Origin of the sequence: Orenia marismortui DSM 5156 (genome assembly GCF_000379025.1) — a bacterium.
In the GTDB taxonomy this organism is placed as follows: domain Bacteria; phylum Bacillota; class Halanaerobiia; order Halobacteroidales; family Halobacteroidaceae; genus Orenia; species Orenia marismortui.
Window position 1 is genome coordinate 303,218 of the sequence record NZ_KB900617.1, and the last position, 57,671, is coordinate 360,888.

Sequence of the window (57,671 nt, forward strand, 5' to 3'; positions counted from 1 at the left end):
GTAGCAAACTCTTCTTTACTAATCTCTGGCTTTACACCATAAATTAACTTAGCATCTTTTTTAGCATCTATTACATACCACATTTCAGTCTTTCCTAACTCTCCATCTTCATATTCATTGGCATAATAATCATCTGGATGCACCTGTACTGATAACTTATCATTAGCATCTAAAATTTTGATCAATAAAGGAAATTTCTTATAATAATCATCTTTAGCCTCACTACCTAGTATCTTCTCTCCCTTTTCTGCAATTACTTCCATCAAGGTCTTACCTGCCAACTTACCATTACTAATTTTGCTGACTCCATTCTTATGAGCTGCTAACTCCCAACTTTCTCCTATTAACCCTTTAGGAAGAACCCTAGAAAATTTATCTTCTAAACTTCTACCACCCCAAATTTTCTTTTTATAAATTGCTTCAAATTTTAATGGATACATCATTAACCACATCCTTTATTAGCATTTTGTACTTAAATAAAAACTGCCCCAGCACCTGGGACAGCCTTTATTTGCTACTTATCTTCTTTATTAATCGAAAAATAATCTTAGCTAATAACTTAATTCAGTATTCTATGCTTAAAAATTTAAAACTGCTAATTAATCTAAGTCAAACTCTAATTCTAAATCATCTACCTCTTCTTCTACCTCAGGCACTTCTTCTACAACCTCTTTTTTCAGCATATTTACCATAAAAGCACTTACTAACACACCTATCACAACTGCAACGATAAACATTAACCTATTATCAACTACTGGTAGAACTATTGGACCACCATGAGGAGCATGGTCTCCTACTCCACTAACAGCAGCAATTGCACCGCCGATAGCAGAACCAGTCACAATAGAAGGAATAACTTTAACAGGATCTGCTGCTGCAAAAGGTATAGCACCTTCTGTTATTCCTATTAGCCCCATAAAGAATGCGCCCTTTCCAGCTTGACGTTCTTGAGATGTATATTTATTTGGTGCTAAAGTTGTTGCTAATGCCATTGCTAATGGAGGAATACAAATCGCAACAGCAATTGGACCCATAACCGTATAAACTCCTTGCTCAATTAATCCTGCTCCAAACAAAAAGGCTGTCTTATTAATTGGTCCACCCATATCAAAAGCAATCATAGCTCCCAAAATAATTCCAAATACTATTTGACTTCCACCACTCATAGCTTTTAGCCAGCTTGTTAATCCAGCCATAAAGTTACTAATAGGAACCCCAACTACATATTGCAATAAACTACCAACAATAATTGTGGATAATAGAGGAATAACAAATATAGGCATGATAGGTTTTAAAACCTCAGGTACAGACCAACCTTTAATCCAATTTGCTACAAAACCTGCAATAATACCAGCAATAATACCTCCTAAAAATCCTGCTCCAACCTCTCCAGCTAAATAACCTCCAATCATACCTGGAGCTAATCCTGGTCGGTCAGCAATTGAATAGGCTATATAACCTGCTAAGACTGGAACCATCATCGTAAATCCTGCTACACCTAAACTTAATAAATTTTCTAAAATTGGATTAGTTACATCTGCTCCTGAACCAGCTTTAATACCACTTAACATAATTGAAAAAGCAATTAAAACTCCACCAGCAACAACAAAAGGAATCATGTGAGATACACCAGTCATCAAATGTTGTCTAATTTCATTCAATTTTTTCTTCATTATTACACCTCTTTTATTTATATTTAGGCTATTGAATAAATTAAGCATGTCTTAATTTTACAACAGAATAAATATAAAATAATTAATTCACCTTATAACCTTATGACCATAGTGATCTCTCTTATCTAGATTAAGTATTTTCTAATTTACTCAATAACCTATATCGACAATTATAGAAAAAATTCTATTATAAAAATTAAAGAATATTACTCTCCAAATTTCTCAATTATCTTATCAATAATTTGGTCTGAATGTTTAATAGCTTTTTGGACATCAAGATTTAGCTTAGGCTTACCTTTAAAGCGTTCAGGTTTAGATATGTTAACATCAGCTGCTATTATTACTGCTACTGCTTCTTTTATATCTTCCTCAGTAATTTCATTTTCTATACCAATAGAGCCTTGAGTTTCTACCTTAATTTCAACACCTTTTTTCTTAGCACTCTTTTCTAAAGATTCAGCTGCTAAATAAGTATGAGCAACCCCTGTAGGACATGCTGTTACTGCTAAAATTTTCATTCTTATCACTCCTTCTTTAAATAATTTATTTATTGAAACATCTTAGTTAAGATTTGATTAATCTCTTCTTTATTTTGAGCAGACATTAAACTATCCTTAAACTCTTCATTAAGTAAATTCCTAGATAATGTAGATAAAATCTTTAAATGTTCCTTGGAATCATTCTTATCTGGAACAGCCAATAAAAAGACCAATTCTACTGCTTTATCATCAAAAGATTTCCACTCCACTCCTTCTTTAAGCCTAGCAAAGGCTATTGCTGGCTTATCAACCCCTATAGATTTACCATGAGGAATAGCTATTCCATTTCCGACTCCAGTACTAGACTTATCTTCTCTCTCAAATACAGTTTGAATATATTTATCTATAGAATTTAAATTGCCGTTATAATTGATTAATTCACTTAATGCTTTAATTACACTATCCCTATTCTCCCATTTCATATCAAGAACTATTAAATTTTCATTTATCAAAGAATCCATCTCCATCACACCCTTTAGAATAATAATTTTCTGATCTCCTCTTTTGTATTGGCTCTTTTGATCTCCTCTAATATCTTCTTATCATCAAGAATTCGATGAAAATATTTAAAGAAATTCTTCGACCTTTCCCTTTCAAGGGCCAATAATAGAACAATACTTACCTCTTCATTTTCCCATTTTATAGGATTATTTAGGGTAGCTATAGCTATCTTAGACTCTAGAACATAACTATCTCTACCATGAGGAATAGCAACTCCATTACCTACAGCAGTAGATGTAATCTCTTCTCGCTCTAATGCAGAATTTACAAAGCCTTCTTCAACAAATTCTTTATCTACAAGCTCTTTACTTAAATTTTTAATAATCTCTTCTTTTGATTTCAAATCTAAACTTATATAAATCAAATCATCAGCAAATAACTCTTTAATTTCATTAGATACTAATTCTGAGTTGAACTTTTGATCTTCCTTATCCTTAATTAGATAATTAATCTTATTTTTTATTAAGCTAATATCATCTGCTGTTAATAAAGAGCTAACCTTTACTATAGGCTTGGATAAATTACTTATTGGAATAGTACTGATAATCATATCTATATCTTCTAAACTCTTAGTCTTAAGTTCATAAACAGATACTAAATTAACTATCTCTATTCCTGATAATCTCTTTCTCAATCTAGTAGCTATTAGTTGTGATGTACCAACCCCACTACTACAAGCAACAATAACCTTAATTCTATTATTATTTCTTTCTAAAGCAGCTCCTAAGTGTAATGCTAAGTATCCAATCTCTTCTTCATTAACCTTAATTCCCAAATGCTTTTCAAAAACTATACTAGTAGCCCAAGCTGCTCCAAAGATACTAGGATAATTATTCTTGATTTCATCTAAAATTGGATTTCTAAGGCTCATTCCATATTTTAAACGATTAATAGCAGGCCTTAAATGCAACACTAACCCTAATAATAATTGCTCATCATCTCTTAGGTCGACACCTAAAACATCGCCAGCCATAGAAATAATATCTTTAGAAATTTCAATTACCTTCTGATCAGTATTTTCTAGAACATCACTTATATCTTTGCTTATAATATTCTGTTGCACCTTAGAGCCTAAGATATGAAGAGAGATATATCCTACTTCAGCTTCTGGCAATTTAACATCCAATTCTTCTTCAAGGTTTTGAGCCACTACCTTAGCAATCTCAAATTCTTCTGTCTCTTTCAAAGAATCTAATTGCTCTCTTTCCATTTTGATATCTTTGCCTTTCCCTAATCTCTTTAAGCTGATAGCAATATGGATGACTAAACCTACGAAAGCTTCATCAGTAAATAAAAAGTCTAATTTCCTTTCTATCTCTTCTAAAATCATTTCTATCTTTAGAAAATTTACATCTGTAAAAATATCAAGTAACTGCTGATAAGTCTTATTGTCTATTCTACTATCAATTACTATTGGATCACTTACCTCTTCTAACATCTCTTTTAACTCTTGATTACCTTTAAATTGTGCCAATAAGTCAGCTACTGCTCTTCTCCAATTCTTCTCTCTTCCCTGTACTTCAATACCATAATTCTGCTTTTTTTCTAAAACTAAATTATATTTACTAAGCCATTCTTCTACAAATTCTAAATCATTATAGATAGTAGTTCTACTAACATATAGTTCATTAGCTAAATCTTTCATTGTATACTTTTCTTCAGCCTGCAATAAACATTTTAAAATATACTTCTGCCTAGTCTCTGAAGAAAAAGGATCTCTATAACTTTCAGCACTAAACAATTTTTTTCTCAGTTTAGATCTAATTGCAGGATCTACTTCTAGCCAAACTCCAACCCTAGGTTTTTTAATTAACTTAATCCCTTCATCATTTAAAGTTTCTGCTATCTTATTTAAATCACTTCTGATAGTTCGAGCAGATACTTCAAAGTTCTCAGCTAAATCTTTAATAGTAATTGCTTCTTTCTGCTCTAATAGAATTGATAAAACCTTGCTACTTCTTTCATTTGGTAATGCTAGCATATATATCACCTTGTTATTTGTTTTAATCTTCCACTATTTTTTCCGGAAAAATACCATTAATCAGGAAGTTCTTTAACTATTTGTCTTAACTTTAATTTAATTATACTACAAAAACCCTTGTTTTTCTAGGGTTTAAAAGCAATAAACCTTTCCGCTTTAATGCGGAAAGACTTTGCAAATTGCTTGTAATTAGACTTCTAATAAAGTTTAATTTTAATTTGTTTTTGTATAAGTGACTTACCTCACAGAAGCAATAGCAGTAATAGGATATGATTTATATAGAAAAAGAATTAATTTTAATTAATCATAAGGAGGAATAATTTTTTATGTTTGGATTGTTTGGAAACAAAAACAAGAATGAAACTAAAATAGTAAAAGATAATTGTGATATGTTCTGTTATCAATGTGAACAGACACCTACAGGAGGATGTACAAAGTTTGGAGTTTGTGGTAAAAATCCTGATATCGCTAGCTTACAAGATATTATCATCTTTGGACTAAAAGGTGTAGCAGCTTATGCTACTCATGCTAGAGAATTAGGATATAGTGATGATGAAGTAAATAATATTACTCATGAGGCCTTATATACTACATTAACTAACTCTAACTTTAACTTAGAAGAACATATTGCTATGGCTATGAAGGTTGGAGAAGCTACTACTAGAGTTATGGACCTATTAGATCAGGCTCATACAGATAGCTTAGGAGTTCCTAGCCCAGTTGAAGTAAGTCAAAATAAAATTGAAGGACATAGTATTGTCGTAACTGGACATAACCTATATGCACTAGAAGAGCTATTGAAGCAGACTGAAGGAAAGGGAATTAATATTTATACTCATTCTGAAATGCTACCAGCTCACGGTTACCCAGCATTAAATAAATATGATCACTTAAAAGGTAATGTTGGTAAAGCATGGTATGATCAGCGTAAGCTATTTGCTGAATTCCCAGGAGCAATCTTAGGAACAACTAACTGTCTAATGCCAATTAGAGGTGACTATGGAGATAAATTCTTCACTTATGGAACTGCTGGCTTAGAAGGAGCTAAAAAGATTGAAAATGATGACTTTGGACCACTTATTCAAAAAGCATTAGAATTACCTGTAGCTAATATTGAAAGTGATGAAACATTAACAACTGGTTTCCATCACCAAACTGTTTTAGGTATCGCACCTGAAATTATTGAAGCAGTTAAAGAAGGAAAGATCCAAAGATTCTTCGTAATTGCTGGTTGTGATGCTCCAACTAAAGGTAGAGATTACTATCGAGAATTAGCAACTTCCTTACCAAAAGACTGTGTATTAATCACTACTTCTTGTGGTAAGTTTAGATTTAATGATGTAGATTATGGAACTGTACCAGGAACTAATATCCCTAGATATATTGATCTAGGTCAATGTAATAACTCTGGTTCTACAGTTAAGATTGCTCTTGCCTTAGCTGAAGCCTTCGATTGTGAGGTTAATGATTTACCATTAAGTATTGTATTATCTTGGTTTGAGCAAAAAGCTGTAGCTATCTTACTTGGATTATTCAACTTAGGAATCCAAGATATTTATGTAGGACCAAGTGTACCAGAATTCATGAGTGAAAATGTAGTTAAAGTACTACAAGATACATTCAACTTACAAACCATTAGTACTGTTGAAGAAGATCTAAAGAAAATGTTAGGATAATATATATTGAACTCCCTTATTAAATATATATAACAGCTAAAATCCCCTAGTGATCACTAGGGGATTTTTTATGCAATATAAACTTCAACTCTGATACCTGTATCTTCATTATATCTATCTATTATCTTATTATTATCTATAGTTAATTTTTCATCAACAACCTGCTTCATAATCTGTCCAATATCTATGCCATATTTAGCTTTAACATCAGAAAGTTCACCAGAGGTAATAAATTCTTGAAATTGATTAAATAATTCAACAAATTTTAATGGTAGATTAAAGTTAAAAATTTCTATATCTTGTTCACTAATTTTAATTGATAAAAACTTATTATCAACAGCATTACTTTTATTCTCTTCAATCTCTGCCAAATTATTATCTTCTGAATTTTTTTTAGAATCAATATCTTTTCTAATTCTTCTTAATAGCGGGAAGAGACTCCCATGCTTATTCTCCACTTTATCCCTCCTTATCTCATTTCAATAGTAATTTTCTTTATATACTATTCTATTTAGCAGAGAGAAAAGTGTTAATAAAATTATTTTCTCCAAAAACCTGATAACAAAAATACTAAAACGGTATAGATCTCTAACCTTCCTAAAATCATACAGAAACTCAACAACAATTTACAGACCATAGGTAAAGGAACATAGGTATTAAGAGGTCCAATTAACCCTAGTCCTGGACCTATATTACCTAAAGTTGCTGCTACTGCAGAGATAGAACTGATTAAATCGATACCAAAAGAAGTTAAGACTATAGTTGATATAACAAATACAATAATATATAAAAAGAAGAATCCTAAAATACTTGTAGAAACTTCTTCAGAAACAGCCCTATTACCTATCTTTAAAGAGGTTACTGCTCGTGGATGAATCAATTTATATAACTCTTGGAAACCTTTTTTCATCAAAGCATAAATTCTAATTACTTTGATACCTCCTGCAGTAGATCCTGCACAACCACCAATAAACATTAGAATTAATAGTATCCCCCGAGAAAAAGGTGGCCAAATATCATAATCTACTGTAGCAAATCCTGCTGTACTAATAATTGATGTCACCTGAAAAGCTGCATAATTTAATGATTCAAAGATATCTTTATAAACTTGTAACCTTAAATTAATTGTGATCAATATAATTGAAGTTAAAACTATAAATGTATAAAACTTCAACTCTTTATCTTTAAATAAAGCCTTTATATTTCCTGTCAAGAATTGATAATGTAAAGTTAAATTAACACCAGCTAAGAACATAAAAACTGACATGATTATATCAATAATAACACTATCATAAGCCCTAACACTTAAAGTCCGAGAAGAAAATCCTCCTGTTGAAATTGTTCCAAAGGAATGAATTAATGCATCAAATAAAGGCATCTCATTAATAACTAATAATATTATTTGTACAAGGGTAATTACCAAATAAACTCCCCATAAGGTTTTAGCTGTTTCCCTAATTCTAGGCTTCAACCTTTCGTGAACAGGACCTGGAGCTTCTGCCTTAAATAACTGCATTGATCCTGCTAACTCTGGTAAGATAGCAATTGACATTACAAGTATCCCCATCCCCCCAAGCCAATGCATCCAGCTTCGCCAAAATAAAATAGTATGTGATAAACTTTCTAAGGACATAATTACAGTTGCACCAGTAGTAGTAAATCCACTCACACTCTCAAAAAAGGCATCAATAAAATTATTAAAAACTCCTGCTAGCATAAAAGGAATTGCTCCAAAAATTGAGATTGCTATCCAACCTAAGGTTACTACAGCAAAACCTTCTCTATGCCTTAGTTGTTCATTACTTTCAGTTACTCTAACTAGGATTTTTCCAATAATAATAGTAAAGCCCATAGCAACTATAAATGCTATTCCATCTACTTCTTTATAGTATAATGCTACAAAAATAGGAACTAACATACTAACTCCAATAAAGATTAATAATGTTCCTAACATATTAAAAACTATCTTTAGCCTCATTTACGTGCCTCCTGATTAAAATAACCTCTAATGTCACCTTTCACGGTTAAGGATAAAACTAATACCTTATCACCTCTTCTTAATTTACTTGCTCCATTAGGAATAATTACATTGTTGTCTCTTTTAATTAGAGCAATTATAATATCAGATGCTAAGGATAAATCCTTAATTATTGTTGACTTATTAATCTTAATTTCAACTATATTTACCTGTCCTTCAAAGATTGTCTCTCCTTTAACTTGTCCTTGATAAAAATAATCTAGAATTGAATCTACTGTTATAGCAGAAGGACTGATAATATAATCTATATCTAAAAAATCTACTAAGTATGTATAGCTAATATCTGTTACTATAGCAATTGAGTTTTTAACTCCTAAGCTTTTAGCCAGCTTAGCCATTAAAAGATTGCTTTCATCACTAGTAGTAGTCGCTATAAAAGCATCAGCTTTAGCAACTCCTTCTTCTTTTAATAGCTCTATATCTGTTCCCCTTCCCTCTAAGACCAATATATTACTTAAATTATCAGCAATCTCTTCACATTTTTCTCTATCTTCTTCAATAATTGTTACCGTAGAAATTTTAGAAAATTGTTTAGCCAATTGATAATTTATTTCACCTCCTCCTACTAAAACAATCTTCCCATTATCTTCATGATGAGAATTTATCAATTGAGATATCTTCTCTTTAAATCCTTTATGACAAATAATAAATAGATTATCGCCTGGATAAATTTTATCTCTGCCCTTAGGAATAATTACTCTACCTTTTCTTAAAATCGCTAGTATTAATGAATTTTTAGGTAAATTTACTTTATCAATACTATTATAAGCAAAGCTACTTTGATGGGAAACTTTAAATTTAGATATTTGCACCCGCTTATCTAAATAATTATCAAGCTCTAATTCTACTCCAGGCTTAATTATTCCCTTAACTTTTTTTACTACTTTAGAAAAAGGGTTTACAATTAGATTAATATTAAACTCTTGCTGTTGAAGATTATAGTTTAAATTTATTTCCTCTTTAACTTGAATAACTACATTATCTACTCCTAATTGTTTAGCATAAATTCCAGTTAACAAATTCTCATAATCATTGTCAGTAATCGCGATTAATAAGTTAGTATTAGTAGCTCCTGCCTTTCTTAAAGTATTTATATCAGTCCCCTTGCCCTTTATAGTTAGAACATCAATCTTCTCTTCTATATTCTTTCTGGAAATATCATTCTCTTCAATTATTACTATATCCTGATTACTCTTAATTAAACGTTCAGCTAGTTGTATGCTTGCTTCATTTCCTCCTACTATAATTGTTTGCTTTGTGGAAGTAGTAAAGCCAGTAGTTACTTTTTTAATCTTACTTACTACCTCTTTCATAATAATCTATCCTTTCTTAAATCATTACTAATATCAATTTATGCAATCACAAGACTTAAAATAACCAAAATAAAACTCCACCTAAAAATAGGTAGAGTTTTATTAAGGAATAATTGTACAGACTACTTTAAATTTATAATATATAATTTAATTAAATTCCAAATTTCTCATCTCATTACTAAAAATTATTAGCAAGAAAAAAATTAGAGTTGAAGAACTAATATTCCAGCATCTTAAAACAGATTACAGTTATAATTCTTTGTTTAATATCGATGAATTTATATTATTAATATAATTAACCCTTTATTTTAAAAGATAAACTCTGGCTTCATAGGGTCTTAATACTAAGCTTTTAATAGATTCAGAAACTTTAACATCATAATTGCTGATTAATAATTCTTGTTGAGTAAAGTTTATTTTACTTGGTAATTTAAACTCTACTTCCTCTTCAGAGAAATTAAGTATAATTAGTAATTGCTGATTGCCAAAATTTCTAGTATAAGCATAAATCTGTTCATGATCTTCTAATAATAAATCATAACTACCATAAACAATAATTGGGTATTCTTTTCTAAGTTTAATTAATCTTTTGTAATAGTAAAAGATAGAATCAGGATTCTGTAATGCCTTCTTAACATTTATCTCTTTATAATTGGAATTTACATCAATCCAAGGTTCAACATCACTAAAGCCTGCATAACTATTCTCACTCCATTGTACTGGAGTCCGAGCATTATCACGGCTTCTCTTATGAATAGCATCCATCATCTGATCATGAGTTAATATCTGCTCCTCTTCAACAAAGCTATGGTAAGCATTTATAGTTTCAATATCTCTATACTCATCGATCGAAGCAAAAGATACATTTGTCATTCCTATCTCTTCGCCCTGATAAATATAAGGACATCCTTGCATCATATGTAAACAGGTAGCAAGCATTTTCCCAGAGATAATACGATACTTCTCACTATCATTTCCAAAGCGAGAAATTGCCCTTGGCTGATCATGGTTACTCCAATATAAAGAGTTCCAGCCATCTTCTTCTAGTCCCTTTTGCCACTTAGTAAATATCCTCTTTAACTCTGTTAAACTCCACTCTCCTGGATCCCACTTTCCATACTTCCCATCACCTAAGGATACATGTTCAAAGTGAAAGACCATATTTAATTCATGACGATGCTCTCCTGTATAGAGCTTTCCTTCTTCAACATTTACCCCAGGCATCTCTCCTACTGTAATTGTGTCATACTTTGCTAGTACTTCTTTGTTCATTTCCTGTAAATAATTATGAACTTTAGGACCATTTAAATAATAAGGGCTTCCATCACCATATTTGGATCCTTTTTGAACCTTACCATCATGGTAAGCAGGGTCTTTAGAGATAAAGTTAATAACATCCATTCTGAAACCATCTACACCTTTATCTAACCACCAGCTCATCATATCATATATTTCTCGTCTTAAGCGTGGATTTTCCCAATTGAGATCAGGTTGCTTTTTGCTAAATAGATGAAGATAATATTCATCAGTATTTTGATCATACTCCCAAGCAGAACCTCCAAAAGCTGCTCCCCAGTTTGTTGGAGCTTTACCATTATCTTTGCCAGCTTTCCAAATATAATAATCACGCTTAGGATTATCCTGTGAAGAGCGAGATTCTATAAACCAAGCATGTTCATCACTAGAGTGATTTACAACTAAATCCATCATAATTTTAATATTCCTTTGATGAGCCTCTTCTAACATTTTATCAAAGTCTTCCATTGTTCCAAACTCATCCATAATAGCTTGATAATCGCTAATATCATAACCATTATCATCATTTGGAGATTTATAAATTGGGGAGAGCCAAATTACATCAACCCCCAGATCACTTAGATAATCTAACTTTTCTGTAATACCTTTGATATCACCAATACCATCGCCATTAGAATCATTAAAACTTCTTGGATATATCTGATAAATCACTGCTTCTTTCCACCATTTACCTTCCATATTAATTCCTCCTATTTTAATAATTTAACTTGCTTTTTTAATAAAGATATTTTAATAAATTTATAATAGCCCTAGATCATATCAAATAATATCACATAAAAATCTAAGTTCAAAATTTAAAGAACCAAAATTATTAAAATTTTAAATCAGAACTTAATCAGTGAAAATCAGCGTCAAAAAAGTTTTAAGAACTTAAAGATAAAAAAACTTTCTTAAACTAGTATATTACTTCTCTAATCAGAAATATTTATACTAGCTAAGAAAGCCTTTATAATTAGATATTTACTTTAGATTAGAAGATACTAAACAGTCAAATTTCATGAGCACTGTTCACCTATTTCTTCCTCTACTTTTTCCTTAACTGCTTCTAACATCTTTTTACTATTAGCTCTAACCTTTTTCTTCAAAATAGGATTTAAAAGAGGAGCTAACATTGGAATTCCAAACTCAAAATCTACTGTTAAAGTGATCTTAATTCCTTTTGAGCTTCTTTCTAAATTCCACTCTCCATCAAATTTCTTCAAATCTCCACTTATCTGTTTATATATAATCTGATACTCATCATCATTAAAGTAATCTCTTTCTGTCCAGCAGATCTTTCTACCATCAATATTAGTAACCCAATTGGTAATTGTTGTATTTTTATCTCTTTCTATTACTTCAACTCTCAAAACATCTGGCATGAAATTAGGATAGGATTCCATATCCTTAACTAACTTATATACCCTATCTACTTTGCCATTAACTTCTATACTTTCTTCTATATAAGGCATAATACTTCACTCCTTTTATTTTAGATTTCAACAGTTAATTTATTCTTAGTAACTAGCTTGCTAATTCTACAATCTTCTCTAGTGATCTTTCTAAAATATCAATAACTTGATCTAACTCCTCTTTTGTAATAATCAATGGTGGTTCTAATCTAATTACCTTCTGTTGATTGAGAGTATACGCAGCTAAAATTCCTGCATCAGCTAATTCTGAAATCAGCATTCCACCATAGCTTTCATGCTGAAATTGTATTCCTATCATCAACCCTTTACCTCGTACTTGACTGATAATTTGAGAATATCTTTTAGAAGTTTGAGTTAATCTATCAAGCAAATACTTCCCTAAACTTGCAGACCTCTCCACCAACTTCTTTTCTTGTATAGTATTTAATGTAGCAATTGCAGCTCGACAAGCCAATTGATTACCGCCAAAGGTAGATGTATGTATAAAAGGATCTTCATTAAAGACTTCCCAAACTTCAGGAGTTGCTACAAAAGCACCAACTGGCATCACACCTCCACCTAAAGCCTTGGCAGTAGTCAAAATATCTGGTGTTACATTATAATGCTCACAAGCAAACATCTTCCCAGTTCTACCTAATCCAGTTTGAATTTCATCTAAAATTAGTAATGCTCCATACTTATTGCAAATCTCTCTTACTCCAGCTAAATAGTCTTTTGGCGGGACAATAATTCCACCTTCACCTTGAATTGCTTCTAAGATAACTGCTGCAGTATCATGATCTATATTATTAGCTAAGTCAGATAAATCTCCAAAAATAACATGCTTAACATCAGGTAATAGAGGTTTAAAAGGCTTTCTGAATACATCTCTACCTGTTACACTTAAAGAACCTAATGATTTGCCATGAAAAGAATTTACCGCTGCAATAATCTTAGTTTTGCTAGTAGACATCCTAGCTAATTTCAAAGCCCCTTCAACTGCTTCTGTACCACTATTACAGATAAAAGAATATTGTAATCGACCTGGAGTTATCTCTGCTAATTTTTTTGATAATTGCCCTAAAGGTTGATTGAGTAATATTTTTGATGATAAAGGCATTAAATCTAATTGTTCTTTTACTGCTTCAATTACCTCTTGAGGCCGATGACCTAAGGCAAAAGTTCCATACCCTCCCAAACAATCGATATACTCTTTACCATTTATATCCTTAACCCTTGTTCCTTCTGCTTTCCACTCTAAAGTGTCTAAACCTAGAAATTTAAATAATCTTGACATTCCTGAATTAACATGATCTTTATAATTATTAATAGTTTCTTCTACCACTTGATTCATAGTATACCTCCTTTTCCCATTACAGCATATTATGTGATTTTAATTTTTATTTTATACACATATCGAAATATTTTTTATAAGCAATATTGCTAAGGTATATAAATAAACAAAGTAGTAGCATATGCTACTACTTTGTTTATTTATTCTTTAATTTTTTAATAAATTTATCATTTCTAAGAGCTTTTAATAAAGAAAAACAAGCTATCACCATTACTATAGCAAAGGGAAACGCTGCTGCAATAGAAGCTATTTGCAAAGTCTTTAACCCCCCAGCTAACATTAATGATAAAGCAAGTAAAGATTGAATAATCCCCCAAATCACTTTCCGCCTAGTTGTAGGATATAAGACTCCATTGGATGACATCATTCCCAAAACAAAAGTCGCGGAATCAGCTGAGGTTACAAAAAAAGTACATAATAAAATTACTGCTACAAAAGAAATTACATTCCCTAATGGATAATGATTCATTACCACAAAAAAAGCTGTTTCTGTTGTTTCAATTGCTTTTTGTGCAATCTTAGGTCCCAAATCAATACCCAAAGTACCAAAAGTAGCAAACCAAACAAAAGATCCTAAGCTAGGGACTATAGTTACTCCTAATAAGAACTCTTTTATTCTTCTTCCCTGTGAAATTCTAGCTATAAATGTACCAACAAAAGGAGCCCAAGCAATCCACCAAGCCCAGTAAAAGATGGTCCAATCACCTAACCATTGATTGCTTCTATATGGCCTAATCTCTAAACTTTTTTTAATAAATTCATTTAGATAAGCCCCTAACCCACTAGTAAAAGATTTAAAAATCTTAACTGTTGGCCCTAAAATCATTGCTAAAACTAAAAGAACTATAGCTATCATTAAATTTGTATTAGATAATATTTTAATTCCTTTATCTAGACCAGTTACAGCTGATAGCATAAATAAAATTGTAACAGTAGTTATAATAATTATCTGGACTATAGTGGTTGTTGGAAGTCCAAATAAATAATTTAGTCCACTATTAATCTGTAAAGTTCCTAAGCCCAAAGATGTAGCAACTCCTGCTACTGTTGCTACAACAGCTAAAACATCTATAGAATGACCAATAATTCCCTTTGAGGCATTTTTACCTAATAAAGGTATAAAAACACTACTTACTAAGCCAGGTCTATTCTTTCTAAATTGAAAATAAGCCAAAGCCAAAGCCAAAATACTATAATTTGACCAAGGATGTAATCCCCAATGAAAAAAGGAGGTCTTTATAGCAAAATTTGCAGCTACCGGGATTCCTCCCTCTAATCCCTGAGGATTAATAAAGTGGTTTAAAGGCTCTGCTACACCCCAAAAAACTAAACCTATTCCCATTCCTGCGCTAAATAACATTGCAAACCAAGAAATATTACTATACTCTGGTTTGGAATCATCAGATCCAAGTTTTATCCTACCATATTTGCTAAAAGCTATCCCTATCGCAAAAATTACAAAAATAAACATAGACAAAAGATAAAACCATCCAAATTTACTAACTAAAAACTCAAATACACTACTTGTAACATTAGCAAAACCTCCTGGATCAAATATTCCCCATATTACTACTATAAATGTTATTATTAAAGAAATATAAAAAACATTATTATCTTCTTTTCTTATACTCTGTTTCATCTTAATACCTCCTATAACAAATAGAACTAACTATTATATATTTTTATTAAAATTACTCAATATAAAGTAAAATTTTATTAAACTACTTTATCTGTTCACATAAAGTAGTTTACTCAAACTTAGAAAACAATATAAATTTATTTAAGCTAAGAAAAGATTCTTTTAATCTAGTTAGATATACTAATCCAATTTTAGAATAAAATCTAAATACAAATATACCTTTGGGTTGCAAAAGATAGACCCTCCACGTAATTTAGCTTTTAAGATTCTTCGCAAAGATACATGATCTCTTATTATTTTTTGAATTTATATTTTATTTGTGGCTAATAATTCTTCTGTTTTTATTTCACTTTAGACCTAGATATCTATATCACTTGTGAATATTTTATTAAATTTTGTATTTTATGAAAAAAACTAAATTAATCCAATTATGCTCAAAATTAAATTTAATAGTAAAGGCTTAATCCTTGTCTTTAAATCATTTTTTTAGTAAGATATTTATAGATAATAAAATATTATAATACAAGGAAGTGATCTTATTAAATCAAAATTCTATAGTTTATTACTTATATTATTCATGATGTTAATTACAACTTCATGTGGATTATCCTATAACAGTAAAGAAACTGCTTCAAAAGCAATACAACCCAGAAGTTCATTAAGCTATGATACTTCTACAAAAAGCTTTGGGAAAGAAGAAGCTAAAGTATTGAATACTACCAAAACTGAAACTTCTACTATAGAGAGAAAGATAATCAAAAATGCTAATTTACGCTTAGAACTTAAAAATTTATCAAATATTTCAAAGAAAGTTAATCAAATAATAAAATCTCACCAAGGCTTTATCGCTAACTCTCACAAATGGAATGGACATAACAATCAAAAAACATATAACTTTACCTTAAGAATTCCTGAAAATGAATTTGAAACAGCTTTGGTAGAATTATCAAATCTAGGTAAATTAGTTGAAGAAGAACTAAACAGTCGAGATATTACAAAAGAATATATAGACCTTGAAGCAAGATTAAAGAATTTTAAAGCACAAGAAAAAAGATATTTAGATCTATTAAATCAAGCTAAAAATGTTAAAGACATCTTAGAAATAGAACGAGAATTAAATAGAGTGAGAACTAGTATTGAACAGATGGAAGGAACACTCAAATACTATGATAATCAAATCAATTTAGCTACAATTAGATTAAAAGTCAGTCAACCAGAACCTATTATTGACAATAATTCTAATTGGGGGATTTTAAATAGTTTTAAAGAGTCTCTTAGAAACTTCATTCATAATATTAATCTAATTATCATCTTAATAGGTGGACTAATTCCATGGCTATTAATTTTAAGTATAATTAGCTATCTAGTTTATAGAATAATCAAAAAAAGATAATAAAAAGGATGGAGATTAATCTCCATCCTTTTTATTATCTTTAATATAAATTCTTAACCTTATTTATTTTTAGTGATACTTTTGGAGACAATATATTAATAATCTAACCTATCCTTCTTATTCATTTCTTTATCTTTATACATCTTATTGTCTGCTAATTCTATTAACTCTTCCAAAGATAAATCCTTACTTTGACTATACTCCACAAAGCCGTGACTTGCAGCAAGTTTATATGGCGTATCTAACTCATTATTTGTCTTTCTAAATTCAGATTCAATTCTTGACCAAATATTAATAGATTGCCTCAAATTACATTGTGGGAAAATAAGCAAAAATTCATCTCCACCCATTCTACAGATGATATCTTTCTCCCGTAAATTCTCTTTTAAGATATCACTAACTAAAGTTATTAGTCTATCCCCTTCTTTGTGACCATATTTATCATTTACCGTCTTTAATCCATCTATATCTATAAAACAAATACTTAATTTATAATTATTCTCTTTACAAAAATTATATTGCTCTTCTAAGAGTTTAAGCCCCGTCCTTCTATTAAATACACCTGTTAATGAGTCAAAAGTAGCGAACTTATGTAACTTTTCTTCCTGTTTATATAATTTTTTATAAATTACAATAGCAATTAGCGTCACGATTAAAACAGCAAATCCACCAAAGCTAAATACTATTAAGCCTATTTTATGAGCCCCTTTATAAATAATCCCCTTTTCTGCTTCTAGTACAACTATCCAACCTAAGGAAGCAACCTTACTATAGTTGAAAATATACTCTTTATCATCTTTTACATATTCTCCATATCCACTAGTTGCTACCTTAGCTAACATTCCCCTTATATCCTTTTCATTTTCCCGATGCATTATCTTATTTCTCTTATCTGCTAAAATTCTTTTGAAATATTCCTTTTTAGAATAATCTTTCCCTTCTTCTTTACTATTACTATGCAAGATAACTTCTCCATTGCTATCTGTTAAATATATGCTCCCCTTAAAATTTAAAGGAAGAAAGACATCTTTTTCTGTATAATTTAATATTGTTTGAAATTTATCAAGATTACGCAATAAGATAGTTGTTTCATCAAGCTTATCTATTCTTTCATTCTCTATAGAACTTATCGCCACATCATAGATTTTTACAGTTGCTTCTCTAGAAATGATATTTAATTGTTTATTAGAAACATCTAGTAATCTTCCTTTAAATATTGAATAAGAAAAGATCCCAATTAAGGATATAGTGATAATTGTTGATATAACCATTATTATCAACAATTTACTAAAAACACTGTTAGTCTCATAACTATTACTTCTATTAGTAGAATTAAATGATGAATTTTTTAAAGCGTTAACTATAATCCCCTCCTCTTTATATTATTAAAATCACTTCTACTTATGTATATTTATAATCTTATGCGAAGGTCTACATTATTAATCAACAAATTAAAATAATATTTAAGTTAACAAATATATTAATTCTATACTTACACAAAAAAGTCCTTTTTTAATCTTCTTGTTTTATTTTTTAACCTAGTTACTTTTCTATGATTTAATTATAATTTAAAATAAATTCAACTTATTTAGTTAATCTTCTTATAAAATGATAGAAGTTATAATACTTAAAAAAACAAAAGAGGTCAACTTTAAAGTTGACCTCTTTTAATATATAGTTATTTTTTTATATTATAATTTGTTAATAATCTCTTTTGCAACCTTTTTAGCAGTAAATCCAAATTTATCAGCAACTTCTGCACCTGGACCACTTGCTCCAAAAGTATCTATACTTACTAAATGATCACCTTCACGCAAGAATTGGTACCAACCTTGTCCTACACCAATCTCCATTGCTACTCTTAAAGAATCTTTAGAACCTAAAACTTCATTAATATAATCTTGACCTTGAGCAGTAAATAATCTTCTTTCAGGTACAGATACTATTCTTACACTCTTATCTTCTTGTCCTAACAATTCTGCTGTCTCTACTGCTAAAGAAAGCTCACTACCACTTGCAATCAATACTACATCAGCATCTTGAGGACCTTTAACTACATAACCACCTTTATAGATATCAGCAGCATTATTCTTCTCAATATGAGGAAGATTTTGACGAGTTAAGATTAGAACTGTTGGTCCATCAGTTCTTTCCATAGCTTGAACCCAAGCAGCTTTAGTCTCTTCTTCATCAGCAGGTCTAAGTACAGTTAAGTTAGGAATTAACCTTAAAGACTCAGTATGTTCAACTGGTTGATGAGTTGGACCATCTTCTCCAACATATACCGAATCATGAGTTAAAACATAAACAACTGGTTGATTCATCAATGCAGACATTCTAATAGCATTTCTCATATAATCAGAGAATACTAAGAAAGTAGCTACATATGGTCTTAATCCACCATGTAAAGAGATTCCATTAGCAATAGCTGCCATAGCATGCTCTCTTACTCCAAAACGGAAATTACGTCCTGAAAATTCTCCCTTTTGGATTTCTCCATATTTATCTTGATATGTTTTGTTAGATGGAGCTAAATCAGCAGAACCTCCAACTAAATAATCTACTTCATCAACAATCTTAGTTAAAGCAGCTCCAGAGGAACTTCTACTTGCAATTGGAGCATCTATCTCTAACTCTTCGATCATTTTTCTAAAGTTACTAGGAAGCTCTAGACTATCTGCCTGATCCCAAGACTTCTTCAATTCTGGATTAGCTTCTGCCCATTTATTAAACTTGTCTTCCCAGGCTTTTCTCTCTTTTTTAAGCTCAGATCTTCTTTGAGCAAAGAATTCTTTTACTTCATCAGATACATAGAATTTCTCATCAACAGGTAGTCCTAATTTCTCTTTCATACCTTTAATCTCTTCTTCTCCTAAAGGAGATCCATGAGCAGCACTTAAACCTTCCATCGTTGGAGCACCAAAACCAATAGCAGTCTTAGCAACAATTAAAGTTGGTTTATCTGTTGTCTGCTTACCCTCGTCAATAGCAGCTTTAATAGATTCAAAATCATGACCATCTACTCCATCAACAACATGCCATCCCTGAGCTCTAAAACGAGCAGGTACATCTTCTGTAAAGGTAATATCAGTACTACCACCAATAGAAATATCATTATCATCATAAATAGCAATTAATTTGCCCAATCCTAAGTGTCCAGCTAAAGAGGCAGCTTCATATACGATACCTTCCATCATACCTCCATCACCAGTTAATGTATATGTATAGTGATCAACAATCTTATCTTCTTCAGTATTATATCTTTCTGCCATCATTTTTTCAGCAATTGCCATCCCAACAGCATTTGCAAAACCTTGTCCCAATGGACCAGTAGTTGTTTCTACACCTTCTGTATGACCATATTCAGGGTGTCCAGGAGTTTTAGAATCTAATTGTCTAAAGTTTCTTAAATCCTCTAAACTTAGATCATATCCTGATAAATGTAATAATGAATAAACTAACATAGAACCATGACCTGCTGATAAAACAAAACGGTCACGATCAGCCCACTTAGGTGCCTCAGGGTCATATTTCATAACCTCACCATAAAGAACAGCACCAATATCAGCACATCCTAATGGTAATCCTGGATGACCAGAATTAGCTTCTTGTACACCATCTGCTGATAAACCTCTAATTACATCAGCAACCTTCTTCAACATAAGTTAAATCCCCCTCTATTATTTTAAATTTAGCTAGTAATAAATAACTTAATTTGAACAAAAAACCAACATACTTATTTTTACTAATAAATCTAAATTATTTTATGAAAATATTGAATTTAAGCTAAGTCTTATTATAACATAGTTTCTCCAAATTGTACTAATTTATTTCAATTTAATAAAAGTCATTATATCTATATAAATTGAACTAATTATTTGCATAAAAAGATATAGATCAAAATTTTTTTACCACAGATATAAACTGAATTCACACGAAGAATAATCAGCTACTAGCCAGTGATTGATTCACCCCAAGAGTACTTCCTCAGAAAACAAAAATCACTTCTTCGGGTTTGAAAACACAACCCTTCGCGGGATTTTAATTTCTAAGGTCCTTCTTCAGGGCGCGTGACCATTCGTGGTTTCAAAGTTTTTGATTTATTTTACTTTACAATTGGATATCTATATAAGAAAGAAGATCTAAATAATTATTACGGTTATTTTGATAAGTAATCTATTAAATCTCCTTTAGTAGTTAAATTAATCTTACCAGATTCTAATTTCCAATACTGAATATTATTACCCTTCTCAGCTATATATTGTATCAAAAGTGGATGACAAGTCAAGATAAATATTTGCTTATTCACTGATAATTCAGTTAATAACTCAACTGTTTTAGACAAATGATAAGTATCAAAATTAACAAAAGCATCATCAATAATTATTGGTAAAGAGGAGTTAATATCTTTTATCCTACTCAATCTTGCAGCTAAGAATACCTGTTCTTTAGTAGCACGACTCAAAATAGAGGTTGAGCTTTGAGAGCCACCATTCTTTAACTCTAATTTAAAATCATTCTTACTTATTTTATCTTGGGGAAGCATCCTCGTATATTCTTCAGAAGTTAATTCCCTTAATACTTGACTAGAGGATTCTAATAATTCATCTTTGGCTCTATTAATAAAATTTTGCCTAACTTTATTCAAAATAAAAGCTGCTGCTCTATTAATAGCAAAATCTTCAGCTAAAGGTTGAAGCTTATCTCGAGCTTGATCTATCTTATATTGAGCTTCTTCTAACTTCTCAGTGGCAGACAATTCTTTTAACTTATCTGCTAAACTCTGGCGATTATTCTTTAATTCTTCAACTTGCATCTTTAAAGAGCTTAGTCTATCTCGATACTTATCATAATCTTCTTGAACTTCTTGTATTGAAATATAAGCTCTAAAATAATTATCAAAAAGATCTAATAAATTATCATTATCAACTTCCATTTCGAATACCTTTTCTAAAGCAAATTTAATTTTATTACTTCTTAAAGTAGCCAATATATTTAACTTAAACTGCTCTTTTTGTTGACTACACTTTGAAAAATCTTCATATTCTTTACAAGCAGAAACAAATCTTTCTAAGCTTTCTAAATAATCTTCACTATCCAATTCTAAATCTAGAAGATCTTGAATCTGATCTTCTACTCCTAATTTGTCAGATTTGACTTTAGCACATTCTTTAGCCAAATCTAAATACTTCTTTAAATCTTTAACTCTACTACAGAATAATCTACTCTTGCTTATGATCTTTCTGATCTTTAATCTTCTATTATAAATCTTTGACCATAACTCCTCAAATAATTCTACCGCTTTACCCAATTCCCATTGTAAGTCAGATTCCTTCTTTCTTAAATTATTCATCTTATTTTGCCATTCTATAACTTTATACTTTAACTCTTTTACTTGCCTAAAATAATCTTTAATCAAGTCTAAGGAGGCATCTCTTTTGATATTTAATAACTTTCGATACTTATCCAACTCTAAATCTAGATTATAGATCTCAGCTTCTATATCTTCTAAATATCCTTCCTTTATATTAATTTTATCAATTGTATTATTTAGATTTAATTCTATTTCTTTACTTAGACTTAATTCTGCATTATTATGATAATTTGTAATTAATAAGTAAACTCCCACACTACTAGCTCCTACTAAAATAATAGCTATTCCTAACCATAAATTAAAAGCACTTATAATAGAACCTAATACTATTAAAGTAATAGTTGTAAAGTTATAAGGTTTGATATTATTAGCTAAACCTTCATTATTAAGTTGCTGAATCTGCTGTTGAAATAATCTTTTATCTGTCTTTATATCCTTTAAATCTCCAGCTAATCTTTGATATTTATTATTTAGCTCCTTAGAGTGAGAAATTAAATTATTTAGATCATCTTCACTTATTTTATCAGTTTCTAATTCAATTATCTTAGAAAAATTACCATCCCATTCTTCATTCAATTGATTTAATCGCAAAGAAAGAGCTTCTTCCTCTTTACGACATAGTTCTTTAGTTTCAAGATAATTATTAACTCTCTGCTCAATTCCAGATAATTGCTCATAATAATAATTTATTTCTTCTTCTAGCTCTAGTAATTTTGACTTGATAGCCTCGATATCATTACTGTCAACTATCTGATTAAAGCTATGATCTCTTTCTCTACACTCCTCTACTATCTTTAGATATTTATCCTTTAAAGAGATCGCTTCTCTTAAATTAATACTACTATACTTATCATTCAAATTTCTTCCTGGATGTTCATTAAGCATTGCGCCTAATTTCTTATATTCTTGATAATCTTTAAAATTACTCTTCAACAAATCTAATAATAAAATCTTTGCTTTAGTAAATTCTATCTCCTCTTCTCCTTTGTCAATCCTCTTCATAATATCTTTTAACTTTAGTTTATTCTTATAATATAAATCAACCTGTTCTGAAGCCTTCTTCTTAAGCTCTTTTCCTTCTCTAATTTGAGAGTTATATGGCTTGAATTTATAGACATTGGGATCTCCTCTTTTTCCACCAATATCATCAGCTGCTTTATTCAACTTCTCAACTATATGTTGTGCTGAAACTACATCTGATAAACCAGAACCTAATAAAATAGATTGCATCTTACTACTATTCTCATCAATCTGTTTTAACTCATCAAGGCTAATAGTAAATAACTGTTGATAAGTAAATTGATCTAAATTATTATAGACTTCTCTAATATTTAATTCTTCTCCATCTCCAATAGCATTCAACTCTGGTTCAGCATAATTATTTAGTTTGAGATTATACCTAGCCTGAGAATCCAACTTCAAATCAGCCTCAATAATATATTTAGATTTGGCAGGAGGAATAGATTTATTACGAGGAATTCCATAAGCTAAATAACGTAAGACCTTTAATAAAGTAGTCTTTCCAGCACGATTCAAACCACCTATAACTACTATATCTGATCCTAATTGATTTAGATGTTGATTAGAAAAAATTCCAAAATCCCCTATATATAATCTCTCCAGTTGCAAACTAATCCCCCCTCCTCTTTAAGACCTCTTCTACTATTAAATTTCTAGCCCCTTCTAAAATAGCTTTGAAATCATCTTGATCTAAACTGAATTTTTCAGGATCATTACTCATATTATCGATAGTCCATATATTTCCTATTTCAGCGATTAATTCATTTTGTATATCTTCTTTATCTTCAATCTCTCTTATAACCTCTCCTATATCGGCAAAAAAATCATCATTTTTCTCTAAATATTCAAAGTCTGGTAAAGGAGGACTTGTTCTAATTCTAATTGAATCACTCCAGATTACAGGGTGAGACTTACTTAATTCAGCCCTCAATTCTATTAATAATTCTTCAATAATCTCTTCTTTTTGCTGAGTTAAAATATTAGATAAAGTTCCTCTTCCAACAATCAACCATTGAACTATATAAGCAACAGATTGATTTGAATAATTATCATTGACACTCTCTAAATCCTCTGAATCAATTAAATCACCCTTGATAAGTTTAGCTGCCTGATTAAAAATTAAAGTTTTCAAATCATCTAAATTTTCTATTGGACCTTCTATTCCATCATCAATTTTAACCTCTATTCTCTTCCAAATAAAATTTGCTGTAGGAATTAATTTATAGTCTATGCTATTTTGATGATCTACTTCTACCAATACAGCTCCGCCTAAGGATTGCTCTCCAAAATCCCTTCCTTGAGGTATACCAGGATAGATAATACATGGGCTATTTTGATTAACAATTCTAAATTGATGAATATGCCCTAAAGCCCAGTAATCTATTCCTTGCTGTTTGATCAAGTCATCTTTTCTACAAGGGACATAGCTGTTATTATAGGGATCTAATTGGGTATGTAATATTCCTATATTAAAACTAGAATTATCTTGAGGAATAAAATCCTTGTATATCTCTTCTGATTCTGCCTGATTAGCATAGGATTGCCCCAAAATTCTAGCTATAACTTGATCATTATCAGACAATATTCTATACTCTTCCACTTTATCACTAGCGAAAACATATAAATTATCTGGCAGATCAAAAGCTTCCCTATCTGGTAATGGATCATGATTACCTGCAATCATATAAACATCTATATTGAACTCATTTAACCTCTCACACTCTCGATTAAAGAATTTATTAGCTTTAACCGATCTAGCTTCTTGATCATAGATATCACCTGCTAATAGGATAAAATCAACTTTATTTTCAATAGCTAGATCAACTATTTTACTAAAAGAATTATATATTGCTTCTTTAAATTTTTTCTTAAGACCATCATCTGCTGTAGTAGATAGATGTAATAAACTACCTAAATGAATATCAGCAGCATGAATAAACTTTAACTTAATCACTATGCTCCCCCCATATCCAATGATAATTACTATAATTGTCTATAAAGATATTATCTCCTTTATAATTGAAAGAGATATGAATTAATATTTTTTTAGTTAAGAATTTTGAATAATAATAGAATACCTCAGTAACTAGTGAAGAGTGACAAGTACGCAGTAAATAAGTTAAACTGTCATCTATTACTAGTTACTGCTCACTTTATAATCATATTTTAATAATCTAAATCATAAAATACAAATCTTAATAATGAAAAAAAGGAAGTGAGTTTTTACTCACTTCCTTTTTTACCTTTTATTAGGCTTCTATATTTTCTTCTACTTCTTCACGTCCATGTAACAATCTTCTTAATTTTCCTTTTATCCAAGTAGAAATATCATCAATAATTGAATAAATAGTAGGAATAATCACTAGAGTTAGAATAGTAGAGAATAATAGTCCGCCAACTACTACTACAGCCATTGGCTGTTGAGCTTCTGCTCCTTTACCAATTCCTAATGCCATTGGTGATAAACCTAATATTGTAGTTAAAGTGGTCATCATAATTGGTCTTAATCTAATTGGTCCAGCATTTAAAATGGCCTCTTTTCTACTTTCCTCTTCTCTTCTATGATTAATGTAATCTATTAATACAATAGCATTATTAACCACAATACCTGCTAACATAATAATCCCTATAATTCCTGGAACATTTAAGGAAAGTCCAGAAACTGCTAAACCTAATATTGCACCAACTAAAGCTAATGGTACAGTAAACATAATAATAAATGGATAGATTAAAGATTCAAATTGAGATGCCATAACCATATAGACTAATACTATAGCAAGAATTAAGGCAAAACCTAAATCACCAAAAGACTCTTTTTGATCTTTACTTTCTCCACCATATTCTAATCGATAAGAAGTTGGAATACTAAGCTTATCTACTCTCTTTTCAATATCCTGTTGAACCTCACCTAATGAACGTCCATAGAAGCGAGTCAATACTCGAATCATACGCTCCTGATTTTCACGTTCAATAGTCGTTGGTCCATTAGAGAATTTAACATCAGCAATTTGTGACAAGGGTACTGTGATACCTTTGGAAGAAGTAACTTTTAAATCTTTTAATCTATTAATAGTTCCTACTTCCTTATCTTCTAATTGTAATAAGATATCATACTCTTCTCCACCTTCTTTGTACTGACTAACGACTTTACCTTTAATTGCAGTCTGTACTGTAGAGGCAACTTGTGATTGGTTGAAACCTAATTTCTTAGCTAATTTTCTATCGATATCAACTTGAATCTCCGGTCTACTTTTATCAAGACTCAACTCTACATTTCTAGTTCCATCTACCTTTCTAACTTCATCAGCAACAGTATTGGCAATTTCAGTTAATTTATTCAGATCAGATCCTTGAATTTTAACTTCAATTGGAGCCCGGTTACCACCACCCCCACCTAAGATAGAGGTTTGAGCAACAACTTTAATATCAGCTCCAGCAATACCTTTGACTTTGGATCTTAAGTCTTCTACTACTTCACTAGTACTTCTCTCTCTTTGACTAATATCAACTAACTGTACTGATATATTAGCTTTATTTGATTCAGAAGCACCTAATCCACCATTAATACCAACATTAGTATAGACTATATCAACTTCTGGAATCTCATCGATATAAGTCTGAATTTTCTTAGTTATATTATCAGTCTTCTCTAGTATCTTACCTTCAGGTAAATCTATACTTACTGTGAATAGACCTTGGTCTGTCTTAGGCATATATTCTGTTTTCAAAGGAATTATACCTGTTTTTACACCTAAACCAAAAGATACTAGACCTACAATAAGTAATCCAACTACTATAAATCTATGGTTCAAGGATTTTTCTAATAATGATCTATAAGATCTTGTTACTTTTCCTGATTGAAACTCTTGGTCTGGATTATCAAACTCTTTTTTAACCCTTAATAATTTTGAAGATAACATTGGAATTAAGGTTAAAGCTACCAATAATGATGCAAATAATGAAAAGGTAACTGTTAAGGCTAAAGGTCCAAAAATTTCAGATGCCAAACCCTCTACATAAGCTATTGGTAAGAATACAGCAGCAGTAGTTAAGGTGGAGGCTAATACCGCAGTACCTACCTCAGCCGTACCTTTTTTAGCAGCTTCAAATTTACCTTCTCCTTCTTGTCGATGGCGATAAATATTCTCTAATACAACGATAGCATTATCTAAGAGCATCCCTATTCCTAGAGCAACTCCTCCTAGAGTCATTAAGTTTAAACTTAAATCAGCAAAATACATCATTACGAAAGCTGTTACTATCGAAATAGGGATTGCTGTACCAATAACAATTGTACTTCTAATATTCTTTAAGAATAATAGTAGAATAAATATTGCTAATCCACCACCAACAACAGCATTTCTCTTAACATTATTAATTGCATCTTCAATAAAATCTGCTTGGTTAACAACTATTTCAATATTAACATCACTTTTTATCTGCTTGCTCAATTTTTTTAATTCTTTTTCTACTGCATTAGCAACCTGAACTGTATTAGCTCCACTCTGCTTTTGTACTGCTAAACCAATACTCTTTTCACCATTTAAATAAGTATAAGATTTAGCCTCTTCTTCAGTATCTTCAACGGTCGCAATATTGCTTAAAGTAATGTTCTGACCCTGTGGAGTCATAATCTCTAAATCTCTAATCTCTTCTACATTATCAAATTCACCAGTTGTTTTAACTAATAAATCTTTATCACCTTGTTGAATTGTACCACCAGACATATCCAAATTTGATGATCTAATAGCAGAAGCTATACTATTTAAAGTTAGACCATAAGCTGTTAATCTCTCTTGATTAACATTTATATGAATCTCTCTTTCCAGTCCCCCAGAAATATCTACTGAAGCCACTCCAGAAATTCTCTCTAAATTAGGTTTATAAACATCTTCGGCAATTCTTTTCAAATTATCTAAAGTACCATCCCCAGATAGTCCCATCTTCATAATTGGTTCTTGAGTCGGGTCAAACTTTAGAACCATTGGTTTATCTGCATCTTCTGGCAAATAATCTTCAATTAGAGAAACCTTTTCTCTCATATCTAAAGTAGCAAAATCCAAATTAGTTCCCCAATCAAATTCTACTATTACCAATGAACTACCAGGGTCACTTATAGAGATTAAATTCTTTACATTATCAACTGTTGCGATAGATTCTTCTACTGGCTTGGTAATCAAATTTTCTATTTCCTCAGGACCTGCTCCTTCATAATTTACACTAACTACAGCATAAGGTAAATCCAATTCTGGCAACAGATCAATTGGTAATCTAGTTAAAGAAACAATTCCTATCAATAATACAGCTAAAACAATCATACTGATTGTAACAGGTCTATCTACTGAAAAATCAGATATTTTCATTAGTTATCACCTCTATTGACTACCTGCACCTTAGCTCCTGCTCCTAAATCTTCTTGTCCAGTAACCACTACTTCTTCTCCTTCTTTGATACCACTTAAAATAACAACTTTTCCTGCGGCAGATAATCCAGTTTCAACTTTTCTTCTTTCTGCAGCCCCATCTTTAATGATATAAACATACTCTATATCTGCTTCTTCAAATATTGACTCTTGTGGTATCACAACTTTATTATTTATCCTTTCAGATACCAAATTAATTTCTGCATACATTCCACCCTTAATTAAATTATCTTGATTATCTATTATTATTTCAACTGGAAAGGCCTTTTTCTGTTGATCCATTACTGGACTTATACTATCAACTCTACCAGTGACTAATCTTTCTAATGCATTAAAATCGACCTCTACTTTATCGCCAAGATTGACCTTATTAATATTTCTCTCACTTACATAAGCTACAATTTTTACTTGATCAATATTAGCAATAGCTATTACCGGCTGACCTCCTGCCATCTCTCCTTCTTCTATATTTACAGCTGAAATAATCCCTGAAATTGGAGCTTTAATTTCCGCTTTGCTTAATCTTATATTGGCTGCCTGATAAGAAGCTTTAGCCTGAGATACTTGTGCCTCTAAAGCCTTAATTTCTTCTTCAGTTGCACCATTTTGGGCTAATTTTAAACTCTGCTTAGCAGTCTCATATCCACTCTTGGCTGCTATATATTTACTTTTCATTGATTCAAATTGTTGCTCAGAAATAACATGTTGCTTATAAAGTGTTTCTTGTCTGTTATAAGCTTTTTCAGTCTCTTCATAAGAAGCTTTAGCTTGCTCTAGTCGAGCCTTTAATTGTGCTATTTCTTCTTCTCTAGCTCCCCTTAAGGCCTTATCTAAATTCGCTTGAGCAGCCTTTAATCCTGCCTCTGCTTGCTCTACTTGAATTTTTAAAGTATCTTTATCTAAGACTAATAATCTATCACCTTTATTTACCTTATCTCCAACTTTAACATAAACCTTCTCTACTTCCTCTTGTACCTGTGGAGTAAGCTGGACTGATTTACTTGCCTCTGTAGACCCTACCACAGTTACATAATCTGACAGTTGATCTGCTTTAGCAGTTATGCTTTCTACTGGTATTTTAGGCTTCTCTTCCTTCTGATTAGCTATAGTCTCTTCATTTTTTTTCCCACATCCAATTATTGAAAAACTTAATATAGCTATTAATAAGACTACTACTAGTTTCTTATTGCTTAAAATTTTCATACCATTACCCCCTTATTAATTAACCGCCTTACCCATTGCTCTTTCTAAATTCGCTATCTCTAAATTATAATCATAAATAGCTTCATAATAATCAGTTTTAACCTCTTGTAAAGTAGTTTGAGCATTTAATACATCAAAACTAGTTACAATTCCTTCTTTATATTTCAATTCAGTTTCTTTAAGATTTTCTTTGGCTTCAGTCAAACTAAGTTGCATTAATTGAATACTCTGTTTGGCTTCAGATATTTTTAACAAACTACTTTCAATTTCTAATTCTATAGCATCTATAGATTGTTCTTTAGTAGTTTCAAATTTCTCTAATTCCTTAGTAGCCTGCTTAACCTTAGAACTTTTAGCTCCCCCATCAAATAAGTTATAGTTAAGCATCAAACCTACTTGCCAATCACCATCGGAAACTGTAAAGCTATCATCAGTAGTATTATAATTACCAAATAGATTAAGAGTTGGATATCTACTACTTTTGGCTAATTTGACACCAAGCTCTACTTTGTCTTCAGATAGCTCTAATAATTTTAGGTCTGGACGATGGGAAAAAGCATATTCCTTTACTTCTACTCGGTTCAGTTCTATATCTTCCCATTTAAGTTCTTCATTCACAGTTACCTCAACATCATTTTCTAGATTTAAGGCATTCTTCAAACTAAGTTTAGTTAGTTTAAGTCCATTTTGGGCTTTTAATAGCCCTTGCTTTGCTCTATATAAATTTACTCTAGCCTGTAAAACATCTGTATTAGTAAAGATACCAACCTCCCTATTGGCTTTAGCAATCTCCACATAACGAGAAATTTTATTTATATTCTGCTCACTAACTTCTACCATCTTTTTAGTTTTTAATACACCATAATATTTATTCAGTATCTCTTCTTTTATTTCTTGCCTTTTTTGCCTAGCTTTTAATTTTGCAATCTCTAAACCTTTTTTAGCCTGTTCATAAGTAGCTGTTGTTCTCCCCCCAGTGTAAAGAGGCTGATTTAAGTCTAATTTAAAGCTATAACTATTTAATGAAGACCCAGCTGACTGTGCAGATGAAAGTATTCCTTCAGATATCAATCCCTCCATAATTGGATTTTCAGGTTCTTCTCCTAATCTAGTATAACTACTACTTAGATTTAATTTAGGAAGAAATCCTGCTCTAGCTTCTTTTACTTTATCCTTAGCTATCTCTAATTCTTGTTCAATCTTGATTATTTCAGGATTCTGCTTTAATCCTATTTCTATTGCTTCTTCTTTATTTAAAACAATTTTTCCATTCTCTTCAGCAGCATAACTCCCTACTGTCGTAAATAAAATACAAATAACTGTTAATATAACTAATTTATTTCTCATCTAATCTAATACCTCCTAATTCTTGACCATATAGTCAGTTTTATCTAAAAAATATAGCAACTAACTTGCTATACCCTTCAAGAAAATTTCCATAATAATATCGACCTTATCCGTAACTTTACCATTTTGTCCTTGATAAAAATGTGGATTAAAGGAACTAACTATTCCTAATAATATCCTAGCTGCATCTTGACTATCAATATTTAATTTTATTTTTTCTTCCTTTATCCCCTGATCAATAATAGTTGAAATCAACTCAACTCGATTTTGATTATAATTAATTATAATTTCTTTAAATTCTTTACTTATAGCAATACTACTTTCTCTAAACATCCTAGCACCACGTTTATTCTTTTCAATAAAATTAAGAACTGATACCACTATTGACCTTAATTTTTCAATTGGATCATTAAATTTTAATATATTATTATTTACCATCTGGTCAATCTCATTCATCTTTGATACTGCAGTTGCTTCAAATAATTCCTTCTTACTTTCAAAATACCAATAAACTGTACCTTTAGCAACCTGTGCAAGATCGGCTATCTCACTTACCTTAGTCTTATGATATCCTCTTTCTTCAAATAATTCTATAGCCGCCTGAATTATTCTATTTTTTTTATCCTCTTTACCCATCTATGTAGCCCCTCTTCCCATCTGCTAGAATTTAATTGAACCAAACTCAATTGACTAACTAGTCAATCATATTCTGATTATAGCAAGCTTTTAATAAGATGTCAAACAAAAATAGCTTAGTGGAAATATTTCCACTAAGCTATTTTTGTTTAACTACATTTGGAATGTCCACAACTTAAGCAAAAATTACATCCTTCCTGCATTCCCATAGAATACTCACCACAGCTAGGACACTTTGCAAATCCATCTTCAACCTCTAATTTATCTTCCTTGTTAATTTCTATTACTTTATCTTTTTTATCCTTCTCTTCATTATCATTTACCAATACACCACTTCTAGAACCTTCTCGATAATAAGTAGTTCCTTTACATCCTAACTCATAGCCTTGCATATATAATGTCTTTACCTCTTCAATACTATGATCTTTTGGAGCATTTACCGTTTTACTTATACTTGAATCAAGATATTGTTGAATTCTAGCCTGTACCCTAATATGTTCTAGAGGAGATAGTTCAGGAGCAGTTACAAAATAATCAGGTAAATCTTTACCTTGATTCTTATACTCCTGTGCTAGCCAATGATAGACCTTTCTTCTTCCTAAATTATCTTGCCTATAATATTCCCAATTAAAATTAGGCTCTATACCAGAAGAAACTCCAGCCAACATTCCCGTAGTTCCTGTTGGAGCTTGAGTAAGAATAGATAAGTTTCTAACTCCATATTTAGCTATCTTTGCTCTAATTTTTTCCGGTAATTGCTTAATGAAGTAAGTATTTAGATATCTTTCTTTTTTAAACCCTGGAGCTGCTCCTTTTTCCTGAGCCAGATCTGCACTCATTTCATAAGCAGTATCTCTGATAAAAGAGTATACTTTATCTATAAATTCTAAAGATTCATCAGATCCATATTTAATTCCAGCTAATAACATTGCATCAGCAAGACCCATAGTCCCTAAACCAATTCTTCTAATTACACTCTGCTTTTCTTCAATTTGAGGATAAATATAATCATTTTCATCTATAATTTGATCTAAAAACTTAACTCCCGTTCTCACAGTAGCCTTTAATTCATCCCACTTAACTTCTCCATCCTCATCTACAAAATGTATCAAATTAATAGAACCTAAATTACACACACTCCATCCACCTAAGCCTTGTTCTCCACAAGGATTAGTTCCAATAATTCTTTCTACACCTCTAGTGTTTGACCATTTGTTATATCTTTCTAAAAATACAACACCAGGTTCAGCCACCTTTAACGCCAACCTACAAATCAAATCCCACATTTCTCTAGCTTTGATCGTTTTATAGTGCTTTATTGGATAACCTTTATTTTCCCACTTTTTAATATTTCCATCCCACTCTTCATTATATTTTGAATAACTTGTATCAGGAAACTTAAGCACCCAATCACCATCATTCTTTACAGCCTTCATAAATTCATCAGAAATTCCCACTGACAGATTAGCCCCATTTAACTCTTCTAAATCCTCTTTAACTTTTATAAATTCTAATACATCTGGGTGCCAATCCTCTAATAGATACATTTGTGCTCCTCTTCTACTTCCACCCTGGCTAACTTGTAATATAACGCCATTCATAGCTTTCATCCAACTTACAGTACCACTTGACTTACCATTTACTCCAGCAACATATGAATCACGCGGCCTTAATACTGACCAATTTAGACCTACTCCACCACCACGAGCAGATATCTCTACACAAGATGAGATAGTATCCATAATAGCACCTCTACTATCTAAGCCCTCCTCATTATTTGTCTTATTATGAAAAGGAATTACATAACAGTTATAGAAGGTGGCCTCACCTTGATTACCAATTCCAGCTAACTGCCTTCCTGCAGGTACAAATTTAAAGTCTTTTAAAACATTATAATATTCATCATATAAATCATTATTTTCCTTTGATAAAACCTTTGCAATCCTTTCCCACATCTCTTGAGGGATATCTTCAGTTAAATTCCCATTCTTGTCTTTTAAAGCATATCTGTCCTCAAACACTGCCTGTCTCTGTTTATTCCATTCTGGTAACACTTAATACTCCTCCTTTATTTTAAATCTAAATATTCGAATAATGAAGTTTAGTAATATGTAAACAAAAAACACTATATATTGTGCCTTAGATTTAAACTAACACAATATATAGTATTCTTTCTATCAGGATAAATTCCTTCATTTTATTTAAATTTTATTTTCTTAGCATTTCTAATATATTATTTTAATATAAAAAATAAAAAAAGACAAGGAAGCCCTTGCCTTTTTTATTAAGATAGAGAAATATAAACTATTTACGTGAATAGAATTCTACTACTAAGTGGTCATCAATTTCGATAGGAACATCTTCTCTATTAGGCATCGATATTAATTCTCCACTAAAGTTTTCCATATCTCGTTTAATATACGGTAATTCTTCTAAATGTCTTTCTGAAAAATTCTCTGTAAAGAGTTCATTTTTTCTAGAACTTTCTTTTAATGTAATTACATCTCCAACTTCTATTGCATAAGATGGTCTATCTACTTTTTTACCATTAACAAGTATATGTCCATGACTTACTAATTGGCGTGCTTGACGTGTTGATCTGGCAAAACCAATTCTATACACCAAATTATCTAATCTAGTTTCTAATTTCTTTACTAAAACTTCACCTGTAATTCCTTCTTCATTCATAGCTTGATTCACATAACGAAGAAATTGTTTTTCCATTACTCCATAATAAGCTCTTAGTCTTTGTTTCTCTAATAATTGTTTACCATATTCTGATAGTTTCCTAGCATCTCTTCTTGATCTTTTATCTGCACGCTTCATAGCTTTAGGATGACCATGAACATTTAGCCCTAACCTTCTAGCTTCTTTGAAACGTGGACCTCTCATATTTGCCAACTTTATCTTATCCCCCTTGTAAATTATAATTTTATTTTTATACCTGCCGCGGTAATCTCCCTTTTAAATTCCATATATTATTATAACATAAGATTAGTATTTTGAAAATGATTATTGTTATCTTTTTTGTTTTTTTATTCTAGTATATTATCTTTTATATTATGAATCATAAAAGGAATAAAAATACATGCTAATTAAAATTTATTTCACCTCTACTAAGTCCCCCTTTATTATATCAATTTTAAAAGAATATAGTCATTCAAATCTAAAGTGACATTCTTAGGTGCTAGGAGTTAGTTTATAGGAGTTAGTAAGGCCTTCCTACCTCCTATTTCCTACCGCCTAACTCCGAAATTATCGCTTTATCTTAGCCATATACTTAAATTTCATTCTAAAATTAAAGATCTATACTGTTAATCTTCAGCATAACTTTACATCATTGATTAAATATAGTATCATTAAAGAAGTAATTTTCTAATTATTATCACTGTATTAATTTATAAAATCTATAAGTTAATTATATTAAGGATAAAATACAATTGATGTTAGTCTTGAAAGGAGGCATAAAAATGAATAAAAAACCTGAAGATACAAGAGTTATAGTTGGCATGTCAGGAGGAGTTGATTCTTCAGTAGCAGCTCTGTTATTGAAAGAACAAGGCTATGATGTAATCGGAGTCTTTATGAAGAACTGGGATGATACAGATGAAAATGGTGTTTGCACTGCTGAAGAAGATTATGAAGATGTTAGAAGAGTCTGTGATCAAATCGGAATCCCTTATTATATAGTTAATTTTGAAAAACAATACTGGAATCAAGTATTCACCTATTTCTTGGATGAATACAAAGCAGGTCGTACACCTAACCCAGATGTAATGTGTAATAAGGAGATTAAATTTAAGGAGTTTCTTAATCACGCTCTCAAATTAGATGCAGATTATCTAGCTACTGGCCATTATGCTCAAGTTAAAGAAGCTAATGGTAAATATCAATTAATAAAAGGTGTTGATAATAATAAAGATCAAAGTTATTTCCTATGTATGTTAAATCAGAAACAACTTTCTAAAACAATCTTCCCTCTTGGCCATTTAGAAAAATCTAAGGTCAGAGAAATTGCTGCAAAAGCTGGCTTAGCAACAGCTAATAAGAAAGATAGTACTGGAGTCTGTTTTATCGGTGAACGTGACTTTAAAGAGTTTTTAAGCACATATATTCCAGCACAGACTGGAGAGATTAGAAATATGCAAGGTGAAGTATTAGGCAAACATGATGGTGTAATGTACTATACTATTGGACAACGTAGAGGCTTAGGTATTAGTGGACATGAACCTTACTTTGTTATAGATAAAGATGCCAAAAACAACATCCTATATGTTGGACAAGGTGCAGAACACAATCTCTTATTCTCTCATGGACTTTTGGCTGTTGATCCCCACTGGATTAGTGGAGAACCACCTAAATTTCCTTTTAGGTGTAAGGCAAAGTTTAGATATAGACAACCTGATCAAGAGATTATTATTTATAAAAAATCAGATAACGAACTACTAATAAAGTCTGCTAAAGAACAACGTGCTATTACTCCTGGGCAATTTGCTGTCTTCTATAAAGATAATATTTGCTTAGGTGGAGCTGTTATTAATGAAGGAATTTTAGAAAAAAGTGAAGTTGAGAAAATGATTGCTAAACTATAAATAGATATTACTCTAAGAAGGACTAATGAATTAGTCCTTCTTTTTTATTTTATAGTTTAAATTCTTTCTAACAATTACCATGTTTTAAAGTGGATATATTACACAAAATAACAGATAGAAACTAATACTTATAATTACATTCTATGAAAGGAGCATAATATGGCAGTTAAAGAGGAATCACTTAAACTAGCAATTAAAATGGAAAAAGAGAGTTATCATTATTATAATAATCATATTGACGGTGCCGAAAACCCCTTATCTCGCAAAGTCTTAGAAAGCCTAGCAGCTCAAGAATTAGATCATGTAGATAAGGTCAAAAAGATAGCTTTTAATAAACCTATTGAAGAAAATGATTATCAACCTGAAGATATTGAGAGTAAAGTCCAAAAGGTATTTGAGAGTTTTTCAGAAAGTGAACGTGAAAATTGGAAAGAGAGCAATACTAATATCTATAGACATGCTATGGAATTGGAGCAAGATACTTATGAGATCTATGAAAGATTAGCAAAACAAACTAATGATGATACAGAAAGAAAGTTCTTCGAAGCTTTAATGCAGGAAGAAGAATGGCATTATGAATCCTTGGAAAATGTCTTTAATTATTTTGAAAATCCAGGTGATTTTTATGCAACTGATGAGAGTCAAACTTGGCCTTGGATGAATATTTAAAAAGGATGGAGGATATCCTCCATCCTTTTTACTAAGTTTATATTATAGGTACTATCTTAATGCTAGTTAATCATAATAAATTTAAATTAACACTATATACTAATACTTATTTTTTACTTAGCTACCCTAATAATTACTGATATACTAAAGAAAATTTTTTATTTATACTTTTCTATATTCTCCTTTATACATAAATAAATAAAAACTCAGCCTATTATAGGCTGAGCTTTTGGGAAGAAGAGTAATTTACTCCTCTATTGGGACTTTAAATATAGTATAGCAATAACAAATTACAATTAGATTAACACTATGTTAACATAGTGTTAACTCTAAATATTATCTTCTTTATTTTAAAAACTCAAACAAAAAAATCTTTGTTAAAATTAACAAAGATTTTTTACTATTAATAGCTTACCCAATCAGCAGTAACCATATATATAACTCTTTCACAAATATTTGTAGCATGATCTCCTACTCTTTCTAGATGTCTACTAACAAACATAAGCATATTACCTTGTTTGATGGTTTTAGGATCTTCCATCATATAAGTAAGCAACTCTCTAAAAATTTGACTATCTAATTTATCTACTTTATCATCTCTTTTAGCAGCCTCTTTAGCTTTCTCCACATCTAGATTAACGAAGGCTTCTAAGGAATCTCTAATCATACCTTGTACTAGCTCTCCCATTCTTGGAATATCAACTAATGGCTTAACTAATTGCTCTCCTTCAAAAGTTCTAGTGAATTTAGCAATATTCTGTGCCAAATCTCCCATTCTTTCAAGATCTGTAGCAATCTTAGAAATCATATCAATCCTTCTTAAATCCTTTGCAACTGGTTGTTGCAAAGCAATCAATTGAATTGCTTCATGCTCTATTTTGGCTTCATAATCATCTAAAACATCATCATTTTCAATAACTTCATTTGCTAAATCAATATCTTGCTCTACTAAAGAGGTTACAGCCTTATGAATAGTTTCTTCTACCATACTTCCCATCTTTAGAATATTTTGATTTAATTGTTCTAATTTTTGATCAAAATTCTTCCTTACCATTTTATGCCCCCCTTTTATCTCAAACTTAGCAAGTAATTAGTTTTTATCTTAAAAAATTTATCATTAATTTAAATAACTATATTCTCTTATTAATATTAACCAAATCTTCCGGTAATATAATCTTCTGTCTTCTTATTATCTGGTTTCTCAAAGATTTTTTCAGTCTCACCATGCTCGATTAATTTCCCCATATAGAAGAAAGCTGTGTAATCTGAAATTCTAGCAGCCTGTTGCATACTATGAGTTACAATCACTATTGTATATTCTTCTTTCAGATCTTCAATCAACTCTTCAATCTTAGCTGTAGCAATTGGGTCTAAAGCCGAAGTTGGTTCATCCATTAGTAGTATCTCTGGATTTACAGCTAAAGCACGAGCAATACATAACCTCTGCTTCTGTCCACCGGAAATCCCCATAGCTGAAGAATCTAATTTATCCTTTACCTCATCCCATAATGCAGCAGATTTTAAGCTATCTTCTACAATTTTATCTAACTTTGCTTTATCTTTTAAACCATGGGCTCGAGGTCCATAAGCTACATTATCATAGATGGATTTAGGAAATGGATTAGGATGCTGAAATACCATTCCTACTCTTTTTCTTAAATCTACAATATCAATTCCTTCTTGATAAATATTCTTCTGATCTATTAAAACCTCTCCATCTACTTTAGTTCCTTCAATCAAATCATTCATTCTATTTAAAGTTCTTAAGAAAGTGGACTTACCACATCCTGACGGACCAATAAAAGCCGTAACTTTATTAGCTGGTATTTCTAATGAAATATCATGTAAAGCTTGAAAATCTCCATAATAAAAATCTAAATCCTTAACTTCAATAGTATTCTTAGCCATAAAGTCTCCTCCTTAGTATCTTTTAGCTTTTTTGCGTAACCAATATCTTAATAAGATAGCAATCATATTCATAGATAGTACTAATGCTATTAAGACTAAAGCTGTACCGTAAGCCAAAGGTCTAACCTTTGCTATATCATGATGCTGTGTTGACATTACATATAAATGATAAGGTAAAGCCATAAATTGACTATAAACTGAATCAGGCAAGAAAGGTAAAAAGAATGCAGCCCCTGTAAATAAGATAGGTGCAGTTTCTCCTGCTGCTCTTGATAGTCCAAGAATAGTTCCAGTTAACATACCTGGTATAGCATAAGGTAATACATTAGTTCTGATTGCATGCCATTTTGTTACTCCTAAGGCTAATGAACCTTGTCTATAACTATCAGGAATAGTCTTTAAAGCCTCTTCACTAGCAGTAATAGTAACAGGCAAAGTCATCAATCCCAAAGTCAACCCTGCAGATAGAATTGAAGTTCCAAAACCTAATATCTGTACAAATAAAGCTAATCCAAAAAGACCGAAAACAATTGATGGTACACCAGCTAGATTTCTAATTGCCATTCTGATAATTCTAGTCAGTGTCCCTTTTTTTGCATATTCATTTAAATAAATCGCTGCAAACATTCCTAAAGGAACCGCTAATAAAGCAGTTATTATTGTAACAGCAAAGGTACCAAATATCGCCGGGAATATTCCACCTGCTGTCATTCCCTTCTTAGGAGCTTTACTTAAGAACTCCCAATTTATTACTCCAATCCCTTTACTGATAATATCATAAAGTATAACTCCTAAAATAAATAAAACTATTAAAGCTGATAGTCTTAAGATCCAAAAACCAATTTTCTGTTGATTATTTTTTGAGAACATTATTCAGCCTCCTCATACTTGTGTAAGACTAAATCTGATATTAAATTGATTAAAAATGTCATAATAAATAAAACTAATCCAATAGCAAATAATGAATAATAGTGAGTTGTATTATAAGCAACTTCTCCCAATTCAATTCCAACAGTTGCTGTCATTGTTCTAACCGAAGAAAAGATGCTTTTTGGAAAAGCTGGTGCATTACCAGTAGCCATCAACACTGCCATAGTTTCTCCAATTGCTCTTCCCATTCCTAACATTACAGCAGCTATAATTCCTGATAAAGCAGCTGGAATTGTAACCTTGACTAATGTTTGCCATTCTGTAGCGCCTAAAGCAACCGATGCCTTTTTATAATCTTCTGGCACAGCATTAATCGCATCTTCAGAAATACTTATTATTGTTGGTAAAGCCATTATTCCTAATAACACAGAACCATTAATTGCATTTAATCCATTGGGTAAACCAAAAACTTTAGCAATCATTGGACCTATTAAAACTATTCCTAAGAAGCCAATCACTACTGAAGGAATTCCAGCCAAGATTTCAACAGTTGGTTTCAATACTTCCCTAACTTTAGGTGGTGCTACCTCTGATAAATAAGCTGCACAAGCAATTCCTAAAGGAACTGCAAAAAGTAATGAACCAACAGTCACAACAATTGTACTAAATATCAAAGAAACGATTCCATAACTCTGTTCATGATAACCAGTAGGATTCCAAATCGCACTAGTAAAAAATTGGACTATACTAACTTCTTTAAAAGTTGGTAAACTTTCATTTAATAACAAATAAAAAATTCCAACTAAAATTAGTATAACTAAGATTCCATTAAGCAGGAAAAAGTTTTCTATAAACTTCTCTCGAAACTTAGAAAATTTACTTCTTCGTTTCAATTTATTTCACCTCTTTCAATAAGTTTAAACAATTTTAAAGGCCCAACTCATGTTGAGCCTTTCCTTTATTATTCACCTAAATTTCTTTTATTTTGTTCTGTATACTCAGGACTAACAGGGTAAAAACCTTCTTTTACAGCTAATTCCTGACCTTTTTCACTTAATTCATATTTTATAAAATCTAAAATTGCACCAGCTGCTTTACCATTAGTATATTGATATAAAGGTCTAGCTAATGGATAATCACCAGTCTTTACATTTTCTGCTTTTAATGGGCTAGCAGCTTCAGAATTATCATCTTTAGCCACATTTAATACATTTAACCCTTCAACTACTTTTCCATTCTTAACTACATAACCGATACCCACATAACCAATAGCACCTTCATCAGCTTTAACAGCTTCTACAAGTTGAGCATTACCATTCATTCTATTCATCTCAGCTGTATAATCACCATTTAAAACATGATCACGGAAATAAACAAAGGTTCCAGAATTACTTTGACGGCCATATGTAGTTATTTTCTTATCTGGCCCTCCAATTTCACTCCAATTAGTAATCTCTCCTTTGAATATGCTTCCAATTTGATCTACAGTTAAATCTTTTATTGGATTATTTTCATTAACTATTACAGATAACCCATCCATCGCTACTACAATTTCTACTGCTTCTACACCATTGTCTTGTGCTTGCTTTACTTCTTTATCCTTCATAGCACGAGAAGCATTAGCAATATCAACTTTATTATTAATTAAAGCTGCAATTCCTGTACCTGATCCACCTCCAGTTACAGAAATAGATGTATCATTATTCTCCATATAATCTTCTGCCCACATCTGTGTTAAGTTAACACTTGTATCTGAACCCTTTATTTGTATATAACCATTATTACCTTGAGCTTGATTCTGTTCTTGTTGGCTTTCCTCAGTCCCTTGTTGAGGTTGTCCACAAGCAGTTAGTGTTGTAATTATTGCAAATAATGAAACTATTAATAATAATTTTTTTCTTAGCATCTTCTTCCTCCCAAGTTTTATTAATTATTTATGTTTAATTAAAGTATAACAGATTAATATTTAAGAAATGTTACAAAATTGTTAAAAGAGTGTTAACATTGTTGTAACATTTTTGTAACAGTCTTATAGTGTGGAAATAAAATCAAATATATTCACTAATATAGCAAAAAATTTATGATATTGTAACTGGAATTTTTTATCATACCACGACTTATCAATGAACATAATTAAGATGTTATAAAAAATGTAAAATTACACTCTTATAATCAAATACTTATAAATTCTAATCTTGAACTCTATGTATTAACTTTATAGATTATAAATTAAAGTTTTGTACTAAATTATTTAAATTTTCAGCCATCATAGAAAGTTTTTCTGATTCTTTTGTAACTTGTTGGGAAATACTCTTAACTTCATCTGTAACCTCAAGCACTTGTTGACTCCCGGCAGCCAACTCTTCAGTAGAAGCTGTAGTCTCTTCAATATGAGTTACTGTATCATCAATTGCATTATTAACTAATTTAAAAGCTTCACCAGCCTCTTTAATAATTCTCTCACCTGCTTGAGATTCTTTCTTACCTGTAGTTATAGCTTTAATTGCTTCCTTTGATTTGGACTGTATCTCTCTAATTAAACTATCAATGTTATTAGTCGCATTAGAAGTCTCTTTAGCTAAATTTCTAATTTCTTCTGCTACAACTGCAAAACCACTACCCGCTTCACCCCTACGAGTTCCTCTAGCAGCCTCTATACTAGCATTTAGAGCCAAAAGATTGGTCTGATCTGCAATTCTATCAATTAGTTCAGTAATCTTGCCTATTTCTTCTGATTGTTTACTAAATTCACCTACAACTTCTGCTACATTTTCAACTGTTTCTTCTATTTTTATCATTTGATCAACAGAACTTCTTATTTTAGTATGTCCTTCCTGAGTGATATTTACTACTTCATAAGAAAAATCCATCACCTCTTGACTATTTACAGCCAGTTGATCAACCCCCCCAGACATATCATCAATTATTGAAGATGCAGAATTAATAGTGGCATCTACCTCTATAGATAATGATGATAACTCTTGACTAAAACCTGTAACTTCATTACTAGCACTTGATATATTACTTAATAATTCACATAAATTATCTACCATAATATTAAAAGATCTAGCCAAATCCTCAATCTGATCATCTGTTCTAATCTTTAATTTCTCTACTTTAAGATTACCACTAGCTATTTCCCGACTATAATTAGCTAATTTCTCCAAAGTATTAACAAGATTATTCTCTAATAATCTAATAATAACTAGTGACATTATTATAGTAGCTATTATTGAAACCATAAAAGACCTTCGGGTTAATCCTAAGTTCTGATTAAAGATATCCAAGGAATTTTCACGCTCTTCAACAAAAATTTTATTTAAAGAGTTACTTGCTTGAATCATGTCATCTCTAGTATTAACTAAAGCAACCATTGGAACCCTATAATTAACAATACCCCTATAATCAGGAAGCTTTTCTCCATTCTTAATTCGCCACACTGGGATTAATTGCTTATTAAAAATATCATTATAAGTTTGATTTAAACTAATTAACTCTTCTAATAGAAATTCAATATCTCTATTTTTGACCTGATTCTTTAAGTGATCAATAACCTCTTGAAACTCCTTTTCATGATTATTAAAATGTCTAACAGCCTTTGCTTTTCTATTATTATCCACTAAATCAATTGCATCTATATATTTACCTCTAACTATAGTAGCTAATTTCAAAATATAGTGCATATTGTCACCAGCTGCCTCTAAATTTTCAACACTATTATTTATATTATTCAAAAATAGTATGTTAACTCCAGATCCTAATAAGAAAACCAATATCACAGCACCAAAGCCTAAAAATAATTTAATTTTAAATTTTAAGTTGTTAAACTTCTTCCCTAAAATATTGTTAGCCTTTATCTTATTACCAAAAGATAATATTTTATTCTTAATTACTTTAATAAATTTATTCATTTGGATAAGACCTCCAGATTATCATTTTATATATTTAGTCCCAACAGAAGATATAACCCAGTTTATCTATATAGATAAACTGGGTTATATCATGAAATTCAATTTTATTACTGCTTAATTAATATTTTCTTTGTTAACTTTTTGAAACTCAGGAGTTACAGGATAGAACCCTTCTTCGATAGCTAAAGCTTCTCCTTTTTCACTTAATTCGTATTTTAAGAACTTTAAGATTGCTCCACTTGGCTTACCATTAATGTATTGATTTAATGGGCGAGCTAATGGATAAGAACCATTCTTAACATTCTTAGGATCTAATGGAGTAGCTCCATTAACATTCATTACATTTAATCCTGCTACTGCTTTACCATCCTTAGCAGCATAACCTATTCCTACATAACCGATAGCACTTTTATCAGCTTTCACAGCTTCAACAATCTGAGCATTACCATTCATTCTGTTCATACTAGCAGAATATTCACCTTTTAATACATTATCACGGAAGTAAACAAATGTACCAGAGCTATTTTGGCGTCCATATAAAGTAATTGGCATATCAGGTCCACCAACTTCTTTCCAGTTAGTAATTTCTCCTCTAAAGATAGCACCTAAATCTTCTATACTTAAGTTCTTTACAGGGTTATTGTCATTTGTAACAACACTTAATCCATCCATAGCTAGTACAATTCTATAAACATCTATACCATTATTTTCAGCCATTTTAATCTCTTTATCTTTCATCACACGAGAAGCATCTGCAATATCAACTGTTCCATTGATTAAAGCTTTGATTCCAGTACCAGATCCACCACCAGTTACTGAAATAGACACATTAGGATTATCTCCCATATAATTTTCAGCTAAAGTCTGAGCTAAGTTTACAATTGTATCAGAACCTTTAATTTGGATATAAGCTTTTTCATCTTTCTTATCATCTCCACCAAATATCCACCAAGCGTTAACCTTTCCTGTTACAGTAAATAAAACACTCACTGCTAAAAGTAATACTAAAGATAAAGCAATAGTTTTGTTCTTAAACATTAAAAATTCCTCCTCTTATTTTCTTATTAATTTATTTTTCTCTCAACTCTCAATGAAATTATAGCAAGGCTTTTTTGCAAGGAGATTAAGATAATGTTAACAAAATGTTAAAACAGAAAATTTTATCAATTTATTTTTAATATAAAAAAGATACCATTAGATAATGGCATCTTTTCTATAATTTTAGTATTTAGCTAAATATATTATTGACCTTATTATACATAAGCTGATATCACAAAACTAAATCGGCAATTCTACGCTAAACCTGGTTCCTTGACCAATTTCACTTTCTACACTTATATTCCCCTGATGCTCTTCAACAATATGCTTCACAATGGATAAACCTAAACCAGTACCTCCAAGTTTTCTACTTCTAGCTTTATCTACTCTATAAAAGCGTTCAAATATCCTTGGTAAATCATCTTCAGGTATACCAATTCCATTATCTTCAACTTCTAAAATTAACTTCTCTTCCTTTTGATCTACACTAACCTTAACTTTACCGCCTTGAGGTGTATATTTGATAGCATTATCGATCAGATTGATCATCAACCTTGATAACTGATCTTGATCAGCCTGAATATTAGGTGCCGAAAGATTTAAATCTGCTACTAAATTAATATCTTTCTTTTTAGCTTTAGATTCTAATAATAAGATTGTATCATCTATAATCTTAACTATATCTACATCTTCTTTAGACTTATAATTAGAATGCGATTCAATCTTTGAAAGATTCAATAAATCTTCTATTAATCGCTGTAGACGATCAGCTTCTTCTTTTATAATATTTAGAAAAGAATTATAGATATTATCACTAGGTTTACTATCTAATAAAGTCTCTACATACCCCTTAATCGAGGTTAAAGGAGTTTTTAATTCATGGGATACATTTCCTACAAAATCCTTTCTCATCTCTTCTAACCTTCTAATATCAGTAATATCCCTTAAAACTGCAACAACACCTACAGTACTTTTATTTGCATCTTGAATAGGAGCAATTTGAATTCTAAAAATTTTCTGTTCAGGAACTAACATTTCTAATTCCTCTGTAATAATTTGATCTTCTTTTAAAGATTTTTCGACTAACTCATCTAATCTATAATTCTTGGTAACTTGAATTACTGAATTATCTAAGACCTTATCTTCTTTAATTCCAAAGATCCTTTCTGCTGCTAAATTAAATAATATTATCTTTCTATCTTGGTTAACAGCAATTACTGCATCTCCAATACTTGTAACAATTGCTTCAATCTTGTTCTTCTCAGCAGAAATCTCTTGTACCTTATCTCTAACTCTATTGACCATATGATTGAACATTTGAGCCAACTTTCCTACTTCATCCTGAGTTCTAATCACTAAATTCTGATCTAAATATCCATTAGCAATCTTCTCTGCTACAAAAGTAATTTCTTCAATAGGATCAGTAATCTGATTAGTAAACTTTAAAGATAATAATATTCCAATCAGAATGGTAGTAAACACTGTTTTTAATAACACTGTCCAAATACCCTTATATAACTCTCTTAACTTATTAAGAGTTAAAGAGGCCCTAATAAAACCTAGCAACTTCTCTCCATCTTTAATAGGTAAAGCTATATATTTCATATTAATATCTAAAGTGGAACTATATCTAATCTCTTTTCCTAAACTTCCTTTTAAAACCTCTTGTATCTCCGGACGCCCCAAGTGATTCTCCATCTTCATAGGATCTTTTCTAGAATCAGCTAATACCTTCCCTTTTGAATCAATAATAGTGATTCTAGTTTCTAATTCTTTTCCATAATCTACAATTGACTTGTCTAAACTATCATAATCCTTATTCTCCAAAACTGGCTTAATAATACTAACTATTAAATTCATTTCCTTAATTAATTTTCTTTCTAACCAAGTGGAAAAATAATTTTCTAATGACCTTTGTAAAATATAACCAGCAAACACCAAAGTGGCTATTAACAAAATTAAATATAAAGCTACTATCTTGGTTTTAATACTTTGCAGTCTTTGTAACATAGAAATCTCCTTTACTTATAGCTAGTAGCTATTTTATCTCTTTAAATTTGTACCCTACACCTCTAACTGTTAAAATAGGTTCTTCCTCACTATGATTTCCTATCTTCTTTCTTAATCTTCTAATATGTACATCTACAGTCCTAGTCCCACCGTGATAATCATATCCCCATAATTCATCTAGGAGGTAACTTCTTGAAAAGACTTGACCAGGATGGGTCATTAAAATTGCTAATAATTCAAACTCTTTTGGAGTTAAGTTTATCTCACTTCCATTTACCTCTACTCGATATTTATTTAAATCAACTTCTATAGCTCCTAGCTCTATTATCTTATCTGTTTTTTCTTCTTTACTGTCTATTCTTCTTAAAACTGCTTTAACTCTAGCAATTAATTCTCTAGGGCTAAAAGGCTTGGTAACATAATCATCAGCCCCCAACTCTAATCCTAGTATCTTATCAATCTCTTCTCCTTTAGCAGATAACATTATAATTGGAGTTCTTTTTAATTGATTATCCTTTCTAATTTGACGGCAAACATCAAAACCATCTAATTTAGGCAACATTAGATCAAGTACAATTAAATTCGGATTATTCTCTTTAGCCTTATTGATAGCCTCTTCTCCATCATAAGCTGTTATAACTTCATATCCTTCCTTTTCTAAGTTAAACTTAACTAACTCCACAATATTTACTTCATCATCAACCACTAAAATCTTATTTGTCATAAATAATCCTCCATTATATTAATTTCCACTCTGTTCTATACTAAAAAATAGAAATAAAATTCCCTACCTTAATACTATATGATTAGCTATCTTTTAGTTTCAATTTCTACTTTATCTCTTAATTTCTCATCCTATACTTATAATATACAACTAATTACTAATAAAAATCAACTATATTAAAGTAATTAGACTTAATTTTAACATAATGTTAACATATTCCACTAGATATATTTCTATTTTTTATCACTAAATAAATAAGAAAAAGAACTTCTCTAGAGAAGTTCTTTTTCTTATTGATTATATTTCAAATTTCTCAATTAAATTTTGTAATTTTTGGGCCATCTGAGATAATTCTTGAGATGAATTACTTATTTCCATCGACATAGCATCTACCTCTTCAGCAGCACTCATAATTTGATCACTATTTTCTGCTAAGCTCTGGGTAGATCCTACAGTCTGTTCAATCTGGGCTGATATTTCTTCACTAGAACTTTCAATCTCTATAAATATCTCTCCAGTTTCTTCTGCTATCTTTTCTCCTTCAACAGCTTGTCCTTCTAAGTTCTCAACAGCCTTCAAACCATTTTTTGAACGTTGTTGTGTTCTTTCAACTAAAGTTCTAATCTTATCTGTAGCTTTAGCAGTTTCTTCCGCCAATCCTCTAATTTCATCGGCCACTACTGCAAATCCTTGCCCATGCTCTCCTGCTCTAGCAGCCTCAATAGCAGCATTTAAAGCTAATAAATTAGTTTGTTCTGCTATATTAGTAATAAGTTCTACTATCTGACCAATCTCTTTAGAATTATTATCTAAATCTTCAATTATCTCTACAGTGTCTTTAACAGAACTACTTATCAATTTAATACTATTAACTGTTTCTTTTATATTATTACTACCTTGCTGAGTATTGCTATTAGACTGTTCAGCAAAATTACTTATCTCCTCAGTACTAGCTGATATTTCTTGAATTCCAGCTGACATCTGCTTGATTAATTGATTCGTTGTTTCAATACTAGCATTACCCTCTTGTGCCGATGCTGAAAGTTCTTGGCTATAAGCAGATAATTCTTCCGCTGTATTCAATAAATTAATGACAATGTTTCTTAAATTATCTTTCATTTCACTAAAAGCTATAATTAATTCACCAATTTCATCATTTCTTTCAACCTCTATATCTGCTATATTTAAATTCCCTTTTGCTATCTCTTTAGCTGTATTAATTAATTTATCTATTGGCTTAGTAACAATCTTATTGAAATATAAAGAAAAAGCTACAATTAATATTAATATAACAATTCCATCAAGAATAAAACTAAAACTTACTCTTTTGCCCAATTTATTGACAAAGCTTAAATCTTGAGTAACTCTAATCATCCCTTTTACTTGATTTGTAATAGGATTATATAAAGGAGTATATAGATCTAAATTCCCTTGCTGATTGACTTCACGTACTTCTTGTCCTTCTTTAACTCTTTCAAAGATAGACTTATCCTCTAATAATTCTCCTATCTTCCCTTTATCATCTTCTTTTGAAGTAATCACCAATCTGTTTTTATCATAAATTCTAATATTCCCTGAAATAGTTCCTTTTAATTTAGAAAGTAACTTCTGATCAAAACTAAAACCTGTTTGTAGTGTTCCTATCACTTTGCCTTTATCTTTAATAGGAACAATCGCTCTAATAGCAAATCCACTCTTTCCAGCTTCCATTACTGTTGATTCTTCTCCCTGCAATGCCCTTTGAATAGATCCTTTAGCACTCTTATCATCACCATATTTATTTGGATTATGAGCTCTTAAAAATACTATTCCTTCACTATCACCATATTCAAAAACATCTAATCCTATTTCTTCTTGTAAATGCTTAAAAATTGGAGAAATAATCTTATTTAATTTAGCTCTATCTTGCTCTTTAAATGCCGATATAATCTTCTCATTGCTAGAATAACTATCTGCTGCTAATAAAGTTTGTACTGTCTTCTCCTGAAAATACAGTTCTGTTGCATTGCTAGCTTGATCTATTCTATCAACAAGCAACTTTTCTATACCAGCTTTTGCTTGTCTAAATAAAACAGTGCTTACAATTAATACTGGAATAATTGCAGCTAAAACTAGAACAATAATCAATTTCTTTTTTAAAGTAATATTTATCACTTGTATTCCCCCCTCTTAATTAAACTTGATATATTAATGCAAATATCTAAAATTTTATTTTAATTGTATAAATAATTAATATAAATTGAAAATTCTATTTATTAATTCTATATAAATATAATCAATCCTCTAATTTAATTATTTTTTATAATATAATGCTATTTTCATGTATTTAATTGCTTTAATTCTCCTTTTTTATATTTTATATTTTTTAATCTCATTAAAAAAGTGAGGATCCTCCTAGGATCCTCACTTCTAATTCAATTAATTTAATTCTTCTCCTGCTCTAGTACCCGTTTAATTTCTTCAATTGCTGGCCCACCTATTGTATCTCGTGCATCTACACAGGTTTCAATAGCAATAGCATGATAAATATCCTCATCAAAAACATCAGAGAATATCTTCCATTCAGCTAAACTTAAATCAGATAACTTCTTATTCTCCTGAATACAATATAATACCGTCTTCCCTACTACTTCATGGGCCTCTCTAAAGGGAATTCCTTTATCTACCAGATAATCTGCTACATCAGTGGCATTAACAAAACCACCTTCCGTTGCATTCTTCATATTCTGAGCTTTAAATTTAGTATTTGCCATCATTCTCGCAAAAATCTCCAAACTAACCTTAACTGTATCCACTGTATCAAATAATCCTTCTTTATCTTCCTGCATATCTTTATTGTAGGCTAAAGGTAATCCTTTCATTGTTACTAATAGTTGAGTTAAATGACCATAGACCCTTCCAGTCTTCCCCCTAACTAACTCTGGGATATCAGGATTCTTCTTTTGAGGCATAATACTACTTCCAGTACAAAATGCATCAGATATCTCTACAAAATCAAATTCAGAGCTAGACCATAAGATTAATTCTTCACTCAAACGACTTAAATGCATCATAATTGTAGAAGAAGCTGCTAGAAATTCAATTACAAAATCCCGATCGCTAACTGCATCTAAACTATTCTGGCTAACTCCTGTAAAACCTAATTCTTTAGCAACAAATTCTCTATCTATTGAAAATTTAGTACCAGCTAAAGCTCCAGAACCTAATGGTAAGATATTAACCCTTTTATAGCAATCGCTTAACCTTTCATAGTCTCTCTTTAGCTTCTGTTGATAAGCAATTAAATGATGAGCTAATCTAATTGGTTGAGCTCTTTGCAAGTGAGTATAACCAGGCATAATAATATCGATATTCTCTTCTGCAAGATCTAACAATACTTTTTCTAATTGTTTAACTAGTTCCTTAATTTGATTAATTTGATCTCTGAGATAAAGTCGTACATCTAAAGCAACCTGATCATTTCTACTTCTGGCTGTATGTAATTTTCCTCCTACTGCCCCTATCTTATCAGTTAACCTCTTCTCAATATTCATATGGATATCTTCTAGCTCTACTGTAAATTCAAATTCTCCTGAGTTTACTTCTGCTAAAATTTCCTCTAAGCCTGATATTATCTCTTGACTATCTGCTTTAGAGATAATTCCACAATGAGCTAACATTTTAGCATGAGCCATACTACCTTCAATGTCATATTTTGCTAACTTATAGTCAAAGGCAATTGAAGCATTAAACTCTTCTACTAATTTATCTGTGCTTTCTTGGAATCTACCATCCCATAATTTCATAATCTTCACTCCTTTTATTAACTTGTCCATATTTGAATATCTATTCAAATATTATTCATACTTATATTTAATTTCCTCTACTTAAGATTTATTATACTATATAATAATCGGGCGAATAAAATCGCCCTTTATTTAAAAATATCTATATTCTTTTAACTAGCTTTGCTCTATCATAGTCTTCATCTTCTCTGACCTTCTCAATCCTATAGCCTAAATTTTTATAAAAAGCAATAATCTTTTTTAAACTATAAGGAGAATATAAAATAATCTTTTTAGCACCATCATCTTTAGCTCGATCTTCTACCTCAGCAATTAGCCTACTACCAACCTTAGCACCTCTATATTCAGCAAGAATGCCTAATCTAATTAGATAAAAATTATCATTCTTAGCATAATACCGCACAGTCCCAATTGCCTTGCCTTCTATCTCAGCTATTAAGACTTCTTTTTCTACTATATCCCTTTTAACATCTTCTTTACCTTCTAACAAAGCTGGAGTAGTAGGAAAAAGAGACTGGTAGGTCTTAAATACATTCTTAGTTAAGTTAAAGACTAAATTACTATCCTTTAATTCAGCCTTTCTAATTTTGACCATACCATTTCTCCCCCTATTTCTTGACTATTTCTTATTTACTGTACCATGAACCTTTAATGGTAAACCAAATAATTCAATAAATCCAATTGCTGCATCATGATTAAATACATCAGACTTCTCATAAGTAGCTAAGTTCTCCTGATACAATGAATTATTTGACTTTCTACCTACTACTGTCGCATTTCCTTTATATAATTTCACTTTGATAGTTCCATTTACATACTGTTGAGTAGTCTCTACAAAAGCATCTAAAGCAGTCTTTAATGGTGAGAACCATTGACCATAATAAACTAACTCTGCATATTTTTCGGCAATTAATTCTTTATAATGATAAGTCTCTCTATCTAAAACTAAATCTTCTAAATGGCGATGAGCAGTCATTAATATAGTAGCCGCTGGTGCTTCATAAATTTCACGAGATTTAATTCCTACTAAACGATTCTCTACCATATCAATTCTACCTACACCATGTTTAGCACCAATTTCATTTAACTTACTTACTAATTCTACTGCTCCATACTCCGTACCATTAATAGCTACTGGTTCTCCTGCTTTAAATTCAACCTCTATATACTCAGCTTTGTCAGGAGCATCTTCTGGTGCAGTTGTAATTTGATATACTTCTGCTGGTGGTTCAGCCCAAGGATCTTCTAAAATTCCACATTCGATACTAATCCCCCATAAGTTACGATCTATACTATATGGACTTTCTTTAGTAGCACCTACTGGTATATTATGCTTTGCTGCATATTCAATCTCTTGACTTCTAGCTTTAAACTCCCACTCTCTTAATGGAGCTACAATCTCAATTCCTGGAGCTAGCGCTTGAAAAGAAACATCAAATCTCACCTGATCATTTCCTTTACCTGTACAACCGTGTGCTACAGCATCAGCACCTTCTTTCTTGGCAACATCAATCATCTTCTTAGCAATTAATGGTCTAGAATAAGCTGTCGCCAAAGGATATTTTGCTTCATATAATGCTCCCGCTTTTAAACCTTTAAAAACATATTCTTTTAAAAATTCTTCTTGCAAATCTTCTATATAAATATTACTGGCACCTGTATTTAATGCTTTTTCTTCTAAAGGTGCTAAATCTTCATTCTGTCCTACATCTGCTGAAAAACAGACCACCTCAACATCATATTTATCTTGTAACCATTTAATAGCTACTGATGTATCTAATCCTCCCGAATAAGCCATAACAACCTTATTAATCTTCTTCTCCATATTAAACTCCTCCTAATATTATATTTCTTAAATGTATTATTTTCACTTTTGTTAGTATGATTATACATGTTGGTGTATAAAAATACAACACAAATATAAAAGTCTTAATTTTCTGACAATTGCTGCAAAATAATAAATCAATAACTTTTCTATTAATCTATTATTTATTAAAACTTATTAACCATTTTGATTCTTAGCAAATCAGAAGATATTGTATTGATACTTTGTATTATTTAATTTGCCCTATATAATATTGAAATATTGACTTATCAGCACAAAGTGTAAACTTTATCCTTATTTTAAGTAGATAATATTATGTAACATATCAAAACCTAAAACTATCTAGCCAGATTAAAATAAATAATATTATATTACCTTGTCTTTTTTGTTATCTATTTTAATCAACATAACTCCTACTAATATAATAACTCCCACAAAAAGAAAACCACTACCATAATTACTAAACAAAGTTAATTGCCCATCAGGAATTGATTCTCTAAATTCTGGCGTTAATAGAAAACAAAAAAATGAGAAAATAACAAAAACACAAAACCCTGAAGCTGATACTAATAGAATCCCCAAATTCTTTCTCCATTTACCACTTCTATATATTAAAATAGCAATCACTGTAAAAACTACAGTTAAAACTCCCAATACACCAAGCAGTATCAATTTAATTGGATACATAGGTTCATTAAGAAAAGCTAATAATTCCACAGAATATAGAAAAAATCCTGCCATTATATAAAAAGCAATTCCAAATATCTTTCTTAACATCTATTCTCTTTCACCTTCAACAAAGTAATTATTCGCTGGTGATCGAAAAAGAAAAAAGATAACAATTAATAAAATAACTAATCCAGGAATCATAGCCATCTTCATAGGTGATGTTAATAAACTAAATATAAAACTAAATATACTCCAAATAACATAAGTATATCTCCCCCAATTTAGTCCTTTTAATATAGCAATACCACTTGTTATAGTAATTATTAAGCCCACATACATTATAATATTCTGAATGAAAATAGGTACAGGGCTCTTTTCCATAATCTTTATAACCTCAGGATTATTCAAACTGAATGTAGTACCAATTAATGAAAGCCCTCCAGTTATGATTAAAATCCAAGCAATTACAGTTATAGATGTCGGTCTTTTTTTCATATTAAATCTCTCCTTCTGCTAAATGATATTTTTCACTACATATATATATTAATATGTTACATAATATTCTTACACTCTATATAGATAAACAACTCTAAAATTAAATTTAAATATGTCGTTATAGAAAGATAAAGCGACAGTTTCGGCGATAGGAGATAGGTGATAGGTATTAGGAAAAACTAACTCCCAACTCTTAGCACCTATCACCTAAAAGTGTCTCTTTACATCCATTAAATTTCACTTTAGACTTGGACATATATAAACCACTATTACGAATAAATACTTTGAAACCAGATTAATTCCTTAAAAGAAGTTATCACAATGACATATCCCTGAAATTATCAAATTTATTCTTAATATAAAATAAACTAAGTAAATAATTCTTTATAATAATATAAATCCCTTCATAACTACAAATTAAAGTAACTTATCAAAAAAACTCCAGTAAAAAAATACTGGAGTTTTTTCTTGATTGTTATAGCTTTGTACCCTCTGGGATAAGATTAGAAGTTGAAATGTCAATCAGCATTGTTTGTTTAAGCTCTTTACTTTCTGCTAAAAGCTTTTTCAAATCATTACTATTCTCTACTCTTACACCCTTAATACCACAAGCTTCTGATAACTTTATAAAATCAGGATTGCTTAGCTTGACTTCATCCACTTCTAGGTTAGACACTAACATTTTATTCTTCTCCATTGCTAAAACAGAATTATTAAAAACAATAATTCTAATAGCTAAATTATATCTTTTAGCTGTCAAAAGCTCTGCTAATACCATCCCTATTCCACCGTCACCAATAATAGCTGTGACAGGAAGATTAGGATAATTAATCTTAGCAGCTAAAGCAGCGGGTAAAGCAAAGCCCATTGTTCTCCACTTACCTGAGATTAATACTTCTTTGCAGCTATTACTAAAATATCTACCAAACCAGACTACACTATCACCAGAATCAAGACAGATAATCTCATCTTCACTAATATATTCACTGATAGCTTTAATACTCTCTTTAGGACATATCCCTTTTCCACCATTTTTAGATTCTTTAGACAAGTTATTTGAATATAACTCCCTTACTCCTTCTACCTTATCTCTCCATACTTGATTCTCTTTTTTAGATACTTTTTCTAATAATAGATTAATTGAATCTTGAATATTAGCTAAAACACCTACTTCCACAGGATGATTCATTCCAATATTCTCTTTAATAGCATCAAATTGAATTACTTTAGGCTCTCGTGGCACATAATTCATTGGCCACCAAGTAGCTCCTAAGATAATAATTAAATCTGCTTCTTCTAATAAATTATTAGTCTTATTATTTCCTGTATGACCTAATCCACCTAAATATAATGGTTGTTGATATTCAATCATTCCTTGAGCTGCTAAGGTAGTAATCAATCCTCCATTAATCTTATTGGCAAGCTGTAGTAATTCTTCTCTACATTCTTTCGCACCTCTACCATATAATATTATTGGTTTTTGAGCTTGATTTATGAGATCTACTGCCTGATTAATCAATTCCTCATCAGGTAATATAGTTTCATCTAAATGAGGTAGATAATCACGAGGTTGAGCATTGGTCTTTTTATCCCACATATCCATAAGAACTACTAAGTGACTAACTCCACCTTTAGTTATTGCTTCAATCATTGCCTTTACCATTAAATCTACTATAACTTCAGGATTGCTAACAATAGCAGAATATACAGTAAGCGAATCTGTTATATTCAGCTGCTTAATGAACTGATTATAATTAGTACCTATATTATAGCTCTCTACTTGACCTGTAATTAAGAGCATAGGTGTCCGGTCACTACAAGCATCAGCAACACCATTAACAATATTAGCTGCACCTGGTCCACCATCGCCAACACAGACAGATAACTTTCCTCTTAATTTCGAATCAGCAGAAGCCATCAAACTGGCTGCACTCTCATTTTTAGTACTATAAAATTTAATTGGAGACTCTTTTAATGCTGAAATAAACTTCAAAATGCTATCTCCTGGATAACCATAAATATGGTTAACACCCCATTTACTTAGCTGTTCTATCATCACCTTAGTTAATTTCTGCGACATATAAACACTCCTTTAATTGAAGGTATCAATATTATAGTTACCTTAATATAAAGTGTTTATTATTTTTATTAGCCCAAAAATAATTATACTATATCTAAGCTCATATAAATTAAAAACTAGTTCAAAATCAATTTGAAACCACAAATAAGCACTAATCTTCATAAATAAAAGCATTCAAAATAAATTATTTATAAAAATTATAGTCAATAAATTTTCACCTTTTATTAGTGTTAGTTCCTGTGAATTACTGGTAAAATAATGTTTTAAATTAAACTTACAAAACTCTAAATAACCTAAGTTTTCCCTAAACAAAAACCCTCTCTTTTAAAAATAAAAGAAAGGGTTAATACTTCAATAAATTAATACTAAAACTCGTTGGCAACTCTCTTCGCTTCTTCAATTGAAGCTGCTACTGACTTCTCTAAATCTTCGCCCTCTAATACATTAGTTAGCTCTGTAGCAACTGTACTAAAGTCTGTGATTCCCATAAATCCTAAGATTGTTCTTAAATAACGTTCTCCCATTTCAAAGTCTTGACCAGGCCCTTCACTATATTTACCACCTCTTGCTGCTAAATATACTACCTTCTTATCTTTGAGTAATCCAACTGGACCCTCTTCTGTATATTTAAAAGTAATTCCAGCTACTACAATATAATCGATATATACTTTCAATATAGAGGGTATACTTAGATTCCACATTGGAGCAGCAATAATATACTTATCTGCAGCAGCAAATTGTTTAACATATCTTCTAATTTTACTATTCTCTTCTGTAAATAACTCTCCTATCATCTCTTCAGTTAAAGGCTTAATATCTTCTTGATACAAATCTAAGGTAATAATCTCATCCTCAGGATTTGCTTTTTTATATTCATCTACAAAGGATTCAGACATCTGAAAAGTGTAAGAATCTTCTTTGCTTTTTGGGTTTGCTTTGATATAAAGTACTTTACTCATCTTCTAACCTCCTCTTATCTTTTAACTATAAGATAACCTTCTTAAAAAGTATTATTCTTAAATAAAGTTTAACAGAACATTTAATATTCTAAAATCCTAACCAAGTTACTTTTTTATTCAAATCCGGATCTTCTCTAGGTGGTGCTGGTGGATTAATATCAGGGTATCCAATTGGAATAATACCTGCAATCTTCTGATTATCATCAAGTCCTAGGATTTCTTTAGTCTTTTCAGCATGAGCAACATGACCAGCAATCCAAACTGTACCAAGACCTTCCTCGGTAGCAACTAATGTTAGATTCTGAATTGCAGCACTAGC

44 protein-coding genes (2 of these 44 running past the window's edge) are annotated in these 57,671 nt (G+C 30.8%); 4 read left to right on the plus strand and 40 right to left on the minus strand.

Features of this window, described 5'->3' with window-relative positions; all coding sequences use genetic code 11:
- The 5 genes from OREMA_RS0101340 to OREMA_RS0101360 all read right to left on the minus strand — a co-directional run.
- Positions 1 to 440 carry the start of a type I phosphomannose isomerase catalytic subunit gene (locus tag OREMA_RS0101340; protein WP_018247487.1) on the minus strand. Its footprint begins 607 nt before the window's first position, so the window shows 440 of its 1,047 coding nt (coding positions 1-440); its start codon is at positions 438 to 440; the stop codon falls past the left edge of the window.
- A 159-nt stretch (positions 441 to 599) separates the two neighbouring features.
- Positions 600 to 1,673, minus strand: a complete 1,074-nt coding sequence (locus OREMA_RS0101345) for a PTS fructose transporter subunit EIIC (protein WP_018247488.1) — start codon at positions 1,671 to 1,673, stop codon at positions 600 to 602.
- Between the two features lie 206 nt (positions 1,674 to 1,879).
- Positions 1,880 to 2,191: a PTS fructose-like transporter subunit IIB gene (locus OREMA_RS0101350; protein ID WP_018247489.1), complete on the minus strand. Its 312-nt coding sequence runs from the start codon at positions 2,189 to 2,191 to the stop codon at positions 1,880 to 1,882.
- 29 nt (positions 2,192 to 2,220) lie between these two features.
- Positions 2,221 to 2,673 (minus strand): PTS sugar transporter subunit IIA, encoded by a 453-nt coding sequence (locus OREMA_RS0101355; RefSeq protein ID WP_018247490.1) that lies wholly within the window; start codon positions 2,671 to 2,673, stop codon positions 2,221 to 2,223.
- Between the two features lie 14 nt (positions 2,674 to 2,687).
- Positions 2,688 to 4,694: a BglG family transcription antiterminator gene (locus tag OREMA_RS0101360; protein WP_018247491.1), complete on the minus strand. Its 2,007-nt coding sequence runs from the start codon at positions 4,692 to 4,694 to the stop codon at positions 2,688 to 2,690.
- A gap of 326 nt (positions 4,695 to 5,020) precedes the next feature.
- On the opposite strand from OREMA_RS0101360, the gene hcp reads away from it, so the two are divergent.
- Positions 5,021 to 6,370 carry a hydroxylamine reductase gene (hcp, locus tag OREMA_RS0101365; RefSeq protein ID WP_018247492.1) on the plus strand — a complete coding sequence of 450 codons (1,350 nt, stop codon included), beginning with the start codon at positions 5,021 to 5,023 and terminating at the stop codon, positions 6,368 to 6,370.
- A gap of 68 nt (positions 6,371 to 6,438) precedes the next feature.
- On the opposite strand, the gene OREMA_RS0101370 is transcribed toward hcp, so the two are convergent.
- The 7 genes from OREMA_RS0101370 to OREMA_RS0101400 form a co-directional block, all read right to left on the minus strand.
- Complete coding sequence (locus OREMA_RS0101370; protein WP_018247493.1) at positions 6,439 to 6,828, minus strand: hypothetical protein; 390 nt, start codon at positions 6,826 to 6,828, stop codon at positions 6,439 to 6,441.
- A gap of 80 nt (positions 6,829 to 6,908) precedes the next feature.
- On the minus strand, positions 6,909 to 8,348 hold the full coding sequence (locus OREMA_RS0101375; RefSeq protein WP_018247494.1) for a TrkH family potassium uptake protein: 1,440 nt from the start codon (positions 8,346 to 8,348) through the stop codon (positions 6,909 to 6,911).
- A complete protein-coding gene (gene trkA / locus OREMA_RS0101380; protein WP_018247495.1) occupies positions 8,345 to 9,721 on the minus strand; it encodes a Trk system potassium transporter TrkA in 1,377 nt (458 codons plus the stop codon). The genes OREMA_RS0101375 and trkA overlap by 4 nt, the downstream gene beginning before the upstream one ends.
- Before the next feature lie 303 nt (positions 9,722 to 10,024).
- Positions 10,025 to 11,716: a glycoside hydrolase family 13 protein gene (locus tag OREMA_RS0101385; protein WP_018247496.1), complete on the minus strand. Its 1,692-nt coding sequence runs from the start codon at positions 11,714 to 11,716 to the stop codon at positions 10,025 to 10,027.
- Positions 11,717 to 12,033: 317 nt separating this feature from the next.
- Positions 12,034 to 12,489, minus strand: coding sequence for a type II toxin-antitoxin system RatA family toxin (locus OREMA_RS0101390; protein WP_018247497.1), 456 nt, complete (start codon positions 12,487 to 12,489; stop codon positions 12,034 to 12,036).
- Positions 12,490 to 12,541: 52 nt separating this feature from the next.
- Positions 12,542 to 13,783, minus strand: a complete 1,242-nt coding sequence (locus tag OREMA_RS0101395) for an aspartate aminotransferase family protein (protein WP_018247498.1) — start codon at positions 13,781 to 13,783, stop codon at positions 12,542 to 12,544.
- Between the two features lie 136 nt (positions 13,784 to 13,919).
- Positions 13,920 to 15,422, minus strand: a complete 1,503-nt coding sequence (locus tag OREMA_RS0101400; RefSeq protein ID WP_018247499.1) for a glycine betaine uptake BCCT transporter — start codon at positions 15,420 to 15,422, stop codon at positions 13,920 to 13,922.
- Between the two features lie 580 nt (positions 15,423 to 16,002).
- Here OREMA_RS0101400 and OREMA_RS0101410 point away from each other — a divergent pair.
- Positions 16,003 to 16,815 carry a DUF4349 domain-containing protein gene (locus OREMA_RS0101410; RefSeq protein WP_018247501.1) on the plus strand — a complete coding sequence of 271 codons (813 nt, stop codon included), beginning with the start codon at positions 16,003 to 16,005 and terminating at the stop codon, positions 16,813 to 16,815.
- A gap of 95 nt (positions 16,816 to 16,910) precedes the next feature.
- Here OREMA_RS0101410 and OREMA_RS18110 read toward each other — a convergent pair whose 3' ends face one another.
- The 10 genes from OREMA_RS18110 to rpsD form a co-directional block, all read right to left on the minus strand.
- Complete coding sequence (locus tag OREMA_RS18110; protein ID WP_157279987.1) at positions 16,911 to 18,098, minus strand: sensor domain-containing diguanylate cyclase; 1,188 nt, start codon at positions 18,096 to 18,098, stop codon at positions 16,911 to 16,913.
- A 408-nt stretch (positions 18,099 to 18,506) separates the two neighbouring features.
- Positions 18,507 to 20,477 (minus strand): transketolase, encoded by a 1,971-nt coding sequence (gene tkt / locus OREMA_RS0101420; RefSeq protein WP_018247503.1) that lies wholly within the window; start codon positions 20,475 to 20,477, stop codon positions 18,507 to 18,509.
- Positions 20,478 to 20,974: 497 nt separating this feature from the next.
- Entirely contained in the window at positions 20,975 to 23,818 is a 2,844-nt protein-coding gene (locus OREMA_RS0101425) for an ATP-binding protein (protein WP_018247504.1), read from the minus strand.
- A 1-nt stretch (position 23,819) separates the two neighbouring features.
- A complete protein-coding gene (locus OREMA_RS0101430; RefSeq protein ID WP_018247505.1) occupies positions 23,820 to 25,163 on the minus strand; it encodes a metallophosphoesterase family protein in 1,344 nt (447 codons plus the stop codon).
- 295 nt (positions 25,164 to 25,458) lie between these two features.
- The gene (locus OREMA_RS0101435) at positions 25,459 to 28,572 is read right to left on the minus strand and encodes an efflux RND transporter permease subunit (RefSeq protein WP_018247506.1); all 3,114 of its coding nucleotides are present in this window, start codon (positions 28,570 to 28,572) and stop codon (positions 25,459 to 25,461) included.
- Entirely contained in the window at positions 28,572 to 29,834 is a 1,263-nt protein-coding gene (locus OREMA_RS0101440; RefSeq protein ID WP_018247507.1) for an efflux RND transporter periplasmic adaptor subunit, read from the minus strand. Before OREMA_RS0101440 ends, OREMA_RS0101435 begins: the two co-directional genes overlap by 1 nt.
- A gap of 15 nt (positions 29,835 to 29,849) precedes the next feature.
- Positions 29,850 to 31,181, minus strand: coding sequence for a TolC family protein (locus tag OREMA_RS0101445; protein ID WP_018247508.1), 1,332 nt, complete (start codon positions 31,179 to 31,181; stop codon positions 29,850 to 29,852).
- Positions 31,182 to 31,241: 60 nt separating this feature from the next.
- A complete protein-coding gene (locus OREMA_RS0101450; protein ID WP_018247509.1) occupies positions 31,242 to 31,817 on the minus strand; it encodes a TetR/AcrR family transcriptional regulator in 576 nt (191 codons plus the stop codon).
- Positions 31,818 to 31,966: 149 nt separating this feature from the next.
- Complete coding sequence (locus OREMA_RS0101455; protein ID WP_018247510.1) at positions 31,967 to 33,871, minus strand: adenosylcobalamin-dependent ribonucleoside-diphosphate reductase; 1,905 nt, start codon at positions 33,869 to 33,871, stop codon at positions 31,967 to 31,969.
- A 250-nt stretch (positions 33,872 to 34,121) separates the two neighbouring features.
- The gene (gene rpsD / locus OREMA_RS0101460) at positions 34,122 to 34,718 is read right to left on the minus strand and encodes a 30S ribosomal protein S4 (protein ID WP_018247511.1); all 597 of its coding nucleotides are present in this window, start codon (positions 34,716 to 34,718) and stop codon (positions 34,122 to 34,124) included.
- A 569-nt stretch (positions 34,719 to 35,287) separates the two neighbouring features.
- Between rpsD and mnmA the strand changes: the two genes are divergently transcribed.
- Together mnmA and OREMA_RS0101470 are read left to right on the plus strand one after the other, a co-directional pair.
- Positions 35,288 to 36,409 (plus strand): tRNA 2-thiouridine(34) synthase MnmA, encoded by a 1,122-nt coding sequence (gene mnmA, locus OREMA_RS0101465; protein WP_018247512.1) that lies wholly within the window; start codon positions 35,288 to 35,290, stop codon positions 36,407 to 36,409.
- Between the two features lie 159 nt (positions 36,410 to 36,568).
- On the plus strand, positions 36,569 to 37,078 hold the full coding sequence (locus OREMA_RS0101470; protein WP_018247513.1) for a ferritin family protein: 510 nt from the start codon (positions 36,569 to 36,571) through the stop codon (positions 37,076 to 37,078).
- A 403-nt stretch (positions 37,079 to 37,481) separates the two neighbouring features.
- On the opposite strand, the gene phoU is transcribed toward OREMA_RS0101470, so the two are convergent.
- From phoU to OREMA_RS0101560, 18 genes are all read right to left on the minus strand, one after another.
- A complete protein-coding gene (gene phoU, locus OREMA_RS0101475; RefSeq protein ID WP_018247514.1) occupies positions 37,482 to 38,132 on the minus strand; it encodes a phosphate signaling complex protein PhoU in 651 nt (216 codons plus the stop codon).
- 95 nt (positions 38,133 to 38,227) lie between these two features.
- Positions 38,228 to 38,986 (minus strand): phosphate ABC transporter ATP-binding protein PstB, encoded by a 759-nt coding sequence (gene pstB / locus OREMA_RS0101480; protein WP_018247515.1) that lies wholly within the window; start codon positions 38,984 to 38,986, stop codon positions 38,228 to 38,230.
- 12 nt (positions 38,987 to 38,998) lie between these two features.
- Positions 38,999 to 39,856 (minus strand): phosphate ABC transporter permease PstA, encoded by an 858-nt coding sequence (pstA, locus tag OREMA_RS0101485; RefSeq protein WP_018247516.1) that lies wholly within the window; start codon positions 39,854 to 39,856, stop codon positions 38,999 to 39,001.
- The gene (gene pstC / locus OREMA_RS0101490) at positions 39,856 to 40,749 is read right to left on the minus strand and encodes a phosphate ABC transporter permease subunit PstC (protein ID WP_018247517.1); all 894 of its coding nucleotides are present in this window, start codon (positions 40,747 to 40,749) and stop codon (positions 39,856 to 39,858) included. The genes pstA and pstC overlap by 1 nt, the downstream gene beginning before the upstream one ends.
- A 68-nt stretch (positions 40,750 to 40,817) precedes the next feature.
- Positions 40,818 to 41,762, minus strand: coding sequence for a PstS family phosphate ABC transporter substrate-binding protein (locus OREMA_RS0101495; RefSeq protein ID WP_018247518.1), 945 nt, complete (start codon positions 41,760 to 41,762; stop codon positions 40,818 to 40,820).
- Positions 41,763 to 42,078: 316 nt separating this feature from the next.
- Entirely contained in the window at positions 42,079 to 43,767 is a 1,689-nt protein-coding gene (locus OREMA_RS0101500; protein ID WP_018247519.1) for a methyl-accepting chemotaxis protein, read from the minus strand.
- 114 nt (positions 43,768 to 43,881) lie between these two features.
- On the minus strand, positions 43,882 to 44,805 hold the full coding sequence (locus OREMA_RS0101505; protein ID WP_018247520.1) for a PstS family phosphate ABC transporter substrate-binding protein: 924 nt from the start codon (positions 44,803 to 44,805) through the stop codon (positions 43,882 to 43,884).
- A gap of 240 nt (positions 44,806 to 45,045) precedes the next feature.
- Positions 45,046 to 46,815 carry a two-component system histidine kinase PnpS gene (gene pnpS / locus OREMA_RS0101510; protein WP_018247521.1) on the minus strand — a complete coding sequence of 590 codons (1,770 nt, stop codon included), beginning with the start codon at positions 46,813 to 46,815 and terminating at the stop codon, positions 45,046 to 45,048.
- A gap of 28 nt (positions 46,816 to 46,843) precedes the next feature.
- A complete protein-coding gene (locus tag OREMA_RS0101515; protein ID WP_018247522.1) occupies positions 46,844 to 47,539 on the minus strand; it encodes a response regulator in 696 nt (231 codons plus the stop codon).
- 297 nt (positions 47,540 to 47,836) lie between these two features.
- Positions 47,837 to 49,693: a methyl-accepting chemotaxis protein gene (locus tag OREMA_RS18115; RefSeq protein WP_018247523.1), complete on the minus strand. Its 1,857-nt coding sequence runs from the start codon at positions 49,691 to 49,693 to the stop codon at positions 47,837 to 47,839.
- 269 nt (positions 49,694 to 49,962) lie between these two features.
- Positions 49,963 to 51,324, minus strand: a complete 1,362-nt coding sequence (argH, locus tag OREMA_RS0101525) for an argininosuccinate lyase (protein WP_018247524.1) — start codon at positions 51,322 to 51,324, stop codon at positions 49,963 to 49,965.
- Positions 51,325 to 51,466: 142 nt separating this feature from the next.
- The gene (locus tag OREMA_RS0101530) at positions 51,467 to 51,919 is read right to left on the minus strand and encodes a GNAT family N-acetyltransferase (protein ID WP_018247525.1); all 453 of its coding nucleotides are present in this window, start codon (positions 51,917 to 51,919) and stop codon (positions 51,467 to 51,469) included.
- A gap of 24 nt (positions 51,920 to 51,943) precedes the next feature.
- Positions 51,944 to 53,149, minus strand: a complete 1,206-nt coding sequence (locus tag OREMA_RS0101535; RefSeq protein WP_018247526.1) for an argininosuccinate synthase — start codon at positions 53,147 to 53,149, stop codon at positions 51,944 to 51,946.
- Between the two features lie 366 nt (positions 53,150 to 53,515).
- On the minus strand, positions 53,516 to 53,926 hold the full coding sequence (locus OREMA_RS0101540) for a hypothetical protein (RefSeq protein WP_018247527.1): 411 nt from the start codon (positions 53,924 to 53,926) through the stop codon (positions 53,516 to 53,518).
- Positions 53,927 to 54,313: a hypothetical protein gene (locus tag OREMA_RS0101545; RefSeq protein ID WP_018247528.1), complete on the minus strand. Its 387-nt coding sequence runs from the start codon at positions 54,311 to 54,313 to the stop codon at positions 53,927 to 53,929.
- Positions 54,314 to 54,788: 475 nt separating this feature from the next.
- A complete protein-coding gene (locus OREMA_RS0101550; RefSeq protein WP_018247529.1) occupies positions 54,789 to 56,393 on the minus strand; it encodes a thiamine pyrophosphate-binding protein in 1,605 nt (534 codons plus the stop codon).
- Between the two features lie 365 nt (positions 56,394 to 56,758).
- The gene (locus OREMA_RS0101555; RefSeq protein WP_018247530.1) at positions 56,759 to 57,352 is read right to left on the minus strand and encodes an FMN-dependent NADH-azoreductase; all 594 of its coding nucleotides are present in this window, start codon (positions 57,350 to 57,352) and stop codon (positions 56,759 to 56,761) included.
- 88 nt (positions 57,353 to 57,440) lie between these two features.
- Positions 57,441 to 57,671, minus strand: the 3' end of a protein-coding gene (locus OREMA_RS0101560; RefSeq protein ID WP_018247531.1) for a nitroreductase family protein. 354 nt of this gene lie beyond the right edge of the window; the window shows 231 of its 585 coding nt (coding positions 355-585); its start codon lies beyond the right edge, outside the window; its stop codon occupies positions 57,441 to 57,443.

Bases quoted from the DNA above. Each gene is read 5' to 3' on its own strand.
- OREMA_RS0101505 (WP_018247520.1), bottom strand. From the start codon at position 44,805: ATGTTTAAGAACAAAACTATTGCTTTATCTTTAGTATTACTTTTAGCA.
- OREMA_RS0101555 (WP_018247530.1), bottom strand. From the start codon at position 57,352: ATGAGTAAAGTACTTTATATCAAAGCAAACCCAAAAAGCAAAGAAGAT.
- OREMA_RS0101450 (WP_018247509.1), bottom strand. From the start codon at position 31,817: ATGGGTAAAGAGGATAAAAAAAATAGAATAATTCAGGCGGCTATAGAA.
- OREMA_RS0101550 (WP_018247529.1), bottom strand. From the start codon at position 56,393: ATGTCGCAGAAATTAACTAAGGTGATGATAGAACAGCTAAGTAAATGG.
- OREMA_RS0101535 (WP_018247526.1), bottom strand. From the start codon at position 53,149: ATGGAGAAGAAGATTAATAAGGTTGTTATGGCTTATTCGGGAGGATTA.
- OREMA_RS0101470 (WP_018247513.1), top strand. From the start codon at position 36,569: ATGGCAGTTAAAGAGGAATCACTTAAACTAGCAATTAAAATGGAAAAA.
- phoU (WP_018247514.1), bottom strand. From the start codon at position 38,132: ATGGTAAGGAAGAATTTTGATCAAAAATTAGAACAATTAAATCAAAAT.
- OREMA_RS0101395 (WP_018247498.1), bottom strand. From the start codon at position 13,783: ATGAATCAAGTGGTAGAAGAAACTATTAATAATTATAAAGATCATGTT.
- pstA (WP_018247516.1), bottom strand. From the start codon at position 39,856: ATGTTCTCAAAAAATAATCAACAGAAAATTGGTTTTTGGATCTTAAGA.
- OREMA_RS0101495 (WP_018247518.1), bottom strand. From the start codon at position 41,762: ATGCTAAGAAAAAAATTATTATTAATAGTTTCATTATTTGCAATAATT.
- hcp (WP_018247492.1), top strand. From the start codon at position 5,021: ATGTTTGGATTGTTTGGAAACAAAAACAAGAATGAAACTAAAATAGTA.
- OREMA_RS0101400 (WP_018247499.1), bottom strand. From the start codon at position 15,422: ATGAAACAGAGTATAAGAAAAGAAGATAATAATGTTTTTTATATTTCT.
- pnpS (WP_018247521.1), bottom strand. From the start codon at position 46,815: ATGTTACAAAGACTGCAAAGTATTAAAACCAAGATAGTAGCTTTATAT.
- OREMA_RS0101410 (WP_018247501.1), top strand. From the start codon at position 16,003: ATGTTAATTACAACTTCATGTGGATTATCCTATAACAGTAAAGAAACT.
- OREMA_RS0101445 (WP_018247508.1), bottom strand. From the start codon at position 31,181: ATGAGAAATAAATTAGTTATATTAACAGTTATTTGTATTTTATTTACG.
- OREMA_RS0101530 (WP_018247525.1), bottom strand. From the start codon at position 51,919: ATGGTCAAAATTAGAAAGGCTGAATTAAAGGATAGTAATTTAGTCTTT.
- OREMA_RS0101500 (WP_018247519.1), bottom strand. From the start codon at position 43,767: ATGAATAAATTTATTAAAGTAATTAAGAATAAAATATTATCTTTTGGT.
- mnmA (WP_018247512.1), top strand. From the start codon at position 35,288: ATGAATAAAAAACCTGAAGATACAAGAGTTATAGTTGGCATGTCAGGA.
- trkA (WP_018247495.1), bottom strand. From the start codon at position 9,721: ATGAAAGAGGTAGTAAGTAAGATTAAAAAAGTAACTACTGGCTTTACT.
- OREMA_RS0101350 (WP_018247489.1), bottom strand. From the start codon at position 2,191: ATGAAAATTTTAGCAGTAACAGCATGTCCTACAGGGGTTGCTCATACT.
- OREMA_RS0101515 (WP_018247522.1), bottom strand. From the start codon at position 47,539: ATGACAAATAAGATTTTAGTGGTTGATGATGAAGTAAATATTGTGGAG.
- OREMA_RS0101355 (WP_018247490.1), bottom strand. From the start codon at position 2,673: ATGGATTCTTTGATAAATGAAAATTTAATAGTTCTTGATATGAAATGG.
- OREMA_RS0101375 (WP_018247494.1), bottom strand. From the start codon at position 8,348: ATGAGGCTAAAGATAGTTTTTAATATGTTAGGAACATTATTAATCTTT.
- OREMA_RS0101545 (WP_018247528.1), bottom strand. From the start codon at position 54,313: ATGAAAAAAAGACCGACATCTATAACTGTAATTGCTTGGATTTTAATC.
- OREMA_RS0101345 (WP_018247488.1), bottom strand. From the start codon at position 1,673: ATGAAGAAAAAATTGAATGAAATTAGACAACATTTGATGACTGGTGTA.
- pstB (WP_018247515.1), bottom strand. From the start codon at position 38,986: ATGGCTAAGAATACTATTGAAGTTAAGGATTTAGATTTTTATTATGGA.
- OREMA_RS0101540 (WP_018247527.1), bottom strand. From the start codon at position 53,926: ATGTTAAGAAAGATATTTGGAATTGCTTTTTATATAATGGCAGGATTT.
- argH (WP_018247524.1), bottom strand. From the start codon at position 51,324: ATGAAATTATGGGATGGTAGATTCCAAGAAAGCACAGATAAATTAGTA.
- tkt (WP_018247503.1), bottom strand. From the start codon at position 20,477: ATGTTGAAGAAGGTTGCTGATGTAATTAGAGGTTTATCAGCAGATGGT.
- OREMA_RS0101390 (WP_018247497.1), bottom strand. From the start codon at position 12,489: ATGCCTTATATAGAAGAAAGTATAGAAGTTAATGGCAAAGTAGATAGG.
- OREMA_RS0101360 (WP_018247491.1), bottom strand. From the start codon at position 4,694: ATGCTAGCATTACCAAATGAAAGAAGTAGCAAGGTTTTATCAATTCTA.
- OREMA_RS0101385 (WP_018247496.1), bottom strand. From the start codon at position 11,716: ATGGAAGGTAAATGGTGGAAAGAAGCAGTGATTTATCAGATATATCCA.
- OREMA_RS0101435 (WP_018247506.1), bottom strand. From the start codon at position 28,572: ATGAAAATATCTGATTTTTCAGTAGATAGACCTGTTACAATCAGTATG.
- OREMA_RS0101440 (WP_018247507.1), bottom strand. From the start codon at position 29,834: ATGAAAATTTTAAGCAATAAGAAACTAGTAGTAGTCTTATTAATAGCT.